General features: G+C 58.0%; 47 protein-coding genes (1 of these 47 running past the window's edge). 29 read left to right on the forward strand and 18 right to left on the reverse strand.

All coding sequences use genetic code 11. From position 1 onward, the window contains the following. On the forward strand, window positions 1-523 hold a 523-nt coding region (locus tag NE637_RS12365), incomplete at its 5' end, for a hypothetical protein (RefSeq protein WP_227123236.1). A 322-nt stretch (window positions 524-845) separates the two neighbouring features. On the opposite strand, the gene ahpC is transcribed toward NE637_RS12365, so the two are convergent. After that, entirely contained in the window at window positions 846-1,412 is a 567-nt protein-coding gene (gene ahpC, locus NE637_RS12370; protein WP_227118998.1) for an alkyl hydroperoxide reductase subunit C, read from the reverse strand. Between ahpC and NE637_RS12375 the strand changes: the two genes are divergently transcribed. From NE637_RS12375 to NE637_RS12385, 3 genes are all read left to right on the forward strand, one after another. Next, window positions 1,411-1,641: a hypothetical protein gene (locus NE637_RS12375; protein ID WP_227119000.1), complete on the forward strand. Its 231-nt coding sequence runs from the start codon at window positions 1,411-1,413 to the stop codon at window positions 1,639-1,641. The two genes, ahpC and NE637_RS12375, sit on opposite strands and share 2 nt — an antisense overlap. A 94-nt stretch (window positions 1,642-1,735) precedes the next feature. Beyond that, entirely contained in the window at window positions 1,736-2,197 is a 462-nt protein-coding gene (locus NE637_RS12380; protein WP_192113301.1) for a Fur family transcriptional regulator, read from the forward strand. A 210-nt stretch (window positions 2,198-2,407) separates the two neighbouring features. Then, window positions 2,408-2,620 (forward strand): hypothetical protein, encoded by a 213-nt coding sequence (locus NE637_RS12385; RefSeq protein WP_192113300.1) that lies wholly within the window; start codon window positions 2,408-2,410, stop codon window positions 2,618-2,620. 166 nt (window positions 2,621-2,786) lie between these two features. On the opposite strand, the gene NE637_RS12390 is transcribed toward NE637_RS12385, so the two are convergent. From NE637_RS12390 to uvrA, 3 genes are all read right to left on the reverse strand, one after another. Next, window positions 2,787-3,956 carry an MFS transporter gene (locus NE637_RS12390; RefSeq protein WP_227119002.1) on the reverse strand — a complete coding sequence of 390 codons (1,170 nt, stop codon included), beginning with the start codon at window positions 3,954-3,956 and terminating at the stop codon, window positions 2,787-2,789. A 14-nt stretch (window positions 3,957-3,970) separates the two neighbouring features. Continuing rightward, the gene (locus NE637_RS12395; RefSeq protein WP_227119004.1) at window positions 3,971-4,444 is read right to left on the reverse strand and encodes a MarR family transcriptional regulator; all 474 of its coding nucleotides are present in this window, start codon (window positions 4,442-4,444) and stop codon (window positions 3,971-3,973) included. A gap of 206 nt (window positions 4,445-4,650) precedes the next feature. Further along, the gene (uvrA, locus tag NE637_RS12400; RefSeq protein WP_192113297.1) at window positions 4,651-7,608 is read right to left on the reverse strand and encodes an excinuclease ABC subunit UvrA; all 2,958 of its coding nucleotides are present in this window, start codon (window positions 7,606-7,608) and stop codon (window positions 4,651-4,653) included. 211 nt (window positions 7,609-7,819) lie between these two features. Here uvrA and NE637_RS12405 point away from each other — a divergent pair, with 211 nt between their 5' ends. After that, a complete protein-coding gene (locus NE637_RS12405; RefSeq protein ID WP_215648095.1) occupies window positions 7,820-8,431 on the forward strand; it encodes a hypothetical protein in 612 nt (203 codons plus the stop codon). Between the two features lie 166 nt (window positions 8,432-8,597). Here the strand turns inward: NE637_RS12405 and NE637_RS12410 are convergent, their stop codons facing one another. Next, window positions 8,598-9,485 (reverse strand): DMT family transporter, encoded by an 888-nt coding sequence (locus NE637_RS12410; RefSeq protein ID WP_215648096.1) that lies wholly within the window; start codon window positions 9,483-9,485, stop codon window positions 8,598-8,600. Between the two features lie 111 nt (window positions 9,486-9,596). Further along, entirely contained in the window at window positions 9,597-10,187 is a 591-nt protein-coding gene (locus NE637_RS12415; protein WP_215648097.1) for a TrmH family RNA methyltransferase, read from the reverse strand. Window positions 10,188-10,367: 180 nt separating this feature from the next. On the opposite strand from NE637_RS12415, the gene NE637_RS12420 reads away from it, so the two are divergent. Beyond that, on the forward strand, window positions 10,368-11,825 hold the full coding sequence (locus NE637_RS12420; protein ID WP_192113293.1) for a sodium:proton antiporter: 1,458 nt from the start codon (window positions 10,368-10,370) through the stop codon (window positions 11,823-11,825). A gap of 138 nt (window positions 11,826-11,963) precedes the next feature. Here NE637_RS12420 and NE637_RS12425 read toward each other — a convergent pair whose 3' ends face one another. Continuing rightward, window positions 11,964-13,355 carry a radical SAM protein gene (locus NE637_RS12425; RefSeq protein ID WP_192113292.1) on the reverse strand — a complete coding sequence of 464 codons (1,392 nt, stop codon included), beginning with the start codon at window positions 13,353-13,355 and terminating at the stop codon, window positions 11,964-11,966. 406 nt (window positions 13,356-13,761) lie between these two features. Here NE637_RS12425 and NE637_RS12430 point away from each other — a divergent pair, with 406 nt between their 5' ends. Together NE637_RS12430 and ald are read left to right on the forward strand one after the other, a co-directional pair. Next, window positions 13,762-14,832 carry a BMP family lipoprotein gene (locus NE637_RS12430; RefSeq protein ID WP_227119006.1) on the forward strand — a complete coding sequence of 357 codons (1,071 nt, stop codon included), beginning with the start codon at window positions 13,762-13,764 and terminating at the stop codon, window positions 14,830-14,832. Window positions 14,833-15,020: 188 nt separating this feature from the next. Beyond that, window positions 15,021-16,139, forward strand: a complete 1,119-nt coding sequence (ald, locus tag NE637_RS12435) for an alanine dehydrogenase (protein ID WP_227119008.1) — start codon at window positions 15,021-15,023, stop codon at window positions 16,137-16,139. Window positions 16,140-16,257: 118 nt separating this feature from the next. On the opposite strand, the gene NE637_RS12440 is transcribed toward ald, so the two are convergent. The 4 genes from NE637_RS12440 to NE637_RS12455 all read right to left on the reverse strand — a co-directional run bounded on the left by NE637_RS12440 (window position 16,258) and on the right by NE637_RS12455 (window position 20,007). Further along, window positions 16,258-17,256 (reverse strand): bifunctional methionine sulfoxide reductase B/A protein, encoded by a 999-nt coding sequence (locus tag NE637_RS12440; protein WP_227119010.1) that lies wholly within the window; start codon window positions 17,254-17,256, stop codon window positions 16,258-16,260. A 274-nt stretch (window positions 17,257-17,530) separates the two neighbouring features. Continuing rightward, window positions 17,531-18,517 (reverse strand): UDP-glucose 4-epimerase GalE, encoded by a 987-nt coding sequence (galE, locus tag NE637_RS12445; protein ID WP_227119012.1) that lies wholly within the window; start codon window positions 18,515-18,517, stop codon window positions 17,531-17,533. Window positions 18,518-18,767: 250 nt separating this feature from the next. Continuing rightward, window positions 18,768-19,214 carry a flavodoxin gene (locus NE637_RS12450; protein ID WP_192113286.1) on the reverse strand — a complete coding sequence of 149 codons (447 nt, stop codon included), beginning with the start codon at window positions 19,212-19,214 and terminating at the stop codon, window positions 18,768-18,770. 424 nt (window positions 19,215-19,638) lie between these two features. Further along, window positions 19,639-20,007: a pyridoxamine 5'-phosphate oxidase family protein gene (locus tag NE637_RS12455; RefSeq protein ID WP_215647921.1), complete on the reverse strand. Its 369-nt coding sequence runs from the start codon at window positions 20,005-20,007 to the stop codon at window positions 19,639-19,641. A gap of 225 nt (window positions 20,008-20,232) precedes the next feature. Here NE637_RS12455 and NE637_RS12460 point away from each other — a divergent pair, with 225 nt between their 5' ends. Next, complete coding sequence (locus tag NE637_RS12460; RefSeq protein WP_227119014.1) at window positions 20,233-20,730, forward strand: RrF2 family transcriptional regulator; 498 nt, start codon at window positions 20,233-20,235, stop codon at window positions 20,728-20,730. 433 nt (window positions 20,731-21,163) lie between these two features. On the opposite strand, the gene NE637_RS12465 is transcribed toward NE637_RS12460, so the two are convergent. Continuing rightward, window positions 21,164-22,615, reverse strand: a complete 1,452-nt coding sequence (locus NE637_RS12465; RefSeq protein ID WP_215647922.1) for a radical SAM family protein — start codon at window positions 22,613-22,615, stop codon at window positions 21,164-21,166. Between the two features lie 83 nt (window positions 22,616-22,698). On the opposite strand from NE637_RS12465, the gene NE637_RS12470 reads away from it, so the two are divergent. Beyond that, window positions 22,699-23,082, forward strand: coding sequence for a hypothetical protein (locus tag NE637_RS12470; RefSeq protein ID WP_192113282.1), 384 nt, complete (start codon window positions 22,699-22,701; stop codon window positions 23,080-23,082). 46 nt (window positions 23,083-23,128) lie between these two features. Here the strand turns inward: NE637_RS12470 and NE637_RS12475 are convergent, their stop codons facing one another. Next, window positions 23,129-24,181, reverse strand: a complete 1,053-nt coding sequence (locus NE637_RS12475) for a glycosyltransferase family protein (protein ID WP_227119016.1) — start codon at window positions 24,179-24,181, stop codon at window positions 23,129-23,131. Between the two features lie 145 nt (window positions 24,182-24,326). On the opposite strand from NE637_RS12475, the gene NE637_RS12480 reads away from it, so the two are divergent. The 3 genes from NE637_RS12480 (at window position 24,327) to NE637_RS12490 (ending at window position 31,358) form a co-directional block, all read left to right on the forward strand. Continuing rightward, window positions 24,327-27,776 carry an AsmA-like C-terminal region-containing protein gene (locus tag NE637_RS12480; protein ID WP_227119018.1) on the forward strand — a complete coding sequence of 1,150 codons (3,450 nt, stop codon included), beginning with the start codon at window positions 24,327-24,329 and terminating at the stop codon, window positions 27,774-27,776. Window positions 27,777-27,908: 132 nt separating this feature from the next. Further along, window positions 27,909-28,580, forward strand: coding sequence for an adenylate kinase (locus tag NE637_RS12485; protein WP_192113279.1), 672 nt, complete (start codon window positions 27,909-27,911; stop codon window positions 28,578-28,580). Between the two features lie 534 nt (window positions 28,581-29,114). Continuing rightward, window positions 29,115-31,358, forward strand: a complete 2,244-nt coding sequence (locus tag NE637_RS12490) for a sensor domain-containing diguanylate cyclase (RefSeq protein ID WP_192113278.1) — start codon at window positions 29,115-29,117, stop codon at window positions 31,356-31,358. Window positions 31,359-31,463: 105 nt separating this feature from the next. Here the strand turns inward: NE637_RS12490 and glgP are convergent, their stop codons facing one another. Genes glgP through NE637_RS12510 form a run of 4 tightly spaced genes read right to left on the reverse strand, consistent with a single transcriptional unit; the run spans window position 31,464 to window position 40,534 of the window. Continuing rightward, a complete protein-coding gene (glgP, locus tag NE637_RS12495) occupies window positions 31,464-35,720 on the reverse strand; it encodes an alpha-glucan family phosphorylase (protein ID WP_227119020.1) in 4,257 nt (1,418 codons plus the stop codon). A 29-nt stretch (window positions 35,721-35,749) separates the two neighbouring features. Beyond that, window positions 35,750-37,006: a glycoside hydrolase family 57 protein gene (locus NE637_RS12500; protein WP_215647926.1), complete on the reverse strand. Its 1,257-nt coding sequence runs from the start codon at window positions 37,004-37,006 to the stop codon at window positions 35,750-35,752. Next, window positions 37,006-38,355 (reverse strand): glycosyltransferase, encoded by a 1,350-nt coding sequence (locus tag NE637_RS12505; RefSeq protein ID WP_215647927.1) that lies wholly within the window; start codon window positions 38,353-38,355, stop codon window positions 37,006-37,008. The genes NE637_RS12500 and NE637_RS12505 overlap by 1 nt, the downstream gene beginning before the upstream one ends. A 10-nt stretch (window positions 38,356-38,365) precedes the next feature. After that, window positions 38,366-40,534, reverse strand: a complete 2,169-nt coding sequence (locus NE637_RS12510) for an amylo-alpha-1,6-glucosidase (RefSeq protein WP_227119022.1) — start codon at window positions 40,532-40,534, stop codon at window positions 38,366-38,368. A gap of 642 nt (window positions 40,535-41,176) precedes the next feature. Here NE637_RS12510 and NE637_RS12515 point away from each other — a divergent pair. The 16 genes from NE637_RS12515 (at window position 41,177) to dapA (ending at window position 57,394) form a co-directional block, all read left to right on the forward strand. Beyond that, the gene (locus tag NE637_RS12515) at window positions 41,177-42,298 is read left to right on the forward strand and encodes a branched-chain amino acid ABC transporter substrate-binding protein (protein WP_192113273.1); all 1,122 of its coding nucleotides are present in this window, start codon (window positions 41,177-41,179) and stop codon (window positions 42,296-42,298) included. A 157-nt stretch (window positions 42,299-42,455) separates the two neighbouring features. Continuing rightward, entirely contained in the window at window positions 42,456-43,361 is a 906-nt protein-coding gene (locus tag NE637_RS12520; protein WP_022659474.1) for a branched-chain amino acid ABC transporter permease, read from the forward strand. Further along, a complete protein-coding gene (locus NE637_RS12525; RefSeq protein ID WP_022659473.1) occupies window positions 43,358-44,326 on the forward strand; it encodes a branched-chain amino acid ABC transporter permease in 969 nt (322 codons plus the stop codon). The genes NE637_RS12520 and NE637_RS12525 overlap by 4 nt, the downstream gene beginning before the upstream one ends. Then, window positions 44,323-45,093 (forward strand): ABC transporter ATP-binding protein, encoded by a 771-nt coding sequence (locus NE637_RS12530; RefSeq protein WP_022659472.1) that lies wholly within the window; start codon window positions 44,323-44,325, stop codon window positions 45,091-45,093. Before NE637_RS12525 ends, NE637_RS12530 begins: the two co-directional genes overlap by 4 nt. Window positions 45,094-45,096: 3 nt before the next feature. Then, on the forward strand, window positions 45,097-45,807 hold the full coding sequence (locus NE637_RS12535; protein ID WP_192113271.1) for an ABC transporter ATP-binding protein: 711 nt from the start codon (window positions 45,097-45,099) through the stop codon (window positions 45,805-45,807). 191 nt (window positions 45,808-45,998) lie between these two features. Then, window positions 45,999-46,265, forward strand: coding sequence for a PxxKW family cysteine-rich protein (locus tag NE637_RS12540; RefSeq protein WP_022659470.1), 267 nt, complete (start codon window positions 45,999-46,001; stop codon window positions 46,263-46,265). 159 nt (window positions 46,266-46,424) lie between these two features. Further along, a complete protein-coding gene (locus NE637_RS12545; protein WP_215647930.1) occupies window positions 46,425-47,666 on the forward strand; it encodes a M20 family metallo-hydrolase in 1,242 nt (413 codons plus the stop codon). Continuing rightward, the gene (mnmG, locus tag NE637_RS12550; protein WP_227119023.1) at window positions 47,659-49,605 is read left to right on the forward strand and encodes a tRNA uridine-5-carboxymethylaminomethyl(34) synthesis enzyme MnmG; all 1,947 of its coding nucleotides are present in this window, start codon (window positions 47,659-47,661) and stop codon (window positions 49,603-49,605) included. Before NE637_RS12545 ends, mnmG begins: the two co-directional genes overlap by 8 nt. Before the next feature lie 37 nt (window positions 49,606-49,642). Beyond that, on the forward strand, window positions 49,643-50,575 hold the full coding sequence (locus tag NE637_RS12555) for a PilZ domain-containing protein (protein ID WP_227119025.1): 933 nt from the start codon (window positions 49,643-49,645) through the stop codon (window positions 50,573-50,575). Window positions 50,576-50,715: 140 nt separating this feature from the next. Then, window positions 50,716-51,585 (forward strand): hemolysin family protein, encoded by an 870-nt coding sequence (locus tag NE637_RS12560; RefSeq protein WP_192113267.1) that lies wholly within the window; start codon window positions 50,716-50,718, stop codon window positions 51,583-51,585. After that, the gene (gene lnt, locus NE637_RS12565) at window positions 51,582-53,192 is read left to right on the forward strand and encodes an apolipoprotein N-acyltransferase (protein WP_227119026.1); all 1,611 of its coding nucleotides are present in this window, start codon (window positions 51,582-51,584) and stop codon (window positions 53,190-53,192) included. Before NE637_RS12560 ends, lnt begins: the two co-directional genes overlap by 4 nt. A 110-nt stretch (window positions 53,193-53,302) precedes the next feature. Then, window positions 53,303-54,416, forward strand: a protein-coding gene (prfB, locus tag NE637_RS12570) for a peptide chain release factor 2 (protein WP_192113265.1) whose coding sequence is annotated in 2 segments (ribosomal slippage) — window positions 53,303-53,377 and window positions 53,379-54,416 — 1,113 coding nt in all. Because the reading frame shifts where the segments join, the coding sequence is not laid out codon by codon here. Further along, on the forward strand, window positions 54,400-55,197 hold the full coding sequence (locus tag NE637_RS12575) for a nucleotidyl cyclase domain-containing protein (RefSeq protein WP_256267748.1): 798 nt from the start codon (window positions 54,400-54,402) through the stop codon (window positions 55,195-55,197). Before prfB ends, NE637_RS12575 begins: the two co-directional genes overlap by 17 nt. After that, complete coding sequence (locus tag NE637_RS12580) at window positions 55,197-56,009, forward strand: MinD/ParA family protein (protein ID WP_022659462.1); 813 nt, start codon at window positions 55,197-55,199, stop codon at window positions 56,007-56,009. The genes NE637_RS12575 and NE637_RS12580 overlap by 1 nt, the downstream gene beginning before the upstream one ends. A 114-nt stretch (window positions 56,010-56,123) precedes the next feature. Then, window positions 56,124-56,399, forward strand: coding sequence for an HU family DNA-binding protein (locus NE637_RS12585; protein ID WP_022659461.1), 276 nt, complete (start codon window positions 56,124-56,126; stop codon window positions 56,397-56,399). 116 nt (window positions 56,400-56,515) lie between these two features. Further along, the gene (gene dapA, locus NE637_RS12590) at window positions 56,516-57,394 is read left to right on the forward strand and encodes a 4-hydroxy-tetrahydrodipicolinate synthase (RefSeq protein ID WP_022659460.1); all 879 of its coding nucleotides are present in this window, start codon (window positions 56,516-56,518) and stop codon (window positions 57,392-57,394) included. An 83-nt stretch (window positions 57,395-57,477) separates the two neighbouring features. Here dapA and phoU read toward each other — a convergent pair whose 3' ends face one another. Then, window positions 57,478-57,671, reverse strand: partial view of a phosphate signaling complex protein PhoU gene (phoU, locus tag NE637_RS12595; protein ID WP_227119030.1) — the 3' end only. It continues 622 nt past the right edge of the window; the window shows 194 of its 816 coding nt (coding positions 623-816); its start codon lies off the right edge, out of view — the gene reads right to left on this strand; the stop codon is at window positions 57,478-57,480.

The raw sequence follows: 57,671 nt of genomic DNA on the forward strand, positions 1-57,671 counted from the left end.
GGTTGCAGCCCTGCGGGCGCACTATTTCGCCCTTAGGCGAAGCTTGGGACGCCTGCGCGGCGCGCGGCAAGGCGGGGCCGGTTATGGGGCTACGCCCCCTTCTCGGCCCCCCTTGCATCCCCCCCGAAGCACCCCCATAAGAAGGGTTTTCAACTTCCTTAGCGTGGCGATGGCAACGCGTCTCTTGCTGCGGGAGCTTCCCTCGCTCGCCACGCTCGCTCAGGCGATCTCCCTCCGCGCCGCGTTAATGCCAGAGGACGCTTTTGCTTTGAATGTGGGACAGTTTCAACTCGATACCCCTAATATAATTGTTAGTTTCTGGATTGCATTTACATTATTCTCAGTAGCTCTGAATATTCTGACATCCCCGCAAATTACTTGTAACGATACCAATTTCCGTTCAGCCATGACCAGACAGGAAATTTACGAGTCAAAAAATATATTCACCATCAGAAGCTGGTCGTGGGGTCGCCTTCCTTATACTCGCCAGAGCGAAGCGAAGGCGATGGCTGGTGTTGAGTGAATTTGCAAAATACGCATTTTTTTGGCCTGACAAGGAAAAATCCTGTTTTTGAGCGCAGCGTACTCAAGTACGTGAGCATCAAAAACAGGATTTTAACGCCGTCAGGCCAAAAAAGTCGGGTTTGCGTAAATACGCTCGACAGGCTCCCCCACCCACCCCGCGTCCAAACAGTCCTGCCTTTCCTTCATCCACGCCGCCGCGCGGCAAAACCCACACGTCAAAAGAGGCCAACACTTGCGTGCTGGCCTCTTTTAGCGGGGTTGCCTGAGGAGGGCATTGGAGGAAGAGAAAGGCGCTGTGTCTGCGTGTGAAAAATCTCTGCCTAGATCTTGCCTACAAGATCAAGGCCGGGCTTAAGGGTGGCGCTGCCGGGCTTCCAGCGGGCTGGGCATACCTGATCGCCGTGTTCGGCCACAAACTGCGCGGCTTCCAGCTTGCGCAGCAATTCTTCAACATTGCGGCCAATGGGCGTATCGTGGATTTCATAGGCCTTGATGACGCCATCGGGGTTTACCAGAAAACTGCCGCGCAAGGCCTGCCCCGCGCCTTCAATCATCACGCCGAACGCGTTGGAGAGGGCTCCGGCGCAGTCTGCCAACATGGGGTAGCGAATCTTGGCAATGCTGGGCGAGGCATCGGCCCAGGCTTTGTGCACAAAGGCGCTGTCGGTCGATACGGAATAGACTTCGCAATTGAGCTTTTTAAACTGCTCGTAGTTATCGGCCAGATCTTCCAGTTCCGTGGGGCACACAAAGGTAAAGTCCGCGGGATAGAAAAAGAAGATGGACCAGTGGCCCTTTATATCTGCTTCGGTAACAGTTTTCAGCTCGCCATCGTGAAAAGCCTTTACGTTGAAAGGTTCAACCGCTTTATTGATGAGATTTCCCATGATTGTATCCTTATGGCGAAGCGTGACGCTCCGGCAGAGGTTGCTGCAACTTCGTTTTGAAAACAGTATTCAATCCTATTTAATCTGTCAAGAAATTACGGCTGAAAAATCTCTTTTTTCCGCACACGCCCTTGCTCTCCACGCGCCGCAACCCTACCATAGCTTGCAGGGCAGTAAAACAGTGCAAAACCGCCTTTTAGCCGCTGCATTGCTTTTTGCCTTTTTTTAGGCCAAAAGGTACCCTACATGCTGGCGACTGCAAGCCCTGGCCGCATCGACAGTTTTAACAAACGCACACTTGTTATTCGGGGGTGGGCATATATATGACAACACAGCAAAACAATGCCGGTCTTTCGGAATTTCTGGATTTCATGAACCGCAAAGGCCTGAACACCACATCCCAACGGCGAATCATAGCCGAGGCTTTTTTTGAATTGCCCGGGCACCACTCGCTTGAAGAATTTTATCAGCACGTGATCAAGCGCGATTCCGGCATCGGCCAAACCACCGTATACCGTACGCTCAAGCTGCTTTGCGATGCTGGCCTTGCCATGGAAATTCACTTCAGCGACGGCATCACCCGCTACGAAATTGCCAAGCCGGACAGCCATCACGACCACCTTGTCTGCCTTGACTGCGGCAAGATTGTGGAAATATGCGATCCGCGCATTGAAAAACTCCAGCGTGAAATGGCCGAAAAATACGGCTTCAAGCTGCGCGGTCATGTGCATAACCTGTATGGCATCTGCAAGGATTGCCGAGACAAGGCCGCCAAGGACGACTAAAGCCCACGCTTTGCGCTTTAGCGATTTTTTCGGGCTGCCCTTGGGCAGCCCTTTTTTATTCCGTAGTGAGCGGGTGTATGCTTTCCGCACAAGGCAAATAATTTTTATGGCCCGTTTAAATGAAGTTGACATTCATTTTCTACAAGAGCAAACTACTTGCATATCCTCCCTGCGCCGCAAGGAACTTTGGGGGAAACAAGAGGTGAAGACATGGATATTCAACTGATTATCGTCATACTGTGCATAATTGCGGCTGCATATTACTTTGGCCGCAGGATTTATACGGCGGTCAGCAAGGGCAAATGCGGCTGTTGCGATGGCGGCTGCGGCGATGGCAAAAAAAGCTCATGCGGCTGCACCCCCAACGATGCAGAGGCGCAGCGCCTTGAAAGCAAGCGGCTGAAATTTGACCCCAAAAAATAGAGATCAAGGCAAAAACTCCCGATCCCACATGCCCCCTCCTCCGGTTCGTCATGTAGGCAGAGTGCGAACCGGCTCAGCCCCGGCCCTGGCCTGTACCATGTGCCGGGGCTTTTTTCATGCTGCCCAATGAGACCGCAAAAAGTCACCACCTCATCGGCCAGGGGCGCTACTGCGCGAACCCCTCCTGCTCCAATGTTTTGCGGCCTTTCAGCGTCAGGGCTATACAGGCAGCAACAAAGGGCAGGCAGATCAGCATATTGATGGCAAGGGCAAGACCTGCATACTGGATGACAAGCCCGACAAGGCCAACGCCAAGTCCACCAATGCCGATGCCAAATCCCAGTGAAAATCCTGATGCCATTGCGGCCTGCCGGAAAAGCAGCTCTTGCGCCAGCACCACAATGGGCGAGAAGGACGAAAGAAGCGTCGCCCCGGCCAGGGCAAACACTACAGGTTGCAGGCCTGCGCCAACATGCAGAAAGAGGTAGAAAAAAATGGGAGAGAGGGCCAGGGACAAGAAAATAACAATGGTTTTACCGAACCTGTCTGAAAGATAACCACCCGCGATGCCGCCTGCTGCGCCAGAAAGCAGCAGAATGAACAGCAAGTGGGAGCAGACGGACAAGCTCATGCCCTGCTGTTGCAAGTACAGAGGAAGAAAGGCCACAAGGCCGGAATAAGTCAGCGTGCGGACGGCAATAATCAGCACCAGCTTGCTCAGCTCTTTCCAGGCGGGGCGCAGGGCCTCCATCATCGACACTGTTTCTGCCTGCGATCTTGCGGGCGTTTTCTGAGCCTTGAAGGCCAATAATACCGTAACAATAATGCCCGGCACCACAAAGTAGGGCGTGACGCTCAGGCCAAACCGTTCCACCAGCGGGATGACAAACAGGGGAGTAAGCGCCCAGCCAAGATTCCCCGAAGCCCCAAAAACAGCCTGATACATTCCCTTTTTCTGCTCGCTCGCAGCGCTAACCATAGCCGATGCCTGCGGATGAAAAGCCGCAGCTCCAAGACCGGAAAGGGCCGCAAGCGCAATCAGCATGGTGGAGCTGTGGGTCAGACCTATGCAGCTCAGCAGTATCGCCAGCCAGGCCGTGCCCACATATATCATCCAGCTCTGGTTTTTTCTGTCCACCATATAGCCAATAAGCGGCTGAGAAAGCGATGAGGTAATGGTAAAGGCGGAAATGGCAAACGAAACCTCTCCAATACCAAAACCAGCCGCAATGAGAAATGGCGTAAGTATAGGAATAATATTCATATACCAGTCATTCAGCATATGCGCGAACGATATGGAATACACAACGTCTTTTTTGACTGTTGCTGAATTCATTATAATATTCTCCATTATTCATCTTTCTCGCAATTTGTGTAAATCTGTTCATAGCCGCGTTCAACAAATGCGTTAATATCCATGAGGAAACGCAGTATAATTGCCTGCTCGTCTTCATCATATTTATTTACGATGCAGACTTTTTCGCCAAATGTTCTGTCATGGTTGATTTTATGGGCTTCAAATATTTTTTTTCCGCCTTCTGCAACCCTGAAATAGATATTTTTGTTATTTTCCGGCTCCTGATAACTTTCGATAAACTTTTTTTTCAGCAGTTTTTTGCAGATTTTGCTTATGGCCCCACGCGTCATGCCCATCTCGTTAGAAACCTTTGTCACATTGGCATGATCAAGAGTTCCTATCCAATGGATGCAATGAACCTCCGTGAGGTTCAGGTCATCAAAAAAGTCTTCTCTCCCATGCCTGAAGGCACCGGCATGCTCAGAAATTTTGATGAGCTCGGCTACAATCCTGTGAGGCTGATTCATGACTGCTCCTTTTTGTTGACATGGAAACAATCTTGAAAAATTGTTTCCATGTCAACAAAAATTCTGAACGAACGTATGCCCCGATCCATTCACTCGCTCCCAGGACGTCTGACAGAAAAAAGCGCATCCGGTAAACCGGATGCGCCCAACAAGCCGCCATGCAACAGGGCATTACGGCAGTCTGACAGTTTATTTATTTGAGGATGTTATTCCCGTCTGCGCTTGAGCCTGTCCAGCCTCTCCTGCATGAGGAAGCGCCCGGTGACGGAATTGGGGTCGGCAACAATGGCCTCGGGCGTTCCGGCAGAGACTATTTGCCCGCCGTTTTCGCCGCCGCCGGGACCCATATCCAGCACATGGTCGGATGCCAGAATCATGTCTGTATTGTGCTCGATAACCACCACGCTGGCTCCCCTGTCCACCAGCGCATGCAGCACCTTGATAAGCTTGCCCACCTCGTGCATGTGCAGGCCCGTGGTCGGCTCGTCAAGAATGTACATGGTTCCCGGCAGGGACCGCTTGCCCAATTCACGCGAAATCTTGATACGTTGGGCTTCGCCGCCCGAGAGAGTCGTGGCGGGCTGCCCCAGACGCAGATATTCCAGCCCCACCTCTTCCAGCACGGCAAGGCGGCGCTCCAGCGAGGGATAACTTTCAAAAAGCTGGCGGGCCTGATGCACGGTGAGGTCGAGCACCTCGGCGATGTTCAGGCCCTTGTAGCGCACTTCAAGGGTTTCGTGATTATAGCGTTTGCCCTTGCACACATCGCAGGTCACGTACACGTCGGGCAAAAAATGCATTTCAACGCGAATCTGCCCGTCGCCTCCGCAGGCTTCGCAACGGCCCCCACGCACGTTAAAGCTGAAACGCCCCGGCTTGTAGCCACGTTTGCGGGCGTCCTGAGTCATGGCAAAAATATTGCGAATTTCGTCAAAAATCTTGGTGTAGGTGGCGGGGTTGGAACGCGGCGTGCGGCCAATGGGCGTCTGGTCAATGGCCACAATGCGCTCCACAGGCGCGGAGCCTTTTTCATATTCCAGCCCGCCGATGGTGCCGGGCTGATCCACACGCAGGCCAAGGTTCAGGGCCACATGCTTGTAGAGCGTATCCACCACCAGCGAACTCTTGCCTGAGCCGGAAACCCCGGTCACGCAGGTGAGCACGCCCAGAGGGATGCGGCAATCAATATTGCGCAGGTTGTTGGTGGTGATGCCGTGCATGACCAGCGCCCCCTGTCCTTCGCGCCGCTCATCCGGCAGGGCGATCACGTCGTCGCCGCGCAGGTAACGGGCCGTGAGGGTATCCGCCTTGCCAAGCAGATCGTCCACCCGCCCCTGAAACATGATTTCGCCGCCCTGCGAGCCGGAGCCGGGACCAAGTTCAATGACCGTATCCGCCGCGCAGATGGTTGCCTCGTCATGCTCCACCACAAGCACGGTATTGCCGCGCGCCTGGAGTGAACGCAGGGTTCCCAGCAGCCGCTCGTTGTCACGCGGATGCAGACCGATGGAGGGTTCGTCCAGCACGTAGGTAACGCCAACAAGACCTGAACCGAGTTGCGATGCCAGACGGATGCGCTGGGCCTCGCCGCCCGAAAGCGTGGACATGGAGCGCCCCAGCGAAAGGTACTCAAGCCCCACGCTGCGCATGAACGACAGGCGATGGGTCAGTTCCTTCATGAGCGGTTCGGCAATGACAACATGCCGCCCCGTAAATTCACGTTTTTCCAGCCATTCCAGCGCGCGCTCAACCGAAAGGTTGCAGAACTGCGCGATATTCAGATCGTCCACCCGCACGGAAAGCGCGTTGGTGTTCAGCCGCGCTCCGTGGCAGTCCGGGCAATCCATGGTCTGCCGATAACGAGACAGGGCCTCGCGCCAGGCATCGCCGTACTGCATGCCGCTTTCAAGCAGGGGGATAACGCCGGGCCAGCGTTTTTCGCTCACGCCCACCTGCCCCTGCGTGCGCAGGGCATCAGAAAAATGCTCGCTCTGGTAATCGCCGCCAGCGCCAAGGGCCACGCTGCCGCCCATCCAGTTGCGGCGCAGGCCCAGCGAAGCGCGCGCGGGGCGGCCCTGTTCATCCTCGCCGTAAAAAAGAGCGGAAAGCGCGTCTTCGCTAAACTGCTCCAGCGGCGTGGAAAGCTGAAATTTGAAGCGTTTGCCCAGAGCCTTGAGGGCGTCCTCATAGCGGCTGAACATTTTATCCGTGGCCCAGGGCAGCAGTGCGCCCGTGTTCAGCGAAAGCCCCATGTTGGGCGCAATGAGGCGCGGCTCAAAATAATCCACGCCGCCAAGGCCTACGCAGCGCGGGCAGGCCCCTTGCGGCCCGTTGAACGAAAACAGCTGCGGGCTGGGAGCAGGCAGAGAAATACGGCAATGCGCGCACACCGAAGTGGTGGAATGCACGGTGTCTGCATCCTGCCCTGCGGCGGCCTTGTCCGGCTCGTGCAGCACAAGGCGGCCCTCGCCATAACGCAGGGCCAGCTCGACCGAATCCGCCAGACGCCCCCGAATGCCCTCCTTGTTCACCAGGCGGTCAACCACCAGATCAATGGAGTGCTTCTTGTTCTTGTCCAGCGTGGGCACATCGTCCAGCGTATAAAACTCGCCGTTGACGCGCACGCGGGCAAAACCTTCAGCCTTGAGTTTTTTGAACTTGTCCTGATGCGTGCCCTTCTGAAGTTCCACCAGCGGAGCCATGACCATAAACTTGGCGCCCTGCGGCAGGGCCATGATATCGCCAATGATTTCATCTGCCGCGCGGGCCTCGATGGGCCGCCCGCACTGGGGGCAATACATGCGCCCAAGCCTGGCAAAAAATACGCGCAAAAAGTCGTAAATTTCCGTGACCGTTCCCACGGTTGAACGCGGGTTGCGCGAAACGCTCTGCTGTTCAAGCGAGATTGCGGGCGAAAGCCCCTCGATCTTTTCCACGTCCGGCTTGTCCATCTGGGGCAAAAACTGGCGGGCGTAGGCAGACAGCGATTCCACATAGCGGCGCTGGCCTTCGGCGTACACGATATCGAACGCCAGCGTTGACTTGCCGGAACCTGACGGGCCGCAAATCACCACCAGCTCGTCGCGTGGGATGTCCAGGCTGATGTTTTTGAGGTTGTGCTGGCGGGCCTTTTCGATGTGGATGCAGGGCTTGCTTGTGTTCATGAAAGCATATGTAAGCGGCCCAAGGGGCATTGGCAAGGGCAGAGACAGCGTATTTTTGCGCGCGCCCGCCGCTGCAAAATACGCCCGCCCCCGCCCAACCGCCCGGCTCGCGCAATCCTTTGCCTGCGTGCATGGACAAGCCTTGCCGAAAGCGGTATAAAAATTTTTACAGCACGTCTGTTTCTGCAACCATCTGTCTGCGGGAGGATGTATGCCGCGTCATATACACTGTTTACTGATTGTTCTGTTGCTTGCCGCACTGTCGGATTCTGCGCAGGCCGCCGAAAGCGAGGTCACTGCCCGCAGTATCTTTGCACTGCTGCCCGAAAGTATTTTTGAAAACACTCCTGAAGGTCTGAGTCCGCAGGAAAAGCAGAAACTGCTTTCCGCAGGGCATTCGGAATTTTGGGAGATCGCCGGAGAAACGGAGGACGTTCTGGTGTTCGCCTCCATGCCGTTCAGGGATACAGCCGTTGCCCTGCGCCTGTTCCGCAACGTTGCGGACGGCTCCGTACTTGCCGCATTCGGCACTCTGGGCGGCGCGGTGTGCACCCTTGAGTTGTGGCGGGTTGACTCCTCTGGCCGCGCCGTACCTGTGGACACCCCGCAAGAACCGGACATAAGCGCCTTTTTTGCCCCGGGCCGCAAAATGCCGCCCGATGTTCAGGCTACGGTCATGATCTGCCTTGGCCTCGGCGGTCTCAAGGCGCAGCCCATGTTCTGGACCAATACGGGCATGGCACATGTCCCGGTAGACAATGACGTAAGCTTTCAGTGGAATGGCAAAAGTTTTGACAAGCTGGTGCAGCCGCAGGCTGATTAGCAGCTCAGCATAAAAATCAGGGTTGGGTTCCCGCAAGGGAAAGGCCCGTTTCTGACGGAGAATATCCAGCAGAAACGGGCCTTGTTTTTGTGTAAAAAGTCAGCGTGGCGGCAACAGCTACATGGCTATTTTATTCTCTGGCGTTGCCAGAAAGCAAAAGAACCGTTTAACCCCGCCTGCCCGCAAGGCTGAACAGCACCAAAGCCCCCATGATGATCGCCCCGCCCGCAAAGGTGGAGGCCTCCGGCAGGCCGCCCGTCACCGCAAAATCAAGCAGCATGGACAAAAAGGGCGTCAGGAACATGTAGTTGGTCACAAGGCTTGTGCGGGGGGCAAGGGCAAGGGCTCTGGTCCAGAGCAGGTAGGCAGCCGCGCTGGGGAAAATCCCCAGAAAAAGTGCAAGCCACAGCGCGCTGGCGGGCGCAGCCTGCAACTGGGCCACGGTTTGCGGCAGGCAGTACAGCAAAAACAGCGTACCCGCAAAAAAACTCCAGGCGGCGATTTCCATGGAGCCGTAGTGTCGCGACAACGTGCGCTGCGTGATATTATAGAGACTTATGAGCACTGCGGCCACCAGCACCCAGCCCATGCCGGGGGCCAGCATAAATCCGCGCCCGCCGCCGTTCATCACCACTACGCCGCCAAATGCCAGCGCAAGCGCCAGCCAGCGCAGCACGGGCAAACGCTCACTGAAAAACAGACGCGCCAGCGCCGCCGTCAGAATGGGAGCCGTGGAAATGACAATGCAGTTGGTCGTGGGGTTGAGGGTGATGGAACCCTCATTGAAGGCCAGCAGATACAGCGTGAAGCCGCTCAGCCCTGCTGCCGCAAACAGGGGCAGATGCCGGGCAGAAGGGACAAAAAATCCCCCGCGCCCCCTGCCCCTTGCCAGCAGGATGCCAACAAAGGCCAGCGACGCCACAGCGCAGCGCACAAGGCCCAGCGGCCCCGGCGTAAAAAACGCCAGCGCAACCTTGGTGTACACATAGGCGGTTGACCACAGCACGACGGTGGCAAAGGCATAGGCCTGACAGATCAGCGCGGGATTGTTCATGACTATTCTTGGCGAATAGTTACATGCTGCGGAAGCCCGAAGTATCGCCCGCATACGCCGCGCGGGCGGCCCGGGCTTTCGTGGCCGGATATCGGCCAGTTCGGGCTATCGCTATTTTTCCAGCCACTCCCCAAGACGGGTTGCGAGAGTTGCCTCATCAAAGCGCGGGGTGGCGTACATGCCTGCGGCCTCGCGCTGGCGGGCTGCTTCTGCAAGAATGATAGCTGAAGCCACAGACACGTTGAAGCTCTGGATCATGCCGTACATGGGGATGTACAGCTCGCCATCGGCTGCGGCCAGCAGTTCCGGCTCAACGCCGCTGTGCTCGTTGCCCATAATCACTGCCGTGGGGCGGGTAAAATCCCATTCCCGCATGGGGCGGGCCTTTTCTGTAAATGAGGTGGCAAGCACCTGCATGCCCTGACCGCGCAGGTCGGCAAGCATGTCTTCGCTGGTTTTATGGCGCACGCTTTCCACCCACTTGCGGGCAGAAGCAGAGGTTTTGCGCCCCAGCACGGGAAAAGCCGTGTTGGTGTAATACAGGTGCACGCGGCTGACGCCAAAGGCATCGCACGAACGGTAAATGGCCGAAACGTTGTGCGGGTCGTGAATATTGGCAAGCACCAGCGTAAGGTCCGGCTGGCGGTGACTCAGCACTTCCAGAAAGCGGGCCTTGCGCCGTGCTGTAGGTTCTTTGGGCATAGCTGATTCCTTACACATTGTAATTTATTGCTGCCCTTGTGTGGCAGAAAACGGCCTTTCAGGCAAGTGCGCCGATCTGCAGGGATGGACGGATAATGCCAATTAGGGTACATTTAACACACTAGTCTTGGCCGATTTTTCTTATCGACCTGCAATCCATTCACTTTTTTCAGGAGCAACATGAATCTATTCCGCCTCTCTGCATATGCTCTGAGCGCACTGCTGCTTACTCCCTACACGGCTCTTGCCGCCGCCGACCATCTTACAGTTCCCGGCTCCCTCTCCGCATGGTGGATCATCCCTTTTGCGGGCATGCTGCTTTCCATAGCCATACTGCCGCTGACCGCCCATGTTTTCTGGGAACATCACAGGGGCAAGATTTCCATTTTCTGGGCGCTCGCCTTTCTTGTCCCATGTCTGGCTGTCTATGGCCCCGGCGTGACCTTCTATGAATTCTGCCACATCATCCTGCTGGATTACGTGCCCTTCCTTGTGCTCCTTTTTTCACTGTACACGGTTGCGGGTGGAGTACGCCTTAAGGGCTCCCTCACGGGTACGCCGCCAGTGAATCTGGGCATTCTTGCCATAGGAACCGTGCTGGCAAGCTGGATGGGCACCACAGGAGCGGCCATGCTGCTTGTGCGCCCGCTGCTGCGGGCCAATGCGCACCGCAAATACCGTGTGCATTCTGTGGTATTTTTCATCTTTCTGGTGGCAAACATCGGCGGTTCACTCTCGCCGCTGGGCGACCCGCCGCTGTTTCTGGGTTTTTTGAAGGGCGTGGACTTTTTCTGGACAACCTCACACCTGTTTTTGAAAACCCTGAGCCTGTCCACAGCCTTGCTGGCGATCTATTTTGTTCTGGATATGGTGCTTTATAATAAGGAGGGCCGCCCCGTACCACCGATCAGCCCTGCTGACTCCGCGCCCGCGAAGCCGGGGCAACTAATGCCCAGCCAGGAAAAACTCGGGCTTGACGGCAAGATCAACCTGCTGTTCCTGCTGGGCGTGGTGCTTGCCGTGCTGCTTTCCGGCCTGTTCCCGCTGGGAACAATCGCCACGGTGGGCGGCGTGCCTCTGGAAGCCCAAAACGTGCTGCGCGATGCCGCCCTGCTCTGCCTGGCGTGGCTTTCCATGCGCCATACCAGCCGCAGATGCCGCGAACTGAACGGCTTTACGTGGGGGCCCATTGAAGAGGTGGCCCAACTGTTCTTTGGCATTTTTGTCAGCATGATTCCGGCCATGGCCATTCTCAAGGCAGGAACCTCCGGCGCGCTGGCCCCGCTGGTGGAACTGGTCTCGCGTGATGGGCAGCCGGTCAATGCCATGTACTTCTGGCTGACGGGCATTCTTTCCAGCTTTCTGGATAACGCCCCGACATACATGGTCTTTTTCAACACGGCGGGGGGTGATGCGCAAACGCTCATGCACCATATGCCCGAAACTCTGGCGGCCATTTCGGCTGGCGCGGTCTTTATGGGCGCATGCAGCTACATAGGCAACGCGCCCAACTTTATGGTGCGGGCCATTGCGGAAGATCAGGGCGTGCGTATGCCTGGGTTTTTCGGCTACATTTTATGGTCGGTCTGCATTCTTGTGCCGCTGTTTGCCCTGCTGACCTGGTTTTTCTTTACCTAGGCGGCTGGGCTGGCCGGGGAGCTGACTGCTGACACAACCTGACAACGCCAACATGCAAAAAGGCGGGCATGAAGCCCGCCTTTTTGCGTTAACAACAGAGTACGCTTGCCGTTGAGGGTTTTATCTGCAAGCGGTCTGTTAAATGAATTCGTCAATACGGCCAGCGCGCACCTTGGTCAGCAGCCTTTTGGCCGCGCCAAGCTCACCCGTGGTCATCCTTTCCATTTTTTCGGCCAACAGCTGTTCGCCAATCATGCGCGTGTAGGGCGTAGCGTAGTGCAGCAAAAATTCCAGGAACGACGCCGCAGAGTTGGGGCCGCACTGATTTTTCATGCCGCACTCGCGTACCATGGAAAGGAACTCCTCGCCCGTGCGCCCCAGCCGGGGGCAGGCCGCGCAAAATGACGGCAGGTGGCGGGCTTCTTCCAGCAGAAAACGCACCACTTCATCCACATGGCAGTCTTCGCCAATGGGGAAGGGAACCTTGTGCTCGGGATTGTCGATCCAGTTGCCGTAGGGGTTGGCAACGCTGCCTGTGAGCAGTTGCGAAGCACCCGCGCTACAGCCATCGCGCCACAGGCCCGCAGGTTCCTTGGTGGTCAGGATGATGCCAGCGTAAGGAACCGCCAGCCGGGCAATAGCCACGCAGCGCAGGTAGTCGGCATCGCTCACGGGATAGGGAGTTTGCATGTTGCTGCCGGGGGCGCAACGCATGCGGTGCAGGCTCAGGGTGCGGCAGCCGGTGTCATAGGCCCGCAGCAAGTGCGCCTGATGCTGCACAATACCCAGCAGGTCATACTGCCAGGGGCCAAGGCCCAGCATCAGGCCGCCGCCCACGTCCGGCACACCCGCCTGAAAAGCAACATCTGCGGCGTTCAGCCGGGCGTAGTAATCACTCTTGGGGCCAGAGATATGGGCCGCGCGATAACTGGCCTCGTGGTAGGTGTCCTGATAGATCAGCACGGTTCCCACATACGATTCCAGCAGGGCGGCATACTCGTGCGATTCCAGAGCGCCCACGTTTACGTTGACGCTGTGCACTTCGCCCACGCCGTCAAAAGCCGTGTACAGGATGCTGATGGCCTCGGCCAGATATTCAATATCCGCATTGGGCAATTGGCCGCTGACAAGAAAAATACGCTTGTGACCCTGACGGATAAGCTTGAGGGCGGCCTCACGCATTTCAGGCGAGGTCATGTACTTGCGCTCAACGGCCTTGTTGCTTTTGCGGTTGGCGCAATACAGGCATTCGCTACCGCAGTGGTTGGAGATGTGCAGGGGCGCAGAAAGCACAATGCGGTCGCCGTAAACCTGTTGCTTAACTTCATCGGCGGCTGCCATGATGCGGCCAACGCCCACGCCGTCCTGCACACGCATGAGGGCAACGGTTTCCGCCAAGGTTAAAGGCTGTAATTCAAGTGACTTGTTGAGGATATCCCGAAGCTCTGCGGCGTCAGGTGCTGTTTCCCTTTCCAGAGCTGTACCAATGGCCTGGGCATCAAACCAGCGGGGCTGTGCATCAACAGACATGGGAACCTTCCTTGCAATAATTTTCAATAATTTCAGCAGAATTAGCGCAATAACAATCCTGCGCTTCATGTTACTTTGTTCACAAGCAACACGTTATTTATTTCACATTCGCAAGTCAAGGTGTGTACGCCAAGTTGTTTGATTAATCAAACTATAAATTTTACGGGCAGCAACAAAATAAGTTAAATTAAACTGGATAGATATAATTTGCGGCATCCAGCCTTATTAAAAAATCAAACACATAAAAATTTTTTGTATTTATTTGCGCAGTGTCAGCCAACAGATGTTCTTGCGCCGCAAAAGCCACAGCGATATATTGCGCATGGCGAAAAAGGCGCGGTCTGCCTGCCAGAAACCTTAAAAAAAACAGATCCCGCTGCCGACACTTTCACTCCAAGGAAAATCCATGTTCCCACTCCGCCCCGTGTCCCTTGTGCTGACACTCCTGCTCTTCCTTTGCCTTGGCTTTTCCCGGCCCGCCCATTGCGCAGGCGCCGAAAAGACGCAAGGCCCCCTGCGCGTGGCCCTGTTGCTTGAAACGCCCACGGGCGACAACGACTGGAACGACAGCCTTGTTGACGGCTTGAGGCAGGCCGAGCGCGAGCTGGGCATCAAGGCCTCTGTGATTACAGCTCAGCCAGGGCATGACGAGGCGGCGCTTCAGGAAATGTTTCGTAGCGCTGCGGGCAACAATGATCTGGTGCTGGTGGCCTCCAATGGCCTGCACGAAGTGCTGCGCAACAACGCCGCAAACTTTCGCCGCACCATGTTTGGCTGCATTGATGCCGGCATCCGCGCGCCCAATATAATGTCCGTGACCTTTGCCGACGAGCAGGCTGCCTATCTTGCCGGGGCGGCTGCGGCCATGCTTGCGCGCCAGACCAGCATGCCCGGCATAAGCGGACGCAAAATTATCGGCTGGATAACGGGCGAGGACTGCCCCGCCATGCGCTCCCTGCTGGGAGGATTCACCGAGGGCGCGCGTGTGATTGATCCTGAGGTGCGTGTCGTCAACGTGGTTACAGGCTCATTCGCCAATGCGGAGGCTGGCCGCGCCGCAGCGAAAAATCTGCTCGACCAGGGTGCGGATGTTCTGGTGCTGGCCAGCGGCATGGGCAACGGCCCTGCATTGCAGGAGGTTAAAGCGCGCAACGCCTACGCCGTGGGCCTGAACACTGACAAGGACAGCCTGCTGCCCGGCCATGTACTCACCTCCATCCTCAAGCACCCCAACAAGGCCGTGTACGAGATCATAGCCGCAGCGGCCTCCGGCCACTTTGCAGGCAAGGAAATCCTCGTGCGCGACCTGCAAAACGGTGGTGTGGACATTACATCCATGGAGCCTTTCAAGGCTGCGGCTGGCAAGAATCTTCCCCCGGATATGGATCGCCGCCTGCGCGAACTGCGGGGTGAAATCCTCAACGGCGGCATCCGGCTCAAATCATTGCGGGAACGCACCTTGTGCGATTGTCTGTAAGAACACGCCGCAAAACATCGCAATTTCATTGCTGATAAACGGGAAAAAATATACGGTTTCATATCGGGCGGATCAGGCCGCCCGCAAGGCGTCATCCCCCCCTGCGCCCCAGACCATGGAAGAAGCATGCCCCCAGCGTAACCGGTATTGCCGGTTTCGCCACAACCATAAGCTTGCGAGGACTATCCATGATTATTGGCGTCACCAAGGAGATCAAGGCCGATGAATACCGTGTGGGCATCACGCCCGCCGGGGTCAAGGCGCTCACTGACCACGGGCACAAGGTCCTGGTAGAAAGCGGCGCAGGGCTTGGCAGCCGTATTGGCGATGACGAATTTGCCAAGGCTGGCGCGAGCATGCTGCCAGTGGGCGATGTATGGGCCAAGGCTGAAATGATCATGAAGGTCAAGGAGCCACTGCCCAGCGAATACAAATATTTCCGCCCCGGCCTGTTGCTCTTTACCTACCTGCACCTTGCGGCGGACAAGGAGCTTACCGACGCCCTGCTCAATTCCGGGGTGGTGGGCCTTGCCTACGAAACCGTACAGCCCAAGGACCGCAGCCTGCCGCTGCTGGCCCCCATGTCTGAAGTGGCGGGCCGTATGGCCGTGCAGATGGGTTCCTACATCCTGACCAAACAGGCAGGCGGCGCGGGTATGCTGCTGGGCGGAGTGGCTGGCGTGCAGCGCGCCAGGGTCGCCATTGTGGGCGGCGGCACCGTGGGTACGGAAGCCGCCAAGATGGCCATGGGCCTTGGCGCGGAAGTTACCATTCTGGACAACAATCTGAACCGCCTGCGCTATCTGGGCGACATTTTCTCTTCCCGCGTCCAGACCCTTGCTTCCAATGAATACAATATCGCCGGGGCTGTACAGGAGTCCGACCTTGTTATCGGCTCCGTGCTTATTCCCGGCGCCATGGCCCCGAAACTGGTGACAGAAGCCATGATCAAAACCATGCGCCCCGGCAGCGTGGTGGTGGACGTGGCCATTGACCAGGGAGGTTCGTTTGAAACCACGGCGGGCAGGGCCACAACCCACCACGAACCCACCTATGAAAAGCACGGCGTCATCCACTATGCCGTTGCCAACATTCCAGGGGCCGTGCCGGTCACTTCAACCTATGCCTTGACCAACGCGACTCTGCCCTTTGCCGTGGAGCTGGCGGACAAAGGCTGGAAGAGCGCCTGCCGCGAAAATATCGCCCTTGAGCGCGGCCTCAATACGGTTGATGGGCAGTGCACCTTTGCTGGCGTGGCCGAAGCCTTTGGGCTGCCCTGCGCCTCCACTGCCCAGATTCTGCGTTAACTGCAAAAAATTCAAAAAAATTCAGGCCCGTTTCAGGGAGAGCAGACGCTCCGCCACCTGAAACGGGCCTGTCTGCGTTCAGCAGAGGAAAATAGCGGGCCGCTGTCAGCCAAGCCCTTTATTTAACCGGGGTTCCATCCACCCGTTGCGAAAAGCGCGGCACAGACATGTGGCATACGCCCCGCCCCGTGCGGCGGGCAAAATCCTGATGGTAGGCCTCGGCCTCATAAAAAGGCCCGGCAGGCGCAATCTGCGTAACCACCTTGTAGCCAAGCTCGCGCAGGCGCGCCACCAGCTTTTCTGCCACAGCCTTTTGCTCAGCGCCCTGATAAAAGACCGCAGAGCGATACTGCTCGCCCCAGTCCGGCCCCTGCCTGTTGAGCTGGGTGGGATCGTGAATTTCAAAAAAACGGCGCAAAATCTGCTCGTAGCCTACGCGCGAGAGGTCGTAGCGCACCAGCACGGCCTCCGCATGGCCGGTATCTCCCCGGCACACGTCTTCATAACTGGGGTTGACCGTGTGACCGCCCGTGTAGCCCGAGATCGCCTCGCACACTCCCGGTATTTTCTGAAAAGCGTCTTCCACCCCCCAGAAGCAGCCGCCAGCCACAATGGCTGTGGCCGTGCATCCTCCAGAGGCACCTGTCAGCGCCGAAGCCCCCGTAGCCGCCAGCGGAGCGCCCCCGGCAGCGGAGGTTTCCTTTTTGGCGGCCAGCCGCGCCAGAGCCGCTTTTTCCGCATCGCTGCCCGCAGGGGCAAAACTCATGGACAGCGAATTGACGCAATATCGCGTGTTTTTTTCTGTAAATCCTTCGCCTTCAAACACATGCCCCAGATGCCCGCCGCAGTTGGCGCAGATAATCTCAACCCTGCGGCCATCGGCATCGGGCACACGGCGCACCGCGCCGGGCACTGCCGTGTCAAAGCTGGGCCAGCCGCAGCCGGACTCGAACTTGTCGTCAGAATGGTAGAGCGGCATGCCGCACTGGCGGCAGATATAGGTGCCCGCCTCATGATTGTTGACATATTTGCCCGTATAGGGCGGCTCTGTGGCCTTGCGCAACAGCACATCCGCCTCCAGGCCTGAAAGCGGCGGCATGGGATACGTGTTTTGCATCGAAACCTCCGAAGCTGAGGGCGAAGCGCCAGAAACCGCCAACGGCAGACCCGGCAGCAGAGCCAACAGCATGAATGTGCAAATAAGGAGACAACTCGTTCGTCCTAATCTGGGCATGGGTTCCTCCCGGCGCAGGCTGCGCATACGTTTTACATAAGCACAAGGGCGATCATGTCGAGGGGGATGCACGGTCTGCCCTTCCAGCGCGCCGCACAAAAAAGCGCCCATCCGCAGAGCGGACAGGCGCAAGACAGTTGCGGCGCAAACCGGCATGTTATTCGGCAAATCCTTCTGGATTACGCGAGTGCCAGTTCCAGGCCGAGGCGATGATGCTGTCTATATCAGCGCGGGCTGTCCAGCCCAGCACCTCGGCGGCGCGCTGGGCGGAGGCCACCAGCCGTGCCGGATCGCCGGGGCGGCGCGCGCCGATGCTGACGGCAATGTCGCGCCCGGTCACACGGCGCGCGGCTTCCACCATCTGCCGCACAGAAAATCCCGTGCCGTTGCCCAGGTTGCACACTTCGCTGCCGCCGCCGCCGCGCAGGTAGTCCACAGCACGCAGATGCGCGTCGGCCAGTTCCATCACGTCCAGATAGTCGCGAATGCACGTACCGTCGGGTGTGGGATAATCATCGCCAAAAATGGTGACATGGGGTCTTTTGCCCAGCGGCACCTGAAGAATGATGGGGATAAGATGGCTTTCCGGCCTGTGATCCTCGCCAATAAGGCCCTGAGGCCATGCGCCAGCCACATTGAAATAACGCAGGATAACAGAGCGGATACCGTGCGCCCTGCCCACCCAGTGCATCATGCGCTCCATGGCGAGCTTGCTTTCGCCATAGGGATTGGTGGGCCGCAGTGGCGCGTGCTCGGGAATGGGAACGACATCAGGTTCGCCATAGACCGAAGCCGTGGACGAAAACACGATTTTGTCCACCCCGTGGCGCGCCATGGCTTCAAGCAGCACCATCATGCCATGCATGTTGTTCTGAAAATATTTGAGCGGCTGTTCCATGCTCTCACCCACAAGGGAGCAGGCGGCAAAGTGCAGCACGGCCTCAATGGGCTGTTCTGAAAATACGGCATCAAGCAATGCCGGATCACGCATATCGCCGGAATAGAGGCGCACATCCTGCGGAACGGAACTACGATGTCCCGTAAGAAAATTGTCGAGCACCACAGGTGTTTCGCCACGCTCCAAAAGGGCGCGCACATTGTGGGAACCGATATATCCGGCACCGCCGCAAACCAGAATTGCCATGAACTCCTCGCTTGTCCGTTACGTTTCGCTCTTGCGAACAATAATTCTGCACTCGACGTAAGGGTTTGGCAAGAGGTGCAATGTCTTGTCTGCGCACCGGTACAGCCTGAGAGTGAGAATCGGAGAAGAGCTGCACGATGAACGCAAAGAAAAAGCCCGCCGGCTTCAGGACAGACATGACACTGACCTGTGGAACACAGCGGGCCCATATGACGCAGCCGAAAGGCTTAACGCCGTGCGCAGCAGAATTTTACAACTGCTTGAGCACATCCTCGGCAAACGAGGCCACGGCTTCGGGGTCGTTGGAGGCGTCGCCTTCCATCTTGAGCCCCTCGGCAATGATGATCGCGCCCAGTTCCTTGGCGCGCTCTTCAATGGCAGGCACCGCGCCGCAAAAATGTTCATATTCATGGTCGCCGGATGCAAAGGCGGCTACCTTGCGGCCAGCCAGCCCGATGCGGTCAAATTCCTCAAACAGGGACAAAAAGTCGTCCTGCATTTCCAGGTCTTCCATGCCCCAGGCCGAGCAGCCAAACAGCACGGCATCGTAGCCGTCAGCCAGGTTCTCTGCCGAGGCGTCCGCCGCGTTGAGCAGCGTGACTTCATGCCCGCCAGCAACAATCAGTTCTTCAAGCTTCTGGGCGATGCTTTCCGTATTGCCAGTGCTGGAACCAAAAACAATCAGTACCTTACTCATGACATTCTCCTTCGTTGCGTCTTATTTAAAATTGAAATTCATTTTCTAAATGGATAGGGATGTTCGATTCGCCTGTCAAGGGAAACCACTCTGCCCGATAAATTTTGCCGAATATTTCAGCACAGTTCACCGGATTATTTTTTTGTGCTCCACGGCGTGAGGTACCCTGCGCAAGTCCACATCATCACCAGCGCAGAAAAACTTCTGTGACGCACATCACAAACTGCAGAAAGATTGAATCTCCAGATGCATTTTATTTGCCCTGAAACCGCCGCAACAGACTGCCGCACATCTGGCTTTATCACAGAAGCCCAGAATGTACGTACACTCTGGGCTTCTCTACGGTGCGCCGAGGTTTTCAGCCAAGCATTCTGGCAGTTCTGCCATGCCTATGTTTGGTTGACGCAGCCTGATGCTGATCTGATCACAGCGTTTTTTCGATGCTTGATACAGTCACAACGAGCACCCGGCTTGTGAAGGGACACTTTGCTTTCATCTGGTCAAAAAGGGGGCCGGACTGCAAAAATTCTGCATTCCCTTCAATAAGGAAACCTCGTCCCATTTTTTTGCCCTGCGCTTCCTTACTCCCCACAGTAAGCTTGACCCTGCTGTTTACCTCCGCGTTTGCCTGCGTTTTACGCATGCCAGCAGCAGGAATGAGTATGGTTTTGTCATCAGGGATGATCAGGTATGAATTCCAGGTATTAACCACATGAGGCTCAACCGTTGCCCAGCTCACAATGGACACAACCCCTTCGTGCGAAATAACTTCATGAAATTCTTTGGTAAGCATTTTAGCTCCTCCGCTATTTAGATATATTATAGATAATTATTATCTGCGATATATCTAAATCAACCGTTTCACCTCGTCAACCTTTTATGTAGGCATCAGGCAAAAACCACTTCGAGTAATCTTTTAACATGCCAGTTTCATTTGATTAGCTTATAATCAACTTGACTTGGCAGAACACCTGACCCATTATTTCCTTTCTGTATCTCTAATAGCGAGGATAGCCGATTGCAGTTCAGCGTAGGCGTGGAGTACGCCCTTCATTCACTCTTTTATTTACTGGGCCTTCCGCAGGGCAAGGTGATTGGCATCAAGGAACTCTCTGCCCTTCACGGTATTTCAGAAACATACCTGTCAAAGGTGTTTACCCGTTTGCGCAAAGGAGGCATTGTCCGCTCTGTACCAGGCGTCAATGGCGGATATGAGTTGGCCCGGCCTGCATCTGACATTTCGTTTTGGGACATTGTAGAGGCCGTAGAAGGCGCTGCCTATATCTTTCAGTGCGCTGAAATACGGCAAAAGAATTCACTGTTCAGCAACGAATATGCCCTTACGCCCCCCTCGTGCCCCTGCCTGATCAAAGTGGTCATGTCTGAGGCAGAAGACCAGATGCGCAATTACCTGCGGGAAAAATCACTTCAATGGCTTATGGATCAGGTGACAAAAGATTTTTCAGAATCAAAAAAACAGCTCATTACGAGCTGGCAAAAGCAGTCGTCCAGTTAATGGACATCCCAACGTGTCGGTCGTAAAGGGAAACTGTATAAAAACTGTGTGCAAACACCTGCGGACATAACAGTCCCGCAAGAGATCATACCAACCGCTCTAACGCCCTGCGCCACGGCACAGTGATAGTCCTACCTCATAAATGCGGTTAGCAGATGCGGCACTACAGCCTCTGGCATTTGCGGCATCAGGTATGACTGAGCGCGCCATTCCCCAAAAAAACACATTATTTTTGGGAAATTGCAACAAGTTGTAATCCCTGCCCGTGTATAAACACGCACATACATAAGACAGGCATATACTTGCAGGGCGGTTCCCCTGTGCCCACTAGCGGCTATCACACAAGTACGCTGATACCCGTGGGCTTTTATAACAAAAAAAGAGCCCCGCAGTTGAAGCGAAGCTCTTTACAATCCCGGCATCCAGACTCAGCTTATTCGACGCGCGAAGCTTCCGCTTCTGCCACATCCTGATCTGCACCTCCCACCTCAGCACCATCAATGTCTTCTTCCGTATCCGTTGCCGCTTCTCGGGCGCGCGGGGCTGGCATGCTCCACTCTCCCGGCATGGGCGCGGCAAGTTCGGCTTTTTCACCCAGATAGGGATTAAAATAGCCATAGCGCAGCCAAGGGCAGAGCTTCTTGAGGCGCTTCATGAACGATGTCAGCCCCATGCTGGGCGAGAGTTCCAGTTTTTGCTGCCCCTCGCCGCCGCTCATAAGCTTGAAGTACCATTCGGGATCAATATTGAGGTTGCGCCACTGGATCATGCTCACGCCGTTTTCGCCCACCAGACGCGCCAGAGCGTCCAGCTCTTCTTCCGTATCCGTAACACCGGGGAAGACCAACAGGTTCAACGAAACCCAGATGCCACGGCTGCGGGCCTCGCGAATGGAGGCGCGCACATCGTCAAAGGAATAGCCGGATGGCCTGTAATAGCGCTCATAGAGGCCGCCTCGGGCGCTGTTCAGGCTCACGCGCATGCTGGTCAGCCCGGCTTCCGCGAGGCGGATCACCGCCTCGGGCCGGGAGGCGTTGGTATTGCAGTTGACCGTGCCGGGGCCATCGCCCGCGCGGAACTGACGCACGCTCTCCACCAGAAGATCGGGATTCATGAGCGGATCGCCCTCGCAGCCCTGCCCAAAGGAATAAATTGGCGTACGGGTTTCGCGCCCGGAATGGACGCGCATGACCTCGGCCAGTTCTTCCGGGCTGGGCGTAAAGGCAAGGCGGCACTGCGGCGTTGACTGAATGGGCGAATCTTTCTCCTGCGCGGAAATACAGCCAATACAGCTGGCGTTGCAGGCGCGGGACGACGGCAACGGGGCCTCGTAGCGGCCCAGGGCAAAGTTGCGGGCCGCAGGGCAATCGTAGCGCGCCACGCAGTTATCCATAATATGCCGGATAAGCCTGTTCTTGGGGTAATCGCGCAGCAGGGCGCGGGCGCCCTGCTCAATGCGGCCACGCGGAATATTGCTGAAAATCTGCCGGGGTTCGCTATCCACCCTGCGGGCGCAGATATAGAACCGCCCTCTGGCAAAGCCCACGGCTCCGTAGGCAAACAGGGGCAACATGGGTGCGTTTTCGCCGCTTTCATAGGCAGGGTGGGCCGAAAGCGTGTAGCCGGGTGCGGCAAAGGCCGCCACGGCAAGCTGGGCCTCGCCCTCAGGGGGCGCGATGCGCCCGGTTTCGGGGTCAAGGCCCACAGCCTGCCTGCCAGGCAACAGAAAGAACTCGCTTTCCTCCGGCAGGGGAATCAGCTCGTCCGGACGCGGCAGCCCCCACTGAGCGCCACGCCGACAGACCATGAGCAGATCGGGATCGTCATAGATATTGCCGCGCTCGTCTGCCATTACAAGATGCGGTTCAATGTGTTGCGCGGCCATAAAAGCTCCTTGCCCAAGAGGTGTTGAACGTATATAAAAACTGCTGGCCGGGCCTTCCCGGCCCGTATTTTTGGAGGCCTGCCATGTTTTCCATCATGCTTTTCATTTTTTTGTGTTTTTTCGGAATACTGGCCGTGCTGTATCACATGCTGCGCAGCCAGGAAAAACTTTGCAGGGCGCTGCACGAAGAGCACGCCCAGATGCGTGTGCTGCTGCGCTCGCTGGAATCGCGCCTTGACGCGCTGGACATGACGGAACCTGCCGATGCAGAGTTCTCCCCCAGGGGAGCCGCCCGCCTTGCGCCCCGCCCTGCCCCGCAGCCAGCACAAGACCCCCTGCTGCATCTGAGTTTTGATGAACCCGCGCAGAGCGTCAGCGTTGCGCCCGATGTAGACCCGGCGCTGGATCTGCATTTCGACCCGGCTGTGGGCATCCCTGCTTCATCGGGTAGGAACAGCAGAAATTAAACACCATCAACGTTGAGAATACCCATTCTCAACGTTTTTTTAATGCTCATTCCTGCCCTGTCAGCCCGAATTCTCCCTTGGCAGCCGCCAGATAGGCCTCGCTCAACCCGGTACTGCGCAACTCCTCGGCCCAATGCAAATAGGGCAATCGCAGGTAATCCTTGCGGATGGCTGCGGCCCTGCCCCTGCGGCGCGCAACGCACTGCGGGTCGCTGATCAGGAGGGCGCGCACCTTGTCGCTGAATGTTCTTGCGCGGTGCACCGCCCTATGGCCTCCATCTATGCAGGCCAGCGCGGCCTGCCCCATGCGCGCGGCAACATCCGGGTTCTCAAGCAGATAGCGCACCTGGGCCACGGCCTCGCCAGCAGCGGTTGCAGCATCTACAATACTGCCACTGTCCGCCGTATCCGCCCCATAGCAGAGCATGTGCTCGCCCTCGGCAAAGATATCCGTCAGCCCGTGCCCGATGCGCGGGGTCACAAGGCAACTGCCGCAGCCCAATGCCTCAAAAACCCGAAAGTTCAGGTCGCCGTGCTCGCAGTGGTTCAGCACCACCCGCGCCCTGGCGTATAAATGGCGGTAGGAGCCGGTTACAATCTGCAATTCCGGCAATCCGCTGCGGCACTTTTCCAGAAAGGCTGTGCGGCACGGCAGATTGGCATTGACCGTGCCCACAAACACGCAGTCCATATCCTTGGCTGTCTGAGGCTCGGGCGCATCCTGAGCCCAGGCAAAGGCAGGTGACCACCACACCCGATCTGCGGGCAGATATGGCCCTGCAAAACGCGGCAAATGATCGCGCAAAGACGCAATGCAGACATCAAAAGCCTGAGCGTAATACGGTTGCCACGAATGGATGTGAGAATCCACGCTGTAGAACACAGTGAGGCACGGAAAGTCCTCTACGCCAAGCACATAGGGAGCGCGGCTTTTGTCGGCCACTACCAGCACGTCTGGCTCAAAACCCGCAATACGCACCAGATCATGCCAGCCAAACACGGCGGCATGCTCAAAATTATGCCGGGCCACAGCATCCCAGCCGCAGGAAGAAAGGGCATCGCTAAAAAAAGGACTGCCTATCCACAAAAGCCGCTTCATGCGCCCCCGGCAACAGTAATGTGGTTCTGCGCTAACTGCGCACAGTGCTTGGCATCTCATGCCTGACAGTTGCCAACAGGCCCGATTTGCAATAGGTTCAAAACCTAGCCTCGACGCCCCAAGGCGTCAAGACGCGAGAATGCACATGCTGCTCAACCCTGGCCGACTTCGCCTTCTCACGCGCATTTTTCTGGCGCTTCTGTTAACCCTGTCGGCTATGTCGGCGGCGGTCTTTTGGCTATTGCAACGCAATCCCGAGGCGCTGGCCCAACATTATATTGAACAGATTGCCGCCAGCACCGGCCTGAATATTACTGTTGAATCGGTCAATGTGGCCCTTTTGCCGTTGCCCTCCCTGGCTGTCAGCAATGCCAGCGTGGAGGGCAAGAACTTTAGTTTTACCGTTGCCTACGCCACACTCCGGCCCGACTTTCTGGCGCTGCTGCGCGGCGAACTGCTGCCCCGCAATATCACCCTGCTGCGCCCCCGCCTCAAGGGCGAACTGCCCGTGGCTCTCAGCCTGCCCTTTCTGTTCCCTGACACTGCCGAAGCCGACCAGCCTGTTGCAGCTCAGGCTGCGCCAGCAAATGGCGGAACTCCCCCAAAAGCCGCCCCTCAGCCTGCCGCTTCCTCTACGGCAAAGGCCAGCAATCCACCGACACAAGATGCAACAATCCCAGCCGTAACCGATGCGGCGGCCCCCCTGCAAAGCGCTGCCGCGCAAGAGCAGCCCCCTGCGCAGAATTCCGTGCAATTATGGCTTGCCCGGCTTGCCGGGGACACGACTGGAGGCACGGCCCTTTTGCCGGGCATTTTGCCGGGTCGGTTCAGGCTGGCTGTTTCACAGGGCGAAGTGGACATCACAGGCGCGGACAAAACACAACTGGCGGCAAGCGGGCTGCAATGCGATGTGGAAACAGCCTCGGCCACGCGCCTTGAGGGCAACTTTTTTTGCGCCACAGCGATTCTTCAGCCAGAAGGCCAACTGCCAGCCCGGATTGAACACCTCAATCTGGAAGGCAAGACAGACCTCTCGGCCCCACTGGCAAAAACGCCGCAACTGGCGGCCAAAGGCACCATGCAGTTGCCCAACTGGCTGGCCCGCCTCAACTTCGCACTGGGCCTCAAGGCTGATGCCAATGGCTGGAGCCTGACCAGCGACCTTGAAGGCGAACTGCGCAAGGATGAAGTGCTGCTGCCTGCCCACGTGACCGGCACCGTGGCCCAACGCAACAAGGAAGATCAAGGCATCAGCCTTGAAAACCTGCGCCTGCGGCTTGGGCAGGATGATGTGAACGTCAACGGCATGCTGCGCCTTGGCGGGCCGGACACATTCAGTATCGAAGGCCGCCTGCAGCTGCAGCGCGCAAGCCTGACGGAGTGGCTGGGCTTTGCCCGCAATCTGGCGCCCGGCCTTCAGGTGGCCCTGGACGAAGTAACCCTTGGCACCCTTGATTTTTCAGTGGACGGCAAAGGACTGCGCGTTCCACATATTGATGTAACCGCCGCTGGCAGCCGCTTTTTGGGTTCCGGCGGTGTTGCGAGCTGGGCCAGGCCTGAACTGCTGCTGGATCTCAAGGCCGAGACTGTGAATCTGGGGCGCGCCATCCCTGAATCTGTGGGAGTATTGCCTGCCGAGCCGCGATACGGCCACGGGCCGCTCACTCCCATGCCCGGCAAACCGGTCGAACCCGGCGAAATCGGTCTTGATTACAACATCCGCCTGGCTGCAACCCGGGTGAACTACGGCCCCATTGTTATCAGCGACGCGCTGGTCGTCATCAAGCAGGGGCTGGTCGACCAGGTCACGCATTTTGAAGACACGCTGCTGATTGTTGACGGCACGTTATACGGCGGCAGCGTCAAGGGCGACACCATCATGGGCGGTCACCCGGATACCCCCTACGCCATCCGCCTGCACATGCGTGACATTAACGGCGAAAATCTGGCGAAAGACCTCCCGGTCATGCCCGTGAGCGGCGGCAAGCTGCGCGGTGATGTGGACGTTATGAGCCAGGGACGGGAGCTGGATGTTTTTCTGGGCAGGTTGCGCGGCACGGTAAGCGCCCGGGCCGAAAAAGGCCAGTTGCGCCCGCCGAACAATATCCCCGGCAAGGCCTCCCCCGGCGCAGTGGGCTTTAAAGCGCTTGATGTAAACCTTAAAGTCCGCACGGCGGCCTGGGAGCAAAGCCGTCTGGGCCTTGAAGGCCAGTGGACCGCCACTATTGAAGATGAAGGCATTGACGCCAGCGTGGGCCTTAACGGCAGGCTCTGGTTCAGCGGCGATGGCCAGGGCGGCGGCAACATGGATTTTCAAAACCTGCCCGGCACCATCAGCCTGGGCCTCAGCCCGGAAAAATCCTTTCAGCCAGAGGGCCTGCAAGCGCAGATCAGCGGCAAATTCAGTTGTCAGGCGGCGCGCAACCAGCTTTCGGCAACAGATATGCACGTGAACGCCCTGGGGGCGGACATTTCCGGCGCAGGGCAACTGGGCATGGGCAAGGACGGCATGGTCTGGCAGGGCAAGGTTTCCGCCTTTATCCCGGACAGCACAAAAACACTGCGCCTGCTTGGCGCTGCCAACCCCAATGTGCCCCAACCCCTTCGCCGGATCGAGCTGGACACTGCCTTTAAGGGCGATAGCGGATCTCTGGCGCTGTCAGAGTTCCGCGCCAAGGTGGATCAAAACGATATTTCCGGCAGTATCAGCCTCGACTGGCGCAAGGAGCTGGCCCTGAGATTCAAGCTCTCCGCTCCGCAGATTGATCTTGACCGCTACGTGGGCGACAAGGCCGCCGGGCAGGCAGATGGCGGCAAGAACAAAAAAAAGGCTGAGAGCAAACCGTGGGATCTGCGCTTCATGCGGGCATTTTCCGCTGAAGGCGAAGCGCACGTTGGCCAGCTCACCCTGTGGAAACTGCGCACCGATGACCTGCGCCTTAAAGCCAAAATGGAAAACGGAACCCTGCGTTATGAAAGCCAGGGCGGCAAATTTTATGGCTCCCCCGTGTCTGCTCATGGTGAAATGCGCTTCAACAAAGGGATGGGATTTGCCAATGCCCTGTCCATCGAGGGCTTTGACCTTGCCGCAGCAAGCAAGGATCGCGGCGGCAGCGCTGCCCTTGGCGGGCGCGCGAGCATAAGCTCCGAGGTTGACGCGGAGCTGACAGGGGCAAACCAGCTCCCTGCGCGCCTGAACGGCAAATGGCGCTTCAACGTTCATAATGGCTTTTACCAGTCGCGCGACAAAGACGGCCAGCTCAAGGGCAAACCCACCCGCTTTGATGCTGCGGGCAGCTCCGGCGCAATCACCAACGGCATTGCAAAAAGTGGTGATTTTTATCTCAAGGGGCAGGATCTCACCGTTACCGGCGGCGGATGGATAGACCTCAACAGTGAGACCCTTGACTGTAACTTTACCGTAAACATGAAGAATCTTCCAGAATTCCCCATGCGCCTTTATGGCAGCCTGGACAACAGCAAAACATCTATTGGCGCTGGCAAACTGCTGCTCAACACCATTGGCGGCATCACCCAGGGTTTTGTAGATGTGCTTGGCAGCGTGGTGGAAGGCACCTGGAAGCTCTTTCGGTAAGCAGCGGCCTGCGGGCTGCAACATGTCGAGCATTCTTCCCAGCACCCGTTGACAGGGCCTATTTTAGGGGATAGGGTGCCAGTTGTGTTCTTTTTTGCACAAACTAACTCGGTTCCGGCAAGGAGAGTACCAGTGAATATCCTTATTTTTGGCCCCAACGGCAGCGGCAAAGGCACTCAGGGCGACCTGATCAAGCAGAAGTACAACCTCGCCCACATCGAATCCGGGGCCATCTTCCGTGAACACATCGGCGGCGGCACCGAGCTGGGCAAAAAAGCCAAGGCTTACATTGATCGCGGCGACCTCGTGCCCGATGACATCACCATTCCCATGGTGCTGGAAACCCTGAAGACCAAGGGTCAGCAGGGCTGGCTGCTTGATGGCTTCCCCCGCAATACCGTGCAGGCCCAGAAGCTGTGGGACGCCCTTCAGAAAGAAGGCATGCAGCTTGACTACGTGGTTGAAATTCTTCTGCCCCGCGAAGTGGCCAAAAACCGCATCATGGGCCGCCGCCTCTGCAAGAATAACAACAACCACCCCAACAATATCTTCATCGACGCCATCAAGCCCAACGGCGATGTCTGCCGCGTCTGTGGCGGCGCGCTTTCCAGCCGCTCCGATGATCAGGACGAAACCGCCATCAACAAACGTCACGACATTTACTACAACACCACCGATGGCACCCTGGCCGCCGCGTACTTCTACAAAGACCTCGCTGGCGCTGGCAAAACCAAATACATCGAACTGAATGGCGAAGGCAGCATTGATTCCATCAAGGAAACCCTGCTCTCCAAGCTTGCCTAGTTTGCCATTCTACAGCCAAGAGCGCCTGCCTCGGCGGTCTGCCCGGTAAACATCTTGCTGTAAGCGGTTATGTATAGAAAAGGCCCTGCTTTTGCAGGGCCTTTTGCTGTTTTTGCCAAGCTGTCATGTGATTGCCGCACAGGAGGCAGATCACATCCGCCATTGCAAATTGGGCCTCAACAATATTTTTAACAGTTAATCCATCGTGTTATAGCTTGCTACAAATAAACAATATTATCCAGACTATATATGTTGACAACATCTGGAAACCGCACGTAAACTCTAGAAAATATCACGACTACTGATACTGATTGCACTTTCCTTACGCATAACAGGAAAAGTACAAACAGAAGAATTTTCCCTTTCCCGGCTTTTGGCAGTGATACAGAGACTCCCCCTATACAGCTGGAGCGGCAGCAACTGATACTCAGCGGCTCTTTTGCCGCACCGTGCAGATACAAACTCCCGGGCCATGCTCAGGGGTTCTTTCGTCTCAACGGCCTACCCTGGTTCAAACACCACGGATAATGAGACATGTCAGATATCTCCAAGCCTCTCATATCATTTGCCGTTCTTGTCCTCCTGTTTCTTGCCCCAATATTTTTTATTCATGATTACGCAAGCGATGTTACATCAAACATCTCTGCCACTACACTTACGCGCCTTGCCGAGGTGAACGCCCGCGCGGGCAACAATTTTTATCAGGCTGTTCGCAACAGCATGATGGAAATGAGCGGCATGACCAAGTATCTGGCGCAACAGGATTACCGCGTCAGCAGGGAATACGTGCTTGGCCTTGCCCCTCTGTTTTACGCCCATGGCGTGCGGCGTTTCAGCATTGCGGATGCTGAAGGCAAAGGTTTTGACGGCGGAGGGGCGCAGACAGACTACAGCAACGACCCGATTTTTTTACGCGCACGCCAGGGCTTGACCCATGTTGCGACTGCTGGCAGCACCACCGGCCCGCGGCTTCTGATTATTGCCAACCCGCTGGTTGCCCGCGGCAAGGTACAGGCGGTTCTTATCAGCGAATTCCCGGCAGAAGCCATAGAAAGCAATATGGAAACGTGGGCGTTCAGCAACAACACCTACAACATGGTTTTTGACGATTCAGGCCAGCCCCTGTTCTGGTCGCCGCCCCCCGGCAAGGCCATGGACGACCTCTTTGCTTCGTTCGCCACATGCGGGCTTTCCCCGAATGTGACGGACATATTGCGACAAAAATTTGCAGACGGCGCGCAGCAGTCCATAACTTTTTTCGACAAAGCCACGGGCCTTTTCATCGCCACAACGCCTGTTGAACGTTTTGGCTGGCGCATGGTTTCCTTTGTTCCGCAGCAAGCAGGCAATGCGGCAGCTTCAAAACAGTCGCTCATCACCAATGAGCTTGTCTGGCGGCTGGTCATTCTGGCTGGCATCATCCTCACATTCCTGCTGTTGCTCGAGCGCAACTCCTCTCGCAAGCTGCGCCGCCAGCAGGAGGATTACCGCTCCATTATCACCAGCATGTCCGGCGGGGTGCTCAAATTTTTCAGCCCTGATGGCACATTCCTTTTTGTCAGCCCCAATTATGTAAAAATGCTCGGATTTACCGAGGCGGAATTTAAAAAAACATACGGCAACAGCTTTTCTGCCACAGTATATGAGCAAGACCGCGAATCCACGCTGCGCACCATGCGCAAGCAGATGAAAAACAGCCAGCCCATAGACGTGGAATACCGCACCCGCACCAAGAACGGAGCATTGATCTGGCTGTACCACAAAGGGTCCGTGGTCAACATTGAGCACGGCCGATCGTACATACAAAGCATTGTCTTTGACATTACCCGCAATAAAGAAGCGGCGCTTTCCAAACGCATATCCGATGAGCGTTACCAGTTTATTCTGGAACAGCACGACATCAACATATTTGAACAAAATCTGGTCAATGGCTATTTTTCATGTTCGGCCCAATGGCTGCACACCTTCGGAGCTGTTTTCAATATCCTCGAGAACGACCCGGCCATCCCGCTGTTTCCTGACGATCAGGAACGCCTGGTGGCTTTTCAAAAAGAAGTGCGCCTTGCGCCGCATCAGTATAAATGCACCCTTGAAGCGCGTTTGCGTGATGCCGAGGGGGAATACCGCTGGTTTCGCATCGAGGCCTCCAACATAGCCAATACCCAGGGTTCCCCCATCTACTCCATTGGCATTATTACTGATATCGACAAGCAAAAATCTCTGGAGCTGCAATTACGCACCCAGGCCACACGCGACAGCGGCACCGGAATGCGCAACAAGATGTCTACGGAGAAGGCAGTATCCCAATTTCTGGAAACGCACGAATCCCCTCTGCCGCAATTCTATGCCATGTTCATGGTTGATTTTGACAATTTCAAAGGCGTCAATGACCGTTTCGGCCATGCCATGGGCGACAAGGCCCTCTTTGACATGGCCCAGATCATCCGCCGCAATTTCCGTGGCGTGGACATTGTGGGACGCATCGGCGGCGATGAATTTCTGGTTTTCTGTACAGAAAAGATGTCGCTGCACGGAATACGCGAGCGCGCCCACATACTAGTGGAACAACTGCACACCCAGTGCTGCGACCAGCACTCATGCCTCACCCTGACCGCCAGCGTTGGCGTGGCGTGCAGCCCACGGGACGGCACAACCTATGCCGAACTGTTCAATAAGGCAGACAAGGCCACCTATGCGGCAAAAAAACTGGGCAGAAACAGATGCGTGTTCTATAAAGAGATGAATGGCGATGCCCAGCAGGGCGACCCTCTGCAATAACACTCTTCGCCCCCTTTGCCCCGCCTGATAAAAACTGCCGCGCCCCGTATCAAACACGGAGCGCGGCAGAACTACGCTTTCAGCCCATAAAGAACGCTAAAACTCCTAGGCCCAGAGAATATTGTCCGTTTCCAGCGGCGAAGCCTGCGCCGGATGCACGGGCATGATGCGTACACCATATCTGTAGTGGCCGCTGAACGAAGGGATGTAGCTTGCGGTATAGCGCATGCCGTCCTGTCCGTTTTCTCCTGATCTCGGTTCAAGCCGCAATATTTCCGGCTTGTCGCGGAAGCTGCCGTTAATGAGCGCCTGCCCGATCACAAGTTGCACCAGTATCTCCTGCGGCTTCATTTCGCCAAGATGCATGCGCAGTTGCACACTCACGGGTTCGCCGCAGATCATGGTGTTGTTTTCCACCCCGCTGATGGTCAGTTCGTCCACCTTGACCGTGCCAAAACGCGCGGGCAAATCACTCTGCCATGCTGCAAGGGCGCGGCAGGCCTCCCAGTTGTTGTCGCGCAGCATGTTGCGCCTGCGCGCTGCCCGCAGATAAAACTGACGTATATAATCGTTGAGCATGCGGTTGCTGCTGTACATGGCCGTGAGACTTTTGAGCGAACGCTTGGCCGTGGCAATCCATTCCAGGGGCAGTCCTTCTGCATCGCGCTCAAAATACAGGGGGACAACGGCGTTCTCCAGCAGTGAATACAGATCCTCTGCATCGGCGTAGTCATTCTGCTCGCTGCTGGGCAGTTCTGTGGAAACAACCGGGCCAATGGTCCAGCCGTTCTGGCGGTTGTAGCCCTCGCACCACCAGCCGTCAGAAATACTCAGATTGATGCCGCCGTTGACGGGCAGTTTCATCCCGCTGGTGCCTGAGGCCTCGTGCGGCCTGCGCGGCGTATTGAGCCAGACATCGCAGCCCTGCGCCATAATGCGCGATACAGCCAGACTGTAGTTTTCCACAAAGAATATGCGGCCCAGAAAGCGCTCGTCGCGGCACATGCGCAGCACTTCCTGAATCATGTTGATGCCCGCCTCGTCCGCTGGATGCGCCTTGCCGGAAAATACCAGCACCACAGGCCGATTGGTATTGCTGAGGATGCGGGCCAGCCTGTCCAGATCTGCAAAAATCAGCGTGGCGCGCTTGTAGGGGGCGAATCTGCGGGCAAAGCCGATAATGAGGGTATCGGGTTTGAGCATGGATTCCATGCGCTTGCGTTCATCCGATGACAGATGAAACTTCTGGATAAATTCCGGAATCCGGCGGCGCAGGTCATCAAGCAGGGCTTCCTTCTGGTGCATGCGGGCCGCCCAGAAGGCCTCGTCAGGAATTTGGTCCACCTTGTCCCATACGCCGGAACCGGGAGGCGACTGCATCCAGCCAGAACCAAGATACTGGTGCAGCAGTTCATGCATCCAGCTCCCCACATAGGACGGCACGTGAATACCGTTGGTAACGTGCCCGATGGGCGTTTCCGCCACGGGCAGGCTTTTCCAGAGGTTGTTCCACATGTGGCGCGAAACAACACCGTGCAGGCGGCTCACACCGTTGGCCCAGCACGAATGCCGCAAAGCAAGCACCGTCATTTCAAATGAACTGCTGTTGCCGCCCTCTATCTGCCCAAGCTGCACAAACTGCTGCCAGGACAAACCAAGGTTGGCGGCGATTCCGCTGAAATACCGTTCCATCAGCTCCAGAGAAAACGATTCGTTGCCAGCGGGCACGGGCGTGTGCGTGGTAAACACCGTATTGGAGCGCACCCGCACAGTTGCCTCGGCATAGTTCATGCCCATGCTCAGGCATTCCTGAAGGCGTTCCATGGCCATAAAGGCCGAATGCCCTTCATTCATATGAAAAACGCTGGGCATTATACGCATCGTTCGCAGCAGCCGCATGCCGCCCATGCCCAGCAGCATTTCCTGCAGCAGGCGTACCTCTCGGTTGGCCTCATAGAGCTTGTCGGTAATGCGGCGGTCTTCGTCAGTGTTGCGGCGGGTGTCCGTATCCATGAGGTACAGGGTTATGCGCCCCACGGCCAGTTTCCACACCCTTGCAAACAACAGACGGCCCGGCAGTTCAAGCTGCACATAGACCGGCTGATTGTCCGCATCGTACAACATCGAAATGGGCATGAGGCCGAAGTTGTTGACGGGATACTGGGCCACCTGCCGTCCATCGGCATCTATATCCTGCCGGAAATAGCCGTTTTTGTATAAAAGCCCAACGCCCACAAGGGGGATAGCCATATCCGAGGCAGACTTGAGGTGATCGCCAGAGAGGACGCCAAGCCCGCCGGAATAAATGGGGATGGATTCACTCAGGCCGTATTCTGTAGAAAAATAGGCAATGGGGGCTTCTGGCGTCACATCCGTGCTGAGCGAGCGGATGGGTTCGGCCATGTAGGCATCGAACTTGGCGACGACCTCACGGTAAAGATTCATGTAGTCTTCGTTTTCCAGCAGATCGCGGAAGCGCTCCGGATCGGCCTGCTCCAGCACCCTGAGAGGATTACGCCAGCTTTCCCAATGGGAAGGGCTCAGGGCCATGAACAGGGCCTTGGCCTTGTCGTGCCAGCACCACCACACATTGCGGGCAATGTCGCGCAGGCGGGAAAGCTCTTTCGGCACCTCGGCAACGGCCATGATGGGCCGCAAAAATGGCGTGGCGGAACACGATGTGGAAAGCACCCTCGCCAGAGCCGCATGCCCGCAATCGCAGTTAATCCGGGTGGAGGCCTTTTTGAAGGCTATTTCAAAGGCCCTGACATAGTTTTCAAAAAAGAACTGCCACGATGATTTTTCCGCCAGCGCACGCGCCTCCGCGCGCCATTGGGGCAAATCATCCACTGCGCAGGTGGCGGCGCGGATCAGATGCTCGTGCAGCACTGTGGCGCTTTGCTCAAAATTCATACCCCGGCGGGGCATGACGCACACGCCCTTGGGCGTAACGGCTCCCTCCTGCAACTGCGTGCGCGCCCACATGCCAAAACCTGAAAGGTCTGTAGTAATGGTGGGCACGGCCCAGGCCGCGCTTTCCTGCGGCGTATACCCCCACGGCTCGTACCAGGAGGGGAAGCAACCCACATCGCAGGCCGACATGACATCATCGTAGGGCATATTCAAAAAGCCGTCTTCCCCATTGAGCATGGCTGGCACAAAGATGACCTTGACCCTGTTTTCCGGCCTGTTGTTCAGACCCAACCGATGGCAGGCATTGAGAATCGGATCCTGCGGCGCGTTCCAGGCGAAATGCGTGCAGATAAAGGGCAGGCCGTTGTCGTTGGCCTCGGGGTCGCCAGAAACCGCAGCGGTATTAACGCCCGTATGCCCACCCATGACAAGGCACAGGGCCAGAATGGAAGCGTCCGTGCCCGCGAGGCTCTGCTCAAGCTTGGCCAGGGCATCAAGGAAGATGTCCACGCCCTTGTTGTGCATTTCATATCGGCCGGAAATGGCGAAAATGCGTGTGTTGGCTGGCAGTTCGCAACGCAGAAAGCGGCTGGAGGCCTCCACTATGCGCGCACGGTGTTCCGCCGGGCGGGAGCGGTCTACGGAATAATCGGGGATAACCCGCATATCCAGACCGTTGGTGGTGATGACATCGGGCTGCCGCCCCAGCAGCACCGCGGATTCTTCCCCGGTGATGGGGCTGACGGTGGTGAACACGTCCGCCTCGCGGGCGCTGGCCCCCTCAAGAGACCACTTGGCCGTGATATTCAGGGCTGCGGCTTCGTTGGCAGGATTGATGCTGCGCAGGTTGGAATAGATATCCCGCCCGGTCCCTGCCATGGCCCGCCCGAGCATGGTGGCGTGGGTGGTGAACACAGTGCCTATGCCGGGAGAAAGCCTTTTGAGCGAAAGCAGGCCCGCGCCGCACATCCATTCGTGGAACAGGGCAACGCTGCGTCCCTCAAGGGGTTCCACCCGGCTTTCATGAATGGCCGCAATAACCGCACTGCAGGCTGTTGCGAACATGACGGGTTCAATATAGTCCCATCCGCCGGAAAGCGAATCCACACCGTAATTTTTCCACAGATCATACAAAAGCTGGTTGCTGGAATATCTCTTGGAAAAATCCACCAGGATGGCCTTGGGGCGACCGGGAATATTCCAGCGGCCCATACGGCATTTGAGATCCTTTGTAGCAAATGCCAGACGGAGCGAATCCCAGATATTCTCGTCTGTTTCTTCAAAACCCACATTCTCCGCCAGGGACGGGCCAAGGAGAAAATAGTCCTCGCCAAACTGCTCTACAGCCTGAAGTGCCTTGCTGCTGACCACAGAGTAGATGCCCCCCACCTTGTTGCAGACTTCCCAACTGACCTCAAACAACGTGACGGTGGTGTTATCGAAATTCATGCTTTCTCCTTATGGAAAGGCCGATTGGCTTAAACGGACGCATTAGTGCCGGAACGGAGGCTGTTCTTGCGTGCCCTGCGGGGCTTGAGTTCCTTGCCTGCCAGTTCTGCGGCTTCAAGACGCAGCTCAAAATCTGCCAGCACATTCATATAGGTGATGTAGGCATCATAGGGGCTGTCAAAGGGGCTGGGCCTGTCCTGCCGAGGGCCGGAAAACCACTTGGTGGACATATGCCGGAAATGGTCGGCGGTTTGCAGGCGCTCATAGTCGTGCAGCAGCATCTTGTCGCCGCTGGCGCTCACCCGGGCAGCCAGGCTGTAAAGCGTATGGATGGCGTCTTTCTGCATGTCGTTGCCAAGCCACGAGGTCAGGTCATGGCCGCTTTCTTCCCACGACACGAACTGGGGCACATCCACCTCTCCGGCGGGGGCGCGCTTTCCGGCAATGGAGCCGGGCGTGGCAAACCTGAAGCGGTTGTCGCGCAGCAGGGCCTCGGGCAGGGCCGACATAAAATCGAAGATGCCCGAATCCTGCCCGTGACGCAGACCAAATACATGAAAATCATTGTAAATATTGATTACATCCGCCTTGTCGCCCAGGCTGTGGCACCACGAGGCGAACTTGTCTGCAGTAAGCGGCCAGTCGCTCCAGCCCCTGTCGCCAAAGCGCAGGCCCATGTCGTCAGAAAGGGCCGTATTGCGCAGCAAAAGATTCATCTTGGGGCCGGAAACCGGGCGGTACACCCAGTTGGGGCTGCGCCAGCCAAGCACCTGATCCGCACCCTCGGCCAGCGCGGTTTTAAAACCAAGCTGTTGCAAGGCGGCGGCAAGGTCATTGTTGAACACGCATTCCGTATGCATGAAGGTGGTAGGCTTTTTGCCAAACAGTTTTTTGATGCGCGCACTTTGCGCCTTGACCTGCCTGTCAAATTCCTCGCGTGAATACAAAAAGGCCAGCGAATGCGCCGAAGTTTCGGCGACAAATTCCACGCAGCCCGTAGCCGCGAGAGCGCACAGGCTTTCTGTGACTTCAGGGGTGTACTGCTCAAAAAGATCCAGAGCGGTGCCCGAAACGCACAGCGATACCGCAAACGCGCCTTCATGACGGCGCACAAGCCTGAGCAGCATTTCTGCGGCTGGCAGATAACACAGGCGCGCCGCGCGCAGCATGGTTTCGCAATTGCGGTCATCGTCTTCGTAAACGGAGCTCTGCCCCATATCGAAAACCGTGTAGCGGCGGAACTGGTACGGCTCATGTATATTGAAACACAGACATAGCGCAGGCATCAGTGACCTCCAAGGACATCCCGGTAAATGGTCAGCAATTGGTCGGCGGCATTTTCCCATCTAATGGATTTCATTTCTTCGCGGCAGTTTTTCACCAGTTCGGCGGCAAGGCAGGGGTAACGCAGCACGGCGCAGATTTTGTCGGCCATGTCGCGCGTATCCCAAAAATCAGCCTTGAGGGCGTGCTCAAGCACTTCTGAAACACCCGACTGACGCGAGAGCAGCACCGGCACATCGTAAAGCATGGCCTCCAGCGGCGTTATGCCGAAAGGCTCGGAGACTGAAGGCATGACATAAAGATCGCTGAGGGCGAACATGCGGTCCACATCCTCGCCGCGCAAAAATCCGGCAAAATGGAAGCGCCGCCCCATACGCAACTGCCCTGCCCTGCGGATCAACGCCGGCAGCATGTCTCCGCTGCCAGCCATGAAAAAGCGGACATTGGGATTTTTTTGCAGCACAAGGCGGGCCGCTTCCATGAAGTACTCCGGCCCTTTCTGGAATGTCACGCGGCCGAGGAACAGAACCCGCTTTTCATGCCGTATGCGTTGCGGCACAAGATAGCAGCGCCCTGCCTCGTGCCGCGCAACGGCATTGTGCACTACCACCACCTTTTCGGGTGCCACGCCGTAGCGGTCAATGACGGTTTTTCGGGTCAGACGGCTCACGGCCACCACCACATCGGCGGCATTCAGCCCGGCGCGTTCTATGCCCGCCACCTGTTCGTTGATGTTCAGGCCGCTGCGGTCGTATTCCGTGGCATGAATATGCGCCACCAGCGGTTTGCCCGTCAGCGCCCTGGCCATCATGCCCGCAGGGTAGGTCATCCAGTCGTGCACGTGGATGACGTCAAACTGTTCCTGCACGGCAATGGCCCCGGCCAGACGGCTGTAACGCTGCACTTCGGCCATAAGGTCAGCCCCATAACCGCCGTGCAGTTCAAACGTAATTTCGCCTTCGCAGGCGGTATGGCCCGCATGCGGCGCAAAAGCGCGCGTACTCGCCGCATTGCCTGGCTCCTGACGCAGATTTTCCAGCGCTTCGGCATAGCCCTGCGGCGTGAGGTAGGGAACAAGCGGGCTTTCCACCGGCAGGCAGCGGATGCTGCTGGCCCAGAGTTCATGCCCTGCCTGCGTCATGCTTTCCGCAAGCTGGGCCGCAACCGGAGTGCCGGAGGCCCCCCGCAGGCGCAAAAAACTGTTCTGCCCGCTGCCGCCGTCCACGCGGGGCAGCACAAAGACGATCTCCGCCCCTTTTTTCGCCAGAGCCTGCGTCATGCCAAAGCATGCCGTTCCCAGGCCGCCACTGATATGGGGCGGAAATTCCCAGCCAAACATTAGCACTCGCATGGCTAAACCCTTATTCTTCACTGCCGGGCGCTGACACGCCCAGAGTCATGGTTGCCCTGCATATGCCGGTTTTGTCGCCGGATGCGGGATGGGCCAGACAATGCGCCACCCTCTGCTCCCAATGGGCGTAAACATCCGGCGCGGCCTTTTGCAGTTTTTTAAGCATGCGCAGGCACTCGGCCACGCTCCAGGCCTGGGCTGTGCAGCCGCCGGGATTGTAGGGTGGGGAACCGTCAAACACTTCTGAAATGCTGCCAAGCCCGGCTTCGCAGAGATGCTGACAAAACAGGGGCGTAACCATATCAAGCAAACCCTGAACAGCGCCGTTCATATCCCAGGCCGTGTGCAGCAGTGCATCAGCATAATGGCCCAGCAGCCAGGGCCAGACAGTGCCCTGATGGTAGGCGGCATCGCGGCTCTCGCCGTTGCCTTCGTATCTGCCTTTGTATGCGGCGGCATCAGGGGCAAGGGTGCGCAGGCCAAAAGGCGTGAGCAGCCTGTTGCGCACGCATTCCACAACCTGCGGCTGAAAATCGTCCGCAAGCACGGCATGCGGCAGGGACACGGCAAATATCTGATTGGGACGCACGCTTCGGTCGAGCTGTCCGTTGCGCCACACGTCGCCCAGATAGCCGCCCGCCTCCGTTGTCCAGAAGCGGCGCAAAAACGCATCGCGCATGGCGGCGCGCTGGCGCTCGCCCGTGAGCAGCGGCTCCTGAAATGCGGCGGCAAGGCTGTCGGCAAAGGCAAGGGTGTTGTACCAGAGGGCGTTAATTTCCACAGGGCAGCCGTGCCGGGGCGTAACCGGGCAGCCGTTTACCTGGGCATCCATCCAGGTAAGCTGGGTGTGGGCATCGCCCGCATGCAGCAGGCCCTCGGCATCCACAAAGATGCCCATGCCCGGCCCCTTGCGGTAGCCCTTGATGATGGCTTTCAGGGCGTCCCAGGCATGTTGCCGCGCCCAGGCCAGACCATCGGGAACAGCGGCCAGCACCTGTTGCAGGGCAAAGGCATACCACAGGGACGCGTCCACTGAATTGTAGGCATGCTCGCCTGACTCCGAAAACATGTTGGGCACAAGGCCGTTGCGGATATGCCGCCCCACCTCGGCCAGAACGTGCAGCCCAAACTCTTCGCGTCCGGCGTAAAAGGTCAAACCCGGCAGGCTGATGAGGGTGTCGCGCCCCCAGTCGTCAAACCAGGGATATCCGGCAATCACGGTGGCTCGGCCAGACGGCGTCGTAATGCAGAACTGGTCGCCAGCCTGCGCCAGTTGCCCGGCAAGACCGCCGCCCGCAAGGTGAGCATCGGTGCGGGCGCGGCTCTCCGTCTCCCACAGGGTGCGCAGGTTTTCACCGCAGGCTTCCGTACCAGCCGCCACATACACGTAACCGCCCTGCGGCAACGGCGGCAGAGCTATTTCAAGCGTGCCGGGCATAAAGAGGTCTTCACTGTCGTCAAAACCGCGCTCACGCTCTTCAAAATATTCCACATTGCGGCACCAATCCGGCTCGGCAAAAAAACTGGCAGCGGCATGCGGCCCGCATTTTTCGCTGGTCGCCGCGCCCTCGGCATTTGCAGCCCTCGCGCAAGCCTTGCCGGAATCCCCGGCGGCCTGAATATACAGGGGGGGCAAGCTCTCATATGGGCGAGCTGCAAAACCGCCAGCCACAAGGAGGGTATCCGTTCGCAGGGCCGGGTTTACCCGCGTGAGCGCGTGAACATTGCGGTAGGCAAGCAAAGGCTTGATGCGCAGGGTGAGCGGGGGGATATCCTCCGGCCCGCGCAGTTCATAGCGCAACAACAGCAGGCTTTTATCCCGCGCAAGCAGCACCTCGCGGCTCAGGCTCACTTCGCCCACCCGATAGGTGCTCTGCGGCCACTGATCGAGCTGGAAAGCTTCAAGATACTCGTGCCCGTTGGGATAGAGCGTGCCAGGATGCTGGCGGGTAGAAAAAAAGAATTCCCTGCCGCCGCCGCACACCGATTCCTCAAGGGCAGAGAGCAGCACATGACGGCCGTACGGCGTGTTGACGGCAAGCAGGCCGTGATATTTGCGCGTGTTGCAGCACAAAATGCTGCTGCCGGAGCAGTCGCCCCGTTCGTTGGTGAGCAGCCACTCCCGGTGCAGCGCCCTGCGCGTATTCTGGCAGGCTGCCTTGTCAAAGCTGAACCGCATACGGCCTCCTTGGCGCCCATATGGAGCGCGACGGCGAATGCTGCGGGAAGACGAAGGGCGCAATCGCCGCCTGACCGCCAGACGATGCTGGGCGGCCCAAGTTGCGGCAATGCTTGCGGAAGGGGTACGGCGGAAAGGGCGCAGAGAGAAACTGAAACAGCCGAACCTCTGACCGCGAAAACCGCAACAGAAAAACATTTAAGAAAATAAAGGTGTTCTCTGTTTTTACAGCTTTACCTTACCCCATTATTTTTTGACTGTCGAGCGCGTGCCACTTTTGTTTCCAGTTTTATCGCCTTAGCGATGCACTAAACACGACGTGCTTGTTAGCTGGCTAATATTATATGAAGAATTTGACCAATCTGAAATCATCGTGTGAGCATCGCGTTACAATCGCGCAATTTACCATGGTTGCCTGAACAGGTTCACAATGCTTTGCAGTATAAACACGGCGCATGTACTCACTACTGATTACAACTGCCGCGCAAGCTGTATGGTCATAACGCAGCCCTGCCGCCCTCGCTGGCTTGCGTCTGTTGCGCCAATGCGCGGCCCGGCTGTACTGGGGGCTTTTTCTTTCTTCATTTTTAGGGTACGCTTGTTCGTTGCTCACAATATTTGCATACCTGACGGGGGTAGTTCATGAAAGCACTTGGTCGTTGGCTTGGGGCTCTGGCCCTTACCCTGCTCGTGCCCGTTGCGGCGCTGGCTGGTGACATCAAGGTTGGCCTTATGTGCCCGCTTACGGGCAAATGGGCCTCCGAAGGCCTGGATATGAAGAACATCGTTACCCTGCTGGTTGACGATGTGAATGCCAAGGGCGGCATCAAGGGCCGCAAGGTTCAGCTGGTTGTCGAAGACGACGCGGGCGATCCGCGCACAGCCGCTCTGGCCGCGCAGAAGCTTGCTTCCGCCGGTGTTGTGGCCGTTATCGGCACGTACGGCTCCGCCGTGACCGAGGCCAGCCAGAGCATTCTGGACGAGGCGGAACTGGTGCAGATCGGCACTGGCTCCACCAGCGTGCGCCTTACGGAAAAGGGCTTGAAGCTCTTTTTCCGCACCTGCCCGCGCGACGACGCGCAGGGCAAATCTGCCGCCGAAGCCATCAAGAAGGGCGGCTACAAGGCCGTGGCCCTGCTGCACGACAATTCTTCGTATGCCAAGGGCCTGGCGGAAGAAACCAAGGCAGTGCTTGAAAAAGACGGTATGAAAGTGGTGTTTTACGATGCTCTTACCCCCGGAGAGCGCGACTACACCGCCATTCTGACCAAGCTTAAAGCTGCCAATCCCGACCTCGTGTTCTTTACCGGTTACTACCCGGAAACCGGCATGCTGTTGCGGCAGAAGAGAGAAATGGGCTGGAACGTTCCCATGATGGGCGGCGATGCCGCAAACCATCAGGATCTGGTCAAGATCGCCGGTAACGAAGCCGCCACGGGCTATTTCTTCATCAGCCCGCCGCTGCCGCAGGATATGGACACGCCTGAAGCCAAGGAATTCCTCAAGGCCTTCAAGGCCAAGTACAATACCGTGCCTGTTTCCGTGTGGGCCGTACTGGCTGGCGATGCATTCAAGGTTATTGAAGGCGCGCTTGAAGCCGGCAAGGATACCCCCAAGGAAATGGCCGCATGGCTCAAGGAACTCAAGGGCATGCCCGGTCTTTCCGGCAACCTGGGTTTTGACGCCAAGGGCGACCGCGTGGGCGAGTTCTACCGCACCTACAAGGTTGACGCCACGGGCAACTTCGTTTTGCAGCCCAAGTAATGCGGCGCGGTCATTAGCCGCGCCCATGTTGCACAGATACACGCCCGGGGCATAAACACCCCGGCGAAAAGCGCAATCCCCTTGAGGACGCGTTCATTACGGCGGGCGACCGGTATCCCGGTCGCCCGCCAAATGCCGAGTACCAACGCCGAACATTATGGAACAATTTCTCCAACAGCTTTTGAACGGCCTAGCCGTGGGCGGCATCTATGCGCTTGTGGCGCTGGGCTACACCATGGTGTACGGCGTGCTCAAGCTCATCAACTTTGCCCACGGCGACCTGTTTACCATTGGCGCCTACCTGGGGCTTACCCTGCTTGTCAGCTGCAATATGGCGGGCGCGCTCAATCCCTTTTTGGCTGTAGCCGCCGTTTTTGTCATGGTGGCCCTGCTGGTGGCGATTATTGGCTTTTTGCTTGAGCGTACGGCATATCGCCCACTGCGCAACGCCAATCGCCTTTCCGCCGTGGTTTCCGCCCTTGGCGCATCCATATTTTTCCAGAACGCGGTCATGCTGATCTACGGCGCGCGCTTCTACGTGTACCCCGACTATCTGCGCCCCGACTTTACGGTGAGGATGCTCGGCCTTGAAGTGCCCGGCGTGCGCCTGCTGGTCATCGCGGCCAGCGTTGTGCTGATGCTCGGCCTCTGGGCCTTTATCCAGCGCACGCGCACAGGCGCGGCCATTCGCGCCGTGGCCATCGACCCCGGCGCTGCGCAGCTTATGGGCATCAATGTTGACCGCATCATCTCGCTGGTCTTTCTTATCGGCCCCGGCCTTGGCGGCGCGGCTGGTCTGATGGTGGGCATCTACTACGGGCAGATCGACTTTACCATGGGCTGGTCTTACGGCCTCAAGGCCTTTACCGCCGCCATCCTGGGCGGCATCGGCAACATCCCGGGCGCCATGCTGGGCGGGCTTTTGCTCGGCGTTATCGAAGCCCTTGCCGCAGGCTACATAGCCATTGCCTGGAAGGACGCCATCGCCTTTCTGGTGCTCATTCTCATTCTGATTATCCGCCCCACCGGCATTCTGGGCGAGCGCACGGCGGACAAACTATGAAAAAACTTCCGTGCAACTTTGCCGTGTATGCGGCTGCGGGCCTCTTTTTGTGCGCGTTGCCGCTCTTTTGCAACGCCTACTGGCTTGACGTGTGCGTGAGCATTGGCCTCTACGCCCTGCTGGCCCTTTCGCTCAACGTCATTCTGGGGCAGGCGGGCATATTCCACATGGGGCACGCCGCCTTTTTTGCCGTGGGTGCCTACACCACCGCCATCCTCAACACGGTCTGCCATTGGCCCGTGCTGTGGGTTATGCCTCTCTCCGGCGCGGCGGCGGCTATCTTCGCCCTTATTGTGGCCCGCCCCATCATCCACCTGCGTGGCGACTATCTGCTGATCGTCACCATCGGCATTGTGGAAATTGTGCGCATTGCGCTTATTAACGATGTTTTCGGCCTCACAGGCGGCGCCAACGGCATTTTCGGCATCAGTCGCCCCATGTTTTTTGGCTTCAAGATCGTCAAGAGCCTGCAGTTCTATTTTCTGGTCTGGGGCATGGTGGGCGTGAGCCTGCTGCTGTTCTACGGCCTGTGGCATTCCCGCTTTGGCCGCGCGCTGAACTTCATCAAGGAAGACGATGTGGCCGCAGAAGGCTGCGGGGTCAACGTCACCCATTACAAGCTGGCGGCCTTTGTGCTGGGTGCGTTCTGGGCGGGCATGGCTGGCACGCTCTATGCCGCCAAGATGACAACCATTGCGCCGGAATCGTTCAACTTCATGGAATCCGTGATCATCTTTGCGGTGGTCATTCTTTCCGGCGGCAGCCAGCTTGGCGTGCTTATCAGCGCGTTTCTTTTCATCGGCCTGCCCGAAGTGCTGCGCGAATTTTCCAATGCGCGCATGCTCATCTTCGGCCTTGCCATGATGGTCATGATGGTCTGGCGACCCCAGGGCCTGTTGCCCCCGAGGCAGCGGCGCTACAAGGTTGCTGCGCCGCCAGCAGCCAGTGACGGGAGGCCCGCATGACCCTGCTGCGCCTTGAAGAAATGAGCAAGATGTTCGGCGGCCTGATTGCCCTGAACGATCTTACCTTTGATGTGGACGCTGGCAGCATTGTGGGGCTTATCGGCCCCAACGGCGCTGGCAAGACCACCGTGTTCAACTGCATAACCGGCAACTATACACCGGAGTCGGGCCGCATCTTTTTTGACGGCAAATCCATTGCCGGACTGCGCCCGCACAAGGTGGTGGAACTGGGCATCGCGCGCACGTTCCAGACCATCCGCCTCTTTGGCCGCCTTTCTGTGCTGGAAAACGTGCTGGCCGGACGGCACTGCCGCATGAAATCCGGTCTGATATCGTGCATGCTGCACACGCCGGGTCAGCGCGAGGAAGAAAAAGCCGCCGTTGCCCGCTGCATGGAAGAGCTGGAATTTGTGGGCCTTGCCGACCGCTATACCGAGGCCGCAGGTGGCCTTTCTTACGGCAACCAGCGCCTGCTTGAGATAGCCCGGGCACTGGCCTCCGACCCGCGCCTCGTGATTCTGGACGAACCCGCAGGCGGCATGAACGATCAGGAGACCGCCGCCCTGGTGCATACCATCCGGGCTATCCGCGACAGGGGCATCACCGTGCTGCTCATTGAGCACGACATGCGCTTGGTGATGAAGATTTGCGAAAAACTGGTGGTGCTGGAACACGGCACCATGATTGCCCAGGGCAAGCCCGAAGACGTGCGGCAGGATCCCGCCGTCATTGAGGCTTATCTGGGCGCAGACGACGAAAAGTGGTAAGCCATGTCCCTGTTGCAATTGTCTAATGTGCGCGTGCGCTACGGCAGTGTTGAAGTGCTGCACGGCATCGACCTGAGGGTGGACGAAGGCGAAATCGTCACCATTCTCGGGGCCAACGGTGCGGGCAAAAGCACCACCTTGCTCTCCATCAGCGGGCTGGTGCGCCCCTTTGAAGGTGAAATCCTCTTTGAAGGGCAAAACCTGCTGAGCATGCCGAGCCACAAGGTCGTGGGCCTTGGCATTGCCCAGTCGCCCGAAGGGCGGCGTGTTTTCGGCATCATGAGCGTTCTGGAAAATCTGCGCCTCGGGGCATTCTGCATTGAGGACAAGGCCCGCCGCGAGCGCACGCTGGAATGGATTTTTGATCTTTTTCCGCGTTTGCACGAACGCAAGGATCAACTCGCGGGTACGCTTTCCGGCGGCGAACAGCAAATGCTCGCCATAGGCCGCGCCCTCATGGCCGAGCCGCGCCTGCTGCTGCTGGATGAACCCTCGCTGGGCCTTGCCCCGCTGCTGGTGCGCTCCATCTTTGAAACCGTGCGGGCCATCAACAAAAAAGGCGTAACGGTGCTGCTGGTGGAACAAAACGCCCGTGCGGCGCTGAAACTGGCCACGCGCGGCTATGTGCTTGAAGTTGGCAGCGTGGTCATGGAAGACCGGGCCGAAAACCTCCTTGCCAATGCCAGCGTGCGCGAGGCCTATCTGGGCGGCTAGCCAGACCGGCGACTGTTTTTTTACAAGCGGCCGCAATAGCACGAGGTTCCCGCACCGCAAGCCGGCTGAAAAATTTTCCACTTCTTTTACTTGACAGAAAATTGCTTTCAACTATATTTTTCCATTCCAACGCGGCGGCCATTCCGCCGTTATTTTAGCAATACGGCGCTGCTGCGCATGGAGGTTTTGCTATGACCCCTCTGGAAAAAGCCACCAAAACCGCTGAAGGCGTGGTGGTCAACGGTTTTGTTCTTTCCCCGGTGGTTGAACAGTGTTCTGGCTGTGACCGCGTGCGCGAATTTGAAGGCGAAGAGTTCTGCTCCAGCTACCCTGTCCCTGCCAAAAAGTGGACTGCTGGCCGTTGCAACTTTGCCACGCACGTGAAGGCCTCTGTTGCCGCTGCCGCCAAGGTCAACCCTTTGAAGGCGTCCAAGCGCGCCGCCAAGGGTGGCCGCTAGGCCAACCAGGCTTACATCGGTTCCGACATGCCGCTGGCGGTCAGTTTGCGATTTTATCGCAACAGGCCGATTCAACAACGGTCATGCCGGGGCTGAAGACTTTTTCAAGGGGCTGCGCGAGCAGCCTCTTGCGCGTTGTAACGCCATACGGGAAACCCCATGTTCAAGACACTCGACACCTTGTTGCGCGGGCTGGCCGGGCGAGAAGACCGCGTTGCGGAGCTTCAGGCCGTGCTTACGGCATGCCAGGCCCTTGGCCCGGACAACGGCGGCCAGGGCGAAATGGAAAAGGTGCGCTGCATCACCAACTGGCTCAAGGCCTGCGGCGTAACCGCCCTTTCACGCGTTGACGCGCCGGATCCGCGCGTTACCGATGGTCAGCGTCCCAACCTTGTGGCCCGCATCCCCGGCAAAAGCAGCCGCACTCTGTGGCTTTTCGGGCATACGGACGTGGTGCCTCCGGGCGACCTCGCAGCCTGGACCAGCAACCCCTGGCAGGTGCGCCGCGATGGCGATTTTCTGTACGGACGCGGCGTGGAAGACAACCAGCAGGCCATAGTCAGTATGCTGCTGCTGGCGGAAGAAGTGCTCTCCCAGGGCATTACCCCCGAGCTTTCACTGGGTCTTGTTTTCATGGCTGATGAAGAAACCGGCAGTCTTTACGGCCTGGAGCATCTTCTCAACACAGCCCCGCACTTTTTTAATCCCGATGATCTCTACATCGTGCCGGACGCCGGTTCGTCCAAGGGCGATGTCATCGAGATCGCAGAAAAAAGCCAGCTCTGGCTCAAGGTGCAGACCACGGGCATCCAGTGCCACGGCTCCACGCCGCAAAAGGGCCGCAACGCATTTCTGGCAGGGGCGGACATGGCCCTCTCGTGCCACAATGCCCTGCGCTCCGCCTTTGCCGATGCCAATCCCCTGTTTGACCCGCCATATTCCACCTTTGTGCCGGGCAAACACGAAGCCAATGTGCCGAACATCAACACAGTTCCAGGCAATGATGTTTTTTACATTGACTGCCGCCTCCTGCCCCATGTGGATATGGACAGCGTGCTTGCAAAGATGCGCGAAGTGGCCGCCGAAGTGGCGGAAAAGCACACCGTGCAGATACAGGTGAGCGTGGTGCAGCGGCAGGACGCCACGGCCATACCGCAAACAGGCACCGTTGTTACAGCGCTCAAGGCCGCCATCGCCCGCATTTACGGCGTTCAGGCGCAGGCCGTGGGCATAGGCGGGGCAACCGTTGCGGCATTTTTGCGGCAAAAGGGCCTGCCCGCCGCCGTTTGGGGCTGCCTTGAAAACACCTGCCACCAACCGGACGAACGCTCATCCATCACCGCTACCATCAAGGATTCGCAGGTGTTTGCCCACATCCTCATGAACGCAGCCCATGTCTGATTCCATATTTGACTGTATTGTCGCGGGCGGCGGCCACGCTGGCAGCGAAGCCGCCGTGGCCCTGGCTCGCATGGGGCACAATGTGCTGCTCATCAGCGGCAACCTTGACCGGCTGGGCTACCTCTCGTGCAACCCCGCCATCGGCGGCCTGGCCAAGGGACACATGGTGCGCGAAATTGACGCCCTTGGCGGCATGATGGGCCTGTGGGCCGATGCTGCGGGCATACAGTTTCGCGTGCTGAACATGAGCAAGGGGCCTGCGGTGCGGGCCACACGCGCCCAGATCGACCGCGAGGCCTATCAGCGCGTGCTCAAAAAAACGCTCTACAACACGCCCGGCCTGCGCATCTGGCAGGATTCCGTGGTGGACGTGACCACCGATGACGGCCGCGTCACTGGCGTGCGCACGGCTCAGGGGCTGACCTTTGCAGCGCGCCATGTGCTGCTGACCACGGGCACCTTTCTGGACGGACGCATCCACATGGGCCTCACCAATCTGCCCGGCGGCCGCCTGGGCGATGCCCCGGCGCTGGGCCTTTCAGACAGTCTGCGCAGCCTAGGCCTGACCCTTGGCCGTCTGAAAACCGGCACCACGCCGCGTATCCTCAAATCATCCATCGACTATTCCCAGCTGGAAGAACAGCCGGGCGACACGCCGCCCCCGGGCTTCAGCTTTCACGGCCCCGGCCCGGCCCTGGAACAGGTGTCGTGCCATGTGACGTGGACAAACGAACGCGCGCACGAAATCATCCGTAGCGGTTTTGACCGCTCGCCCATGTTCACGGGCGTCATCAAGGGCACTGGCGCGCGCTACTGTCCTTCCATTGAAGACAAGGTGGCCCGTTTTCCGCACCGGGAGCGGCACCAGATATTTCTGGAGCCGGAGGGACTCAACAGCGCGGAGGTGTATGCCAACGGCATTCCCACCAGCCTGCCCCTTGATGTGCAGCTCGACATGGTTCACGCCCTCAAGGGGCTGGAAAACGCTGTGGTGCTGCGCCCCGGTTACGCCATTGAATATGACTACGCCAACCCCATCCAGCTGCGCCCCACCCTTGAAACCAAGGCCGTGCCGGGATTGTGGCTTGCAGGGCAGATCAACGGAACGTCCGGCTACGAGGAAGCCGCAGCGCAGGGCCTGTGGGCCGCGTTGAACATCTCGTGCGCCATGCGCGGTCTTGCCCCCTTTACGCCGGGGCGCGATCAGGCCTATATGGCTGTGCTTGTTGATGATCTTGTCACACTCGGCACTCAGGAACCCTACCGGATGTTCACCTCGCGCGCGGAGCACAGGCTGCTGCTGCGCGAAGACAATGCCGATACGCGGCTGACCCGGATTGGCCGTGAACTTGGCCTTGTGAGCGACGAACAGTGGCGCGCGTTTTGCATTAAACAGGAAGCCGCCGAACGTTTCAGGGGATATCTGGGCAAAAAACGCATACCCGGACACAAGTTGCCCGAGGATGCGCCCGAGGCCCAGTTGCCTGTAGGCAAAACTCTGGCAGAAGCCCTGAAACGCCCGGATGTTGACCTGGACTCGCTTGAAGCCATGCTGACCGCGACCCAACACGAAGCGCTGGCCGAAACCGGGGCTGATCTGGCGGCTGCCAGAGCTGCCGCCGGAACCGGCGCCTGTGAGAGCGTGCAGACAGAAATCAAGTATGAGGGTTATCTGGCACGTCAGCGCGAACTTATCGCGCGCTCGGCCAGGCTTGAGGCAACGGCCTTGCCCCCGCAACTCGATTATGCCAAAGTAGCTGGGTTATCCCATGAAGTGGTAGAAAAACTGGACAGGGTGCGACCTTGCAGCCTTGGGCAGGCCGGACGGATATCCGGCGTAACCCCTGCGGCGGTTGCATGCCTGGAGGTTCACCTCCACAAACTTGGATTGCTGCGCCCTGAAAAATACCCCAATGGCGCTGCTGCATCCCCGCAGTGAGGGATGACGCCACACAACTGTTGACACCGGTGAATCTATGACGGGCACCCAACTTCTTATTGTTGTCGGCATTCTGCTTGCGGCGCTTTGCGCCACGCTCGTCTCGGTCAAAGGCCGGTTGCAGAGCATGCGCCACGCGGCAAAGCGTGCGGAGATCATCCGCCGCATGCTTGAGACTGCGCAGGCGCAGAACGAAATATTCGACCTTAATGTTGAGGAACTCCACAACAGCAAGGGCATGGCCGGCACCCTCGTCAGGATACTTTCCACGCAGCTTGAGATGGAAGTTCTTTCCTATGTATCACGCGAGCTTGAAGGCACCCCGGTGGAAGTATTCTTTCGCGCCACCCTGCCCGAAGGCCCCTCCTTTTTTAAATTCCAGGCACAGATTCAGCAGGTAAAGGGCGCGTATGACAAATCGCGCCTTCTCCTTTCCATGCCCAAGGATATAGACGCCGGGCAAAAACGCCATTTCATCCGCGTTAAACCGCCCAAGGATCTGGTGCGTGTTATCGGCGTGTGGGAGATGGACCCCGCCAAGCCCATGCCCCGCAACACGGCAGAAATTGGCAGACCCCTGCTGCATTATAAATCCGGCATGGAAAACGAGCTTGTGCAGGTGGCCGACATTTCCGCCACGGGCATGGCTCTGCGCTTTCCTGCTGAATCGCTGGAAGACAAGCCAGTTGACCTCGACAAAGGTTCCCAGTTACTTTGTCTCATCATCTATCAGATGAGCAAGGAAGACCGCGTGGTCACATTCTGGTGCACCTGTGACGTGCTCAATATCCGCATGCAGAAAGAGCCCACCCCGGCCCTGGTTCTGGGAACAGAATTCAGCAACTGGGCGGTTCTGGAACAGGGCAAGGCCGATATCAACTGGTTCCACAGCACCCCCAAGAGCGGTGTTTCGCCCATTACCCAGTGGGTGATGCAGATGGATATCCAGCAGCGCAAGCTGACTGGCTAGGGCAAACTATCTTTGAATAACGTGCTGCCTGGGTCGGATTTTGAAATCATCCGCTCAAGGCAGGAAAATTCTGCCGTGGCGGTTGCACCGCAGGCAAACGCGCGCGGCGCGTAGTGAGTACGCCAACCTAGGAGGTTATTTTGGACGGCGGCACGGAAGGTCACAGTACCATCTGGTCGCGCCTGAGCAGACTGTTCGGGCACGACGATCAGGAATCTCTCGAAAAAGCCATTCTGGAAGCACGAGCCGACGGCGAGGTGGAACCCTACGAGGAATCCATGCTCCTTGGCATCCTGCGCTTCAACGATCTTCAGGTGCAGGACACCATGATCCCCCGCACCGATATAGACTGCGTTCCCGATGACATGCCGCTTCAGGAAGTGGCGCGCATCATTGTGCGTTCCGGTCATTCGCGCATTCCCGTTTACAAGGACACCCGCGACAATATCGTGGGCATTCTCCACGCCAAGGATGTTCTCAGCAGCCTGCTGGATCAGGGGGAACACGCCCCCGCAGTTTCGCGGGTCATGCGCGAGCCTTTCTTTGTGCCAGAGACCAAGTCCATCCGCACCCTGCTGCAGGAATTTCGCGCCCGCAAACAGCACATTGCCATTGCGCTTGACGAATACGGCGGCACATCCGGCCTTATCACCATCGAAGACGTGCTGGAAGAAATCGTGGGCGATATTGAAGACGAACACGATGCGCCGCGTCAGGAAGATATCCGCCCCCTCGGCGAAAATGTTTATGAACTCACTGGTCGCGCCCTGCTGGAAGACCTTGAAGATCTGGGCGTTGATCTGGATTCGGACGAGGTGGACACCATCGGCGGCTACCTGAGCATGGAGGCGGGGCACGTCCCCGGCCCTGGCGAGCGCTTTACCCTGCGAGGCTGGGCCTTTACCGTGCTTGAAGCTGACAGGAAGCTCATTATCCGCCTGCGCATGGAACCTGCTGACCACGCCGCGCCCGCTCCGGCCACGGAAGAGGAAGAAGCGGCAAAAGCATGAAGCTGTTCCGTCCTGAAGCGCCAGGGGCCACGCAGCGCGGCTGGGTTTTGTGCCTTGCTGCCGCACTAGGCCTGTGGCTGGGCTTTCCCAACGATCTTATCAGTTTCCCTCCACTGGTGCTCCTGTGGCCTGTGGCGCTGGCATTGCTTGGCCGGGAGGCCGCGAGCCGCGCCATTGCCTTGCGCATGGGCTGGATTGGCACCATTGCTGGCGGCGTGGCCGCGCTCTACTGGCTTACCCTGCCCGTGCACAACGTGGGCGGCCTGCCCTGGCTGCTGGCCGTTCCCTGCGCGCTGTTCATCGTAACCTGCATTGGCAGTGCCGGCGGCCTGTTTGCCCTCGCGGCCCACATGTTCCGCCACAGGCCCGCCTGGGTGCAGGCCGTGCTGCTTGGCCTGCTGTGGTATCTGCTTGAGGCGGTCTATGCCCTTGCCCTGGGCTTTCCCTGGCTTGACATGGCCGGGGCTTTGTCCCCCTGGCCCATACTGGTGCAGGCTGCGGACATGGTGGGCGGTTACGCCCTTACAGGCCTGTGGAGCATGGCGGCCCTGCTGTGCTGCCTTGCCTTTGTCTGCGGGCCGCGGCGCTTCTGCCCCGACCGCGCAAGCCTGATCCCCGGCCTTGTGCTCACGATTTCCCTTCTGTGCTACGGGGGCTGGCGGCTTTACGCCAACCCGATGGTCACCGAACCCAGCGGGCAGGACAGCGTGGATGTGCTCTACGTGGAAGGCAACGTTGACCAGAACCAGAAGTGGGTTCCAGCCTTTCAGCGGCAGACTGTGGATCTGTATCTGGGCCTGACGTATCAGGGCCTTGCGCAAAAACCCGATGCCCGCCCCCTCATTGTGTGGCCGGAAACAGCCATGCCTTTCTTTTTTGAGGTCAACGCCCTGCATGCCCCGCGCATTCGCGAGCTGGCGGCCCACAGCGGCAGCCCGCTGCTGTTTGGCGCGCCGGGCCTCGAGCGCCACCCCGGCAAAAAAGATCCCGATGTTTTCAACCGGGCCTTTTTGCTGAACCCCAAGGGCGATACTGTCGGATATTACGACAAGGAACACCTGGTTCCCTTTGGCGAATATCTGCCGGAATGGCTCAACTGGGGATTTCTGGAGGCATTGCTGCAAGGGGTTGGCGTGTACCAGACTGGCACGGCTGTCGCCCCGCTGCGGCAGGACAATCTTGCTCTGGGAATGCTCATCTGCTATGAGGGAATATTCCCGTGGCTTGCCCAGAACCGCGTGGCGGATGGGGCAAACATTCTTGTAGATATCAGCAATGACGGCTGGTTTGGCAACACTCCGGCGGCACGGCAGCATCTCTACCTCACTGCCCTGCGGGCCGTGGAGCAGAACCGCTGGATATTACGCGGCACCAACACGGGCATTTCTGTTGTGGTGGATCCGCGCGCCCGGCTGACCATGCAGGGAGGCCAGTTCAAGGCTCAGGCCGTCTGGGGCAAGGCAGCGCTTGTAACTGCTCCAAGCCTGTTCCACAGTATCTCGCCCTGGCTTATGCCCGGAGCTGCCATGGTATTTCTGACCCTACTGCTGCTCGGCCCCGGCGGCAGGTTTGCAAAAGACCGCGACAAAGCCGCCAGCTGTTCCTGATTTTTTTCGGCCTTGACGCAGTCAGCGCCGCGCGCACGCGGAGGTCTGATCCTCCCGGTTGCGCGGTTTTACGCCTCAGGGCATTCACCTTAACCCCCATAGTATCCACAATGTTGCAACTCAGTGATCTGCGCGCCGCATGCCAGCCCCTTTCCCAACGTTTCGCCACCCTCTGGGGGCGTCTTTGACGTTGCCGCCAGCCAGAAGCGCCTGCAGGACATCGAACACGAAATTTCCCGCCCCGGCGCATGGGACAATCCTGAAGCGCTGACCCCTGTTTTGCAGGAAAAGCGGCGTCTTGAAGAAGAAATCGAGCGTCTCAGCCGCCTCAAGACCTGCCATGACGACATGAACGAATGGCTGGCCCTGGCCTCTGAAAGCGAAGACCCCGAAGCTCTGGAATCCCTTGACCAGCAGAACCGCGACCTTGCCGCACTGCTGGACGAAACCGAGCTTGTCATGCTGCTTTCCGGCGAGGAAGACAATCAGGACGCCATCCTTGAAATCCACCCCGGCGCTGGCGGCACAGAGTCGCAGGACTGGGCCGAAATGCTGCTGCGCATGTATACCCGCTGGGCCGCGCGCCACAAGTACACAGTGGAAGAGCTGGACTACCTGCCGGGCGACGAGGCGGGCGTTAAAAGCGTTACCCTGCGCATTGCCGGACCGCATGCCTTTGGCTTTCTCAAGAGCGAGCGCGGCATCCATCGCCTTATCCGCATTTCGCCTTTCGATTCATCGGGCCGCCGCCACACCTCCTTTGCATCTGTGGACGTAATCCCCGACGTGGGCAACGATATCGAGCTGGACATCAAGGAATCCGACATCCGCGTGGATATTTTCCGCTCCAGCGGCCCCGGCGGGCAAAGCGTCAACACCACAAGTTCGGCCGTGCGCGTGACCCACATCCCCACGGGTGTTTCCGCCCAGTGCCAGAACGAAAAATCGCAGCACCACAACAAGGATACGGCCATGCGCGTTTTGCGCGCCCGCCTGTACAACATTGAACTGCAAAAACGCGATGCGGAACGACAGGCGGAATACGCCGGCAAGGACGCCATCGCTTTTGGCAGCCAGATCCGCACGTACACCTTGCAGCCCTACAGGCTGGTCAAGGATCACCGCACCGGCTCCGAAGCCGGAGATGTGGAAGGCGTTTTGAACGGTCAGATCGACCAGTTCCAACACGATTACCTGCTGCACCGACATGAGCAACAACGCTGATTTTGACGCACTTGCCAACGAGCTGCTTGCCTTGCGGCAGGCAGACGGCGCAGCTTCGCGCAGCAGCGGCGAATCTGTGCTGGTGGCCCGGCTGTTGCCGGGTTTCAACGTCAGCAGGTGGCAGGAATTTTTGCGCCGCTACCCCACCGGGCGCTGGTGCGCACTGCCTGCCAACCCCGGCCTTTTGCCGGAACTTGGCGGCGGCCCCAGCAATGCCCCTGGGCACCTTGCCCACCTGCTCATGGCCGAAATGTTTACGGTGCAGATAAACCGCGAACTGTTGCGCCTTTCCCGTACCGGGGGGGATCTGGCGGTGATTGAGGCTGTTATTTTGGACAAGACGCATCTGGACGAGGCCTCGGTACTGGCGCTGGAAACGCTGCTTGTGGACTGCCTGCGGCAGTGCCGCGAGGAATGCGATACCCTGGGCTGTACCGACCTTGGGCGCTTTGCCCTGCTCCTGCCCGGCGTCAGCGTGCTGCGCGCACGCCTGATGGCCGAACAGATACAAAAAATCTTTGCTGTCCGGGCAGCGGAAATTCCCATTGCCAGCAAGGGCAGGCATGCGGCAAAGGCCAATTGCGCCCTGGGCATAGCCTGCGCCGATCAGGGGGGCAGACCAACCCCCGAGGCCCTGTTGGGCAAGGCCGCACAGGCCACGGACGAGGCTCTGGCCCAAAAGCACGGCCACATTTGCATAGCGGGTGGCGCTGCCCTGGACGCCAGAACCACCCTTGTGCATTCCAGCGAAAAACGATTTCTCTTCTTTGAGGGAAACTGATGGCGAATACGACATTGAGCGTTGCCCTGCTGAGCGGCAAAGGCGGGGTGGGCAAAACAAACATGTCGCTCAATATAGCCTGCGCCCTGCACCAGCAGGGTTTTAAAACCCTGTTGATGGACTGCGATCTGGGTCTTGCGAATCTTGACGTGCTGCTGGGCATTACGCCGGAAGGCAACCTCCAGACGGCCCTTTTGGGCGAAGCCGATGTATCGGACGTGCTCTGCCAGATTGATGGCGAGGACTTTGCCGTGCTGCCCGCAGCATCTGGCGTGCCGGAACTGACCGAGCTGCAGCCCGACGCGCGCGACCTGCTGCTCTCCCGGCTGGAACCTGTGCTGCACAAATATGATTTTGTCTTCATGGATATAGGCGCGGGTATTTCCGGCACGGTGCAGACCTTTGCCGCCATGGCCTCGGTGCGCATCGTTGTCATCACGCCCGAACCCACATCCCTGACGGACAGCTACGCCCTCATCAAGGTGCTTAACAGCCGCTACGGCCTGCGCGACTTCATGGTGCTGGTCAATCAGGCAACCTCCCAGGCCGAGGCAAAATCTTCATTCGACAAACTTTCCGGCGCGTGCAAACATTTTCTGCACATAGAGCCTGTTTTGCTGGGGCATGTGCGCTCCGACAAAAAATTGCCAGAAGCAGTCTGCCTGCAAAAGCCGCTGATGATGCACTCTCCGGGCAGCCCCGCTGCGCTGGATTTGCAGAATATGGCCTCGCGCTTGCAGCGCATCCGGCTGGGAATGCTTGACTGGCTTGGCTCGCGCAACATTTTGCAACCTGTTCCGGTTCAGGACTAGATTTTTTGTCAAACAGTTTACCTTGTCTGGAAAAAGGTATAGGGTTGAATTACTAATAAATGCCCGACGTTGTCGCCCTGTTGGGCAAACTTGTAACGCGGTCACGGAGGCATGATGAACAAGAGCGAGCTTATCAAGGCACTGGCCGACGAAACCAACATCCCTCTGGACGACGCGTCATTGGTGGTCAACACCTTCTTTGACGCAATGAAAAAATCTCTGCTTTCCGGAGAGCGTATTGAAATACGCGGCTTCGGCAGCTTCAAAATCAAGGAGTACGAAGGCTACGCCGGCCGCAATCCTAAAACCGGCGAAAGCGTCGTTGTTGAATCGAAACGCCTGCCCTTTTTCCGAGCGGGCAAGGAATTGAAAGAATTTATCAATCAGTAAGGCTGTAACGCGCTGCCGAACCTGAGGCCCGTGCGGGGCCGCCTGCCTGCGAGGGCCAAACCTTCGCGCGGGCTTTTGTTCGCTTTTTGCAGCGCGCTGACACACAGGAGTCTGTAATGCAATTTTCAGGTGCATTGACCGCGCTTGTAACCCCGTTCAGAAACAACGCTCTGGACGAAGAAGCATACCGCGCATTTATTGAACACCAGATCAGCGAAGGCATTCACGGTCTGGTTCCCTGCGGCACCACTGGCGAATCCGCCACCCTGACCCATGAGGAACACGAAAGGGTCATCGAAATATGCATAGATCAGGTCAAGGGCCGTGTTCCGGTTCTTGCGGGCGCTGGTTCCAACAATACTATGGAAGCCATCCGCCTGACCAAGTTTGCGCAAAAGGCCGGGGCCGACGGCGCGCTGCTCATCACCCCCTATTACAACAAGCCCACCCAGGAAGGCCTGTACCAGCACTTCAAGGCCATTGCCCAGGCTGTGGACATGCCCCTGGTGCCCTACAACGTGCCGGGGCGCACGGGTTGCAATCTGCTGCCCGCCACTCTGGCCCGCATGGCGCGCGACTTCCCCAACATTGTGGGCGTCAAGGAAGCCACCGGCGACCTGGTTCAGGGCAGCCGCGTGCTTGAAAGCTGCCCCGAGAACTTCAGCGTTCTCTCCGGCGACGACTTTACCGCTCTGCCCCTCATGGCGCTTGGCGGCAAGGGTGTCATCTCCGTTACCTCCAATCTTGTGCCCGGCCGCGTGGCAGCCATGTGCAATGCCTTCAACAAGGGCGACCTCAAGGAAGCAGCGCGTATCCACCATGCGCTCTTTCCCCTGCACGATGCCCTGTTCTTTGAGAGCAATCCTATTCCGGCCAAGACAGCGCTTGCGCTCATGGGCCGCATGGAAGCGGAAATCCGCCTGCCCCTCTGCCCCATGGCCGAAGGCACCAAGCAAAAGCTCATTGAAGTGCTGCGCCAGCAGAACCTCATCTAGCCTTGCTGCAGCAGATATGACAAAGCCCCCGAACCTCTCAGGTTCGGGGGCTTTTGCGTTCAGCCTGCAACAAAAATCTGATATCAGGCGCGGTCTTCTGGGCCAGCTGTATCATCAGCCGCATCGTCCGCGTCTTCATGCATGGCGGAAACCGATGATGTGCCGGACGCGGAGTCAGCCATACCGGCTGACTGGACATCGCCAGTAGCGCGCGCGACTTCCCCGCGTTCATCACCCTTGTGCTTCACGCTTTCACCCTGGCTGATAAAATAGACCT

This window comes from Desulfovibrio desulfuricans, assembly GCF_024460775.1.
Classification (GTDB): Bacteria; Desulfobacterota; Desulfovibrionia; order Desulfovibrionales; family Desulfovibrionaceae; genus Desulfovibrio; species Desulfovibrio desulfuricans_E.

Coding starts and splice junctions, on each gene's coding strand:
- NE637_RS12375 (WP_227119000.1), top strand. CDS start 1,411: ATGATTGTATCCTTATGGCGAAGCGTGACGCTCCGGCAGAGGTTGCTG.
- ahpC (WP_227118998.1), bottom strand. CDS start 1,412: ATGGGAAATCTCATCAATAAAGCGGTTGAACCTTTCAACGTAAAGGCT.
- NE637_RS12380 (WP_192113301.1), top strand. CDS start 1,736: ATGACAACACAGCAAAACAATGCCGGTCTTTCGGAATTTCTGGATTTC.
- NE637_RS12385 (WP_192113300.1), top strand. CDS start 2,408: ATGGATATTCAACTGATTATCGTCATACTGTGCATAATTGCGGCTGCA.
- NE637_RS12390 (WP_227119002.1), bottom strand. CDS start 3,956: ATGAATTCAGCAACAGTCAAAAAAGACGTTGTGTATTCCATATCGTTC.
- NE637_RS12395 (WP_227119004.1), bottom strand. CDS start 4,444: ATGAATCAGCCTCACAGGATTGTAGCCGAGCTCATCAAAATTTCTGAG.
- uvrA (WP_192113297.1), bottom strand. CDS start 7,608: ATGAACACAAGCAAGCCCTGCATCCACATCGAAAAGGCCCGCCAGCAC.
- NE637_RS12405 (WP_215648095.1), top strand. CDS start 7,820: ATGCCGCGTCATATACACTGTTTACTGATTGTTCTGTTGCTTGCCGCA.
- NE637_RS12410 (WP_215648096.1), bottom strand. CDS start 9,485: ATGAACAATCCCGCGCTGATCTGTCAGGCCTATGCCTTTGCCACCGTC.
- NE637_RS12415 (WP_215648097.1), bottom strand. CDS start 10,187: ATGCCCAAAGAACCTACAGCACGGCGCAAGGCCCGCTTTCTGGAAGTG.
- NE637_RS12420 (WP_192113293.1), top strand. CDS start 10,368: ATGAATCTATTCCGCCTCTCTGCATATGCTCTGAGCGCACTGCTGCTT.
- NE637_RS12425 (WP_192113292.1), bottom strand. CDS start 13,355: ATGTCTGTTGATGCACAGCCCCGCTGGTTTGATGCCCAGGCCATTGGT.
- NE637_RS12430 (WP_227119006.1), top strand. CDS start 13,762: ATGTTCCCACTCCGCCCCGTGTCCCTTGTGCTGACACTCCTGCTCTTC.
- ald (WP_227119008.1), top strand. CDS start 15,021: ATGATTATTGGCGTCACCAAGGAGATCAAGGCCGATGAATACCGTGTG.
- NE637_RS12440 (WP_227119010.1), bottom strand. CDS start 17,256: ATGCAAAACACGTATCCCATGCCGCCGCTTTCAGGCCTGGAGGCGGAT.
- galE (WP_227119012.1), bottom strand. CDS start 18,517: ATGGCAATTCTGGTTTGCGGCGGTGCCGGATATATCGGTTCCCACAAT.
- NE637_RS12450 (WP_192113286.1), bottom strand. CDS start 19,214: ATGAGTAAGGTACTGATTGTTTTTGGTTCCAGCACTGGCAATACGGAA.
- NE637_RS12455 (WP_215647921.1), bottom strand. CDS start 20,007: ATGCTTACCAAAGAATTTCATGAAGTTATTTCGCACGAAGGGGTTGTG.
- NE637_RS12465 (WP_215647922.1), bottom strand. CDS start 22,615: ATGGCCGCGCAACACATTGAACCGCATCTTGTAATGGCAGACGAGCGC.
- NE637_RS12470 (WP_192113282.1), top strand. CDS start 22,699: ATGTTTTCCATCATGCTTTTCATTTTTTTGTGTTTTTTCGGAATACTG.
- NE637_RS12475 (WP_227119016.1), bottom strand. CDS start 24,181: ATGAAGCGGCTTTTGTGGATAGGCAGTCCTTTTTTTAGCGATGCCCTT.
- NE637_RS12480 (WP_227119018.1), top strand. CDS start 24,327: ATGCTGCTCAACCCTGGCCGACTTCGCCTTCTCACGCGCATTTTTCTG.
- NE637_RS12490 (WP_192113278.1), top strand. CDS start 29,115: ATGTCAGATATCTCCAAGCCTCTCATATCATTTGCCGTTCTTGTCCTC.
- glgP (WP_227119020.1), bottom strand. CDS start 35,720: ATGAATTTCGATAACACCACCGTCACGTTGTTTGAGGTCAGTTGGGAA.
- NE637_RS12500 (WP_215647926.1), bottom strand. CDS start 37,006: ATGCCTGCGCTATGTCTGTGTTTCAATATACATGAGCCGTACCAGTTC.
- NE637_RS12505 (WP_215647927.1), bottom strand. CDS start 38,355: ATGCGAGTGCTAATGTTTGGCTGGGAATTTCCGCCCCATATCAGTGGC.
- NE637_RS12510 (WP_227119022.1), bottom strand. CDS start 40,534: ATGCGGTTCAGCTTTGACAAGGCAGCCTGCCAGAATACGCGCAGGGCG.
- NE637_RS12515 (WP_192113273.1), top strand. CDS start 41,177: ATGAAAGCACTTGGTCGTTGGCTTGGGGCTCTGGCCCTTACCCTGCTC.
- NE637_RS12520 (WP_022659474.1), top strand. CDS start 42,456: ATGGAACAATTTCTCCAACAGCTTTTGAACGGCCTAGCCGTGGGCGGC.
- NE637_RS12525 (WP_022659473.1), top strand. CDS start 43,358: ATGAAAAAACTTCCGTGCAACTTTGCCGTGTATGCGGCTGCGGGCCTC.
- NE637_RS12530 (WP_022659472.1), top strand. CDS start 44,323: ATGACCCTGCTGCGCCTTGAAGAAATGAGCAAGATGTTCGGCGGCCTG.
- NE637_RS12535 (WP_192113271.1), top strand. CDS start 45,097: ATGTCCCTGTTGCAATTGTCTAATGTGCGCGTGCGCTACGGCAGTGTT.
- NE637_RS12540 (WP_022659470.1), top strand. CDS start 45,999: ATGACCCCTCTGGAAAAAGCCACCAAAACCGCTGAAGGCGTGGTGGTC.
- NE637_RS12545 (WP_215647930.1), top strand. CDS start 46,425: ATGTTCAAGACACTCGACACCTTGTTGCGCGGGCTGGCCGGGCGAGAA.
- mnmG (WP_227119023.1), top strand. CDS start 47,659: ATGTCTGATTCCATATTTGACTGTATTGTCGCGGGCGGCGGCCACGCT.
- NE637_RS12555 (WP_227119025.1), top strand. CDS start 49,643: ATGACGGGCACCCAACTTCTTATTGTTGTCGGCATTCTGCTTGCGGCG.
- lnt (WP_227119026.1), top strand. CDS start 51,582: ATGAAGCTGTTCCGTCCTGAAGCGCCAGGGGCCACGCAGCGCGGCTGG.
- NE637_RS12575 (WP_256267748.1), top strand. CDS start 54,400: ATGAGCAACAACGCTGATTTTGACGCACTTGCCAACGAGCTGCTTGCC.
- NE637_RS12580 (WP_022659462.1), top strand. CDS start 55,197: ATGGCGAATACGACATTGAGCGTTGCCCTGCTGAGCGGCAAAGGCGGG.
- NE637_RS12585 (WP_022659461.1), top strand. CDS start 56,124: ATGAACAAGAGCGAGCTTATCAAGGCACTGGCCGACGAAACCAACATC.
- dapA (WP_022659460.1), top strand. CDS start 56,516: ATGCAATTTTCAGGTGCATTGACCGCGCTTGTAACCCCGTTCAGAAAC.